General features: G+C 69.1%; 56 protein-coding genes and 1 pseudogene (2 of these 57 running past the window's edge). 31 read left to right on the forward strand and 26 right to left on the reverse strand.

The annotated features are described in order from the left end of the window. The 3 genes in view from K3U93_RS08795 to K3U93_RS08805 are tightly spaced (at most 5 nt apart) and all read left to right on the forward strand, a layout consistent with a single transcriptional unit that may run on beyond the window. A protein-coding gene (locus K3U93_RS08795; RefSeq protein ID WP_176219919.1) for an Lrp/AsnC family transcriptional regulator crosses the window boundary here: on the forward strand, positions 1-320 show its 3' end. It extends 727 nt beyond the left edge of the window; the window shows 320 of its 1,047 coding nt (coding positions 728-1,047); its start codon lies off the left edge, out of view; it ends in the stop codon at positions 318-320. 5 nt (positions 321-325) lie between these two features. Then, positions 326-1,864, forward strand: coding sequence for a tRNA (N6-isopentenyl adenosine(37)-C2)-methylthiotransferase MiaB (gene miaB / locus K3U93_RS08800; protein ID WP_083010069.1), 1,539 nt, complete (start codon positions 326-328; stop codon positions 1,862-1,864). Continuing rightward, the gene (locus K3U93_RS08805; RefSeq protein WP_083010048.1) at positions 1,861-2,460 is read left to right on the forward strand and encodes an Rv2732c family membrane protein; all 600 of its coding nucleotides are present in this window, start codon (positions 1,861-1,863) and stop codon (positions 2,458-2,460) included. Before miaB ends, K3U93_RS08805 begins: the two co-directional genes overlap by 4 nt. Before the next feature lie 4 nt (positions 2,461-2,464). On the opposite strand, the gene K3U93_RS08810 is transcribed toward K3U93_RS08805, so the two are convergent. Continuing rightward, positions 2,465-3,838 (reverse strand): DUF349 domain-containing protein, encoded by a 1,374-nt coding sequence (locus K3U93_RS08810; RefSeq protein WP_083010070.1) that lies wholly within the window; start codon positions 3,836-3,838, stop codon positions 2,465-2,467. A 396-nt stretch (positions 3,839-4,234) separates the two neighbouring features. Here K3U93_RS08810 and K3U93_RS08815 point away from each other — a divergent pair, with 396 nt between their 5' ends. The 8 genes from K3U93_RS08815 to K3U93_RS08850 all read left to right on the forward strand — a co-directional run bounded on the left by K3U93_RS08815 (position 4,235) and on the right by K3U93_RS08850 (position 14,432). Continuing rightward, positions 4,235-5,239, forward strand: a complete 1,005-nt coding sequence (locus K3U93_RS08815) for a DMT family transporter (protein ID WP_176219922.1) — start codon at positions 4,235-4,237, stop codon at positions 5,237-5,239. 70 nt (positions 5,240-5,309) lie between these two features. Further along, on the forward strand, positions 5,310-6,248 hold the full coding sequence (locus K3U93_RS08820) for a DMT family transporter (RefSeq protein WP_071510811.1): 939 nt from the start codon (positions 5,310-5,312) through the stop codon (positions 6,246-6,248). Positions 6,249-6,319: 71 nt separating this feature from the next. Continuing rightward, entirely contained in the window at positions 6,320-7,015 is a 696-nt protein-coding gene (locus K3U93_RS08825) for a class III extradiol ring-cleavage dioxygenase family protein (protein ID WP_083010049.1), read from the forward strand. Between the two features lie 8 nt (positions 7,016-7,023). Beyond that, positions 7,024-7,971, forward strand: a complete 948-nt coding sequence (miaA, locus tag K3U93_RS08830) for a tRNA (adenosine(37)-N6)-dimethylallyltransferase MiaA (protein WP_083010071.1) — start codon at positions 7,024-7,026, stop codon at positions 7,969-7,971. 146 nt (positions 7,972-8,117) lie between these two features. Beyond that, positions 8,118-8,984, forward strand: coding sequence for a diaminopimelate epimerase (gene dapF, locus K3U93_RS08835; protein ID WP_083010072.1), 867 nt, complete (start codon positions 8,118-8,120; stop codon positions 8,982-8,984). A gap of 46 nt (positions 8,985-9,030) precedes the next feature. Continuing rightward, a complete protein-coding gene (gene hflX / locus K3U93_RS08840) occupies positions 9,031-10,485 on the forward strand; it encodes a GTPase HflX (RefSeq protein ID WP_083010050.1) in 1,455 nt (484 codons plus the stop codon). A gap of 141 nt (positions 10,486-10,626) precedes the next feature. Continuing rightward, positions 10,627-11,787, forward strand: a complete 1,161-nt coding sequence (locus tag K3U93_RS08845) for an acyl-CoA dehydrogenase family protein (RefSeq protein ID WP_071510816.1) — start codon at positions 10,627-10,629, stop codon at positions 11,785-11,787. Between the two features lie 509 nt (positions 11,788-12,296). Next, complete coding sequence (locus K3U93_RS08850; protein ID WP_083010051.1) at positions 12,297-14,432, forward strand: LGFP repeat-containing protein; 2,136 nt, start codon at positions 12,297-12,299, stop codon at positions 14,430-14,432. Between the two features lie 29 nt (positions 14,433-14,461). Here K3U93_RS08850 and lexA read toward each other — a convergent pair whose 3' ends face one another. After that, positions 14,462-15,169 carry a transcriptional repressor LexA gene (lexA, locus tag K3U93_RS08855; RefSeq protein ID WP_071510818.1) on the reverse strand — a complete coding sequence of 236 codons (708 nt, stop codon included), beginning with the start codon at positions 15,167-15,169 and terminating at the stop codon, positions 14,462-14,464. Between the two features lie 313 nt (positions 15,170-15,482). On the opposite strand from lexA, the gene K3U93_RS08860 reads away from it, so the two are divergent. From K3U93_RS08860 to K3U93_RS08870, 3 genes are all read left to right on the forward strand, one after another. Then, entirely contained in the window at positions 15,483-15,989 is a 507-nt protein-coding gene (locus K3U93_RS08860; protein WP_071510819.1) for a LysM peptidoglycan-binding domain-containing protein, read from the forward strand. 158 nt (positions 15,990-16,147) lie between these two features. Beyond that, positions 16,148-16,612, forward strand: coding sequence for a transcriptional regulator NrdR (gene nrdR, locus K3U93_RS08865; protein ID WP_083010052.1), 465 nt, complete (start codon positions 16,148-16,150; stop codon positions 16,610-16,612). A 27-nt stretch (positions 16,613-16,639) separates the two neighbouring features. Then, the gene (locus K3U93_RS08870) at positions 16,640-17,125 is read left to right on the forward strand and encodes a peroxynitrite isomerase (protein WP_083010053.1); all 486 of its coding nucleotides are present in this window, start codon (positions 16,640-16,642) and stop codon (positions 17,123-17,125) included. A gap of 9 nt (positions 17,126-17,134) precedes the next feature. Here the strand turns inward: K3U93_RS08870 and K3U93_RS08875 are convergent, their stop codons facing one another. Genes K3U93_RS08875 through K3U93_RS08885 form a run of 3 tightly spaced genes read right to left on the reverse strand, consistent with a single transcriptional unit; the run spans position 17,135 to position 19,922 of the window. Then, positions 17,135-17,833 (reverse strand): PhzF family phenazine biosynthesis protein, encoded by a 699-nt coding sequence (locus K3U93_RS08875; RefSeq protein ID WP_083010054.1) that lies wholly within the window; start codon positions 17,831-17,833, stop codon positions 17,135-17,137. 22 nt (positions 17,834-17,855) lie between these two features. Continuing rightward, positions 17,856-18,887, reverse strand: a complete 1,032-nt coding sequence (locus tag K3U93_RS08880) for an alpha/beta fold hydrolase (RefSeq protein WP_071510823.1) — start codon at positions 18,885-18,887, stop codon at positions 17,856-17,858. 54 nt (positions 18,888-18,941) lie between these two features. Beyond that, the gene (locus K3U93_RS08885) at positions 18,942-19,922 is read right to left on the reverse strand and encodes a proteasome assembly chaperone family protein (protein WP_071510824.1); all 981 of its coding nucleotides are present in this window, start codon (positions 19,920-19,922) and stop codon (positions 18,942-18,944) included. Positions 19,923-20,022: 100 nt separating this feature from the next. On the opposite strand from K3U93_RS08885, the gene K3U93_RS08890 reads away from it, so the two are divergent. Next, entirely contained in the window at positions 20,023-20,838 is an 816-nt protein-coding gene (locus K3U93_RS08890) for a trypsin-like serine peptidase (RefSeq protein ID WP_071510825.1), read from the forward strand. A 14-nt stretch (positions 20,839-20,852) separates the two neighbouring features. Here K3U93_RS08890 and sthA read toward each other — a convergent pair whose 3' ends face one another. After that, complete coding sequence (gene sthA / locus K3U93_RS08895) at positions 20,853-22,259, reverse strand: Si-specific NAD(P)(+) transhydrogenase (RefSeq protein WP_139796845.1); 1,407 nt, start codon at positions 22,257-22,259, stop codon at positions 20,853-20,855. Between the two features lie 114 nt (positions 22,260-22,373). Between sthA and K3U93_RS08900 the strand changes: the two genes are divergently transcribed. Next, on the forward strand, positions 22,374-23,435 hold the full coding sequence (locus K3U93_RS08900; RefSeq protein WP_071510827.1) for a DUF4192 domain-containing protein: 1,062 nt from the start codon (positions 22,374-22,376) through the stop codon (positions 23,433-23,435). An 8-nt stretch (positions 23,436-23,443) separates the two neighbouring features. On the opposite strand, the gene ideR is transcribed toward K3U93_RS08900, so the two are convergent. The 3 genes from ideR to K3U93_RS08915 all read right to left on the reverse strand — a co-directional run bounded on the left by ideR (position 23,444) and on the right by K3U93_RS08915 (position 25,853). Further along, complete coding sequence (gene ideR, locus K3U93_RS08905) at positions 23,444-24,139, reverse strand: iron-dependent transcriptional regulator IdeR (protein ID WP_071510828.1); 696 nt, start codon at positions 24,137-24,139, stop codon at positions 23,444-23,446. A gap of 132 nt (positions 24,140-24,271) precedes the next feature. Then, positions 24,272-25,252 carry a sigma-70 family RNA polymerase sigma factor SigB gene (gene sigB / locus K3U93_RS08910; RefSeq protein ID WP_139796834.1) on the reverse strand — a complete coding sequence of 327 codons (981 nt, stop codon included), beginning with the start codon at positions 25,250-25,252 and terminating at the stop codon, positions 24,272-24,274. A 148-nt stretch (positions 25,253-25,400) separates the two neighbouring features. Further along, positions 25,401-25,853, reverse strand: a complete 453-nt coding sequence (locus K3U93_RS08915; protein ID WP_139796835.1) for a DUF3099 domain-containing protein — start codon at positions 25,851-25,853, stop codon at positions 25,401-25,403. A gap of 69 nt (positions 25,854-25,922) precedes the next feature. Here K3U93_RS08915 and K3U93_RS08920 point away from each other — a divergent pair, with 69 nt between their 5' ends. Further along, positions 25,923-26,162, forward strand: a complete 240-nt coding sequence (locus K3U93_RS08920; protein WP_071510831.1) for a DUF3039 domain-containing protein — start codon at positions 25,923-25,925, stop codon at positions 26,160-26,162. On the opposite strand, the gene K3U93_RS08925 is transcribed toward K3U93_RS08920, so the two are convergent. Both K3U93_RS08925 and K3U93_RS08930 read right to left on the reverse strand, forming a co-directional pair. After that, a complete protein-coding gene (locus tag K3U93_RS08925) occupies positions 26,163-27,146 on the reverse strand; it encodes a YihY/virulence factor BrkB family protein (protein ID WP_071510832.1) in 984 nt (327 codons plus the stop codon). Between the two features lie 65 nt (positions 27,147-27,211). Continuing rightward, positions 27,212-27,397, reverse strand: coding sequence for a DUF7455 domain-containing protein (locus tag K3U93_RS08930; protein WP_083010073.1), 186 nt, complete (start codon positions 27,395-27,397; stop codon positions 27,212-27,214). A gap of 132 nt (positions 27,398-27,529) precedes the next feature. Here K3U93_RS08930 and K3U93_RS08935 point away from each other — a divergent pair, with 132 nt between their 5' ends. Beyond that, on the forward strand, positions 27,530-27,901 hold the full coding sequence (locus K3U93_RS08935) for a DUF952 domain-containing protein (protein ID WP_071510833.1): 372 nt from the start codon (positions 27,530-27,532) through the stop codon (positions 27,899-27,901). Positions 27,902-27,942: 41 nt separating this feature from the next. On the opposite strand, the gene K3U93_RS08940 is transcribed toward K3U93_RS08935, so the two are convergent. Then, positions 27,943-29,505 (reverse strand): RNA polymerase sigma factor, encoded by a 1,563-nt coding sequence (locus tag K3U93_RS08940; RefSeq protein ID WP_083010074.1) that lies wholly within the window; start codon positions 29,503-29,505, stop codon positions 27,943-27,945. 178 nt (positions 29,506-29,683) lie between these two features. Continuing rightward, a complete protein-coding gene (gene ppgK, locus K3U93_RS08945) occupies positions 29,684-30,493 on the reverse strand; it encodes a polyphosphate--glucose phosphotransferase (protein ID WP_071510834.1) in 810 nt (269 codons plus the stop codon). A 194-nt stretch (positions 30,494-30,687) separates the two neighbouring features. Between ppgK and K3U93_RS08950 the strand changes: the two genes are divergently transcribed. Continuing rightward, positions 30,688-31,569: an inositol monophosphatase family protein gene (locus K3U93_RS08950; protein WP_420915385.1), complete on the forward strand. Its 882-nt coding sequence runs from the start codon at positions 30,688-30,690 to the stop codon at positions 31,567-31,569. 5 nt (positions 31,570-31,574) lie between these two features. Here the strand turns inward: K3U93_RS08950 and cei are convergent, their stop codons facing one another. After that, the gene (cei, locus tag K3U93_RS08955; protein ID WP_071510836.1) at positions 31,575-32,225 is read right to left on the reverse strand and encodes an envelope integrity protein Cei; all 651 of its coding nucleotides are present in this window, start codon (positions 32,223-32,225) and stop codon (positions 31,575-31,577) included. A gap of 182 nt (positions 32,226-32,407) precedes the next feature. Here cei and K3U93_RS08960 point away from each other — a divergent pair, with 182 nt between their 5' ends. Then, on the forward strand, positions 32,408-32,710 hold the full coding sequence (locus K3U93_RS08960; RefSeq protein ID WP_071510837.1) for a DUF4193 domain-containing protein: 303 nt from the start codon (positions 32,408-32,410) through the stop codon (positions 32,708-32,710). A 4-nt stretch (positions 32,711-32,714) separates the two neighbouring features. On the opposite strand, the gene K3U93_RS08965 is transcribed toward K3U93_RS08960, so the two are convergent. Next, positions 32,715-33,200 carry a DUF3093 domain-containing protein gene (locus K3U93_RS08965; RefSeq protein WP_071510838.1) on the reverse strand — a complete coding sequence of 162 codons (486 nt, stop codon included), beginning with the start codon at positions 33,198-33,200 and terminating at the stop codon, positions 32,715-32,717. 25 nt (positions 33,201-33,225) lie between these two features. Here K3U93_RS08965 and dut point away from each other — a divergent pair, with 25 nt between their 5' ends. Both dut and K3U93_RS08975 read left to right on the forward strand, forming a co-directional pair. Beyond that, positions 33,226-33,690, forward strand: coding sequence for a dUTP diphosphatase (gene dut / locus K3U93_RS08970; protein WP_071510839.1), 465 nt, complete (start codon positions 33,226-33,228; stop codon positions 33,688-33,690). Between the two features lie 76 nt (positions 33,691-33,766). Beyond that, entirely contained in the window at positions 33,767-34,540 is a 774-nt protein-coding gene (locus tag K3U93_RS08975; protein WP_071510840.1) for a DUF3710 domain-containing protein, read from the forward strand. 6 nt (positions 34,541-34,546) lie between these two features. Here the strand turns inward: K3U93_RS08975 and K3U93_RS08980 are convergent, their stop codons facing one another. Next, positions 34,547-35,245: a hypothetical protein gene (locus K3U93_RS08980; RefSeq protein ID WP_083010056.1), complete on the reverse strand. Its 699-nt coding sequence runs from the start codon at positions 35,243-35,245 to the stop codon at positions 34,547-34,549. Between the two features lie 136 nt (positions 35,246-35,381). On the opposite strand from K3U93_RS08980, the gene K3U93_RS08985 reads away from it, so the two are divergent. Next, positions 35,382-35,750 (forward strand): OB-fold nucleic acid binding domain-containing protein, encoded by a 369-nt coding sequence (locus K3U93_RS08985; RefSeq protein ID WP_071510842.1) that lies wholly within the window; start codon positions 35,382-35,384, stop codon positions 35,748-35,750. A gap of 35 nt (positions 35,751-35,785) precedes the next feature. Next, positions 35,786-36,427, forward strand: a complete 642-nt coding sequence (locus tag K3U93_RS08990) for a DUF3159 domain-containing protein (protein ID WP_139796846.1) — start codon at positions 35,786-35,788, stop codon at positions 36,425-36,427. A gap of 6 nt (positions 36,428-36,433) precedes the next feature. Here the strand turns inward: K3U93_RS08990 and K3U93_RS08995 are convergent, their stop codons facing one another. Together K3U93_RS08995 and K3U93_RS09000 are read right to left on the reverse strand one after the other, a co-directional pair. Continuing rightward, a complete protein-coding gene (locus K3U93_RS08995; protein ID WP_083010058.1) occupies positions 36,434-37,114 on the reverse strand; it encodes a potassium channel family protein in 681 nt (226 codons plus the stop codon). Continuing rightward, positions 37,111-37,794, reverse strand: a complete 684-nt coding sequence (locus K3U93_RS09000) for a potassium channel family protein (RefSeq protein WP_083010059.1) — start codon at positions 37,792-37,794, stop codon at positions 37,111-37,113. Before K3U93_RS09000 ends, K3U93_RS08995 begins: the two co-directional genes overlap by 4 nt. A 130-nt stretch (positions 37,795-37,924) precedes the next feature. Between K3U93_RS09000 and K3U93_RS09005 the strand changes: the two genes are divergently transcribed. Together K3U93_RS09005 and K3U93_RS09010 are read left to right on the forward strand one after the other, a co-directional pair. Continuing rightward, positions 37,925-39,919 (forward strand): APC family permease, encoded by a 1,995-nt coding sequence (locus K3U93_RS09005; protein WP_083010060.1) that lies wholly within the window; start codon positions 37,925-37,927, stop codon positions 39,917-39,919. Positions 39,920-39,921: 2 nt separating this feature from the next. Beyond that, the gene (locus K3U93_RS09010; RefSeq protein WP_071510847.1) at positions 39,922-41,142 is read left to right on the forward strand and encodes a class I SAM-dependent RNA methyltransferase; all 1,221 of its coding nucleotides are present in this window, start codon (positions 39,922-39,924) and stop codon (positions 41,140-41,142) included. Positions 41,143-41,237: 95 nt separating this feature from the next. Here the strand turns inward: K3U93_RS09010 and K3U93_RS09015 are convergent, their stop codons facing one another. Together K3U93_RS09015 and K3U93_RS09020 are read right to left on the reverse strand one after the other, a co-directional pair. After that, positions 41,238-42,527 carry an ArsB/NhaD family transporter gene (locus tag K3U93_RS09015; RefSeq protein ID WP_071510848.1) on the reverse strand — a complete coding sequence of 430 codons (1,290 nt, stop codon included), beginning with the start codon at positions 42,525-42,527 and terminating at the stop codon, positions 41,238-41,240. 30 nt (positions 42,528-42,557) lie between these two features. Then, positions 42,558-43,001, reverse strand: coding sequence for a CBS domain-containing protein (locus tag K3U93_RS09020; RefSeq protein ID WP_071510849.1), 444 nt, complete (start codon positions 42,999-43,001; stop codon positions 42,558-42,560). A gap of 90 nt (positions 43,002-43,091) precedes the next feature. Between K3U93_RS09020 and dxs the strand changes: the two genes are divergently transcribed. Further along, the gene (gene dxs, locus K3U93_RS09025) at positions 43,092-45,017 is read left to right on the forward strand and encodes a 1-deoxy-D-xylulose-5-phosphate synthase (protein WP_071510850.1); all 1,926 of its coding nucleotides are present in this window, start codon (positions 43,092-43,094) and stop codon (positions 45,015-45,017) included. A 6-nt stretch (positions 45,018-45,023) separates the two neighbouring features. Here dxs and K3U93_RS09030 read toward each other — a convergent pair whose 3' ends face one another. The 3 genes and pseudogenes from K3U93_RS09030 to K3U93_RS09040 all read right to left on the reverse strand — a co-directional run bounded on the left by K3U93_RS09030 (position 45,024) and on the right by K3U93_RS09040 (position 47,904). Beyond that, complete coding sequence (locus K3U93_RS09030; RefSeq protein WP_071510851.1) at positions 45,024-46,301, reverse strand: HRDC domain-containing protein; 1,278 nt, start codon at positions 46,299-46,301, stop codon at positions 45,024-45,026. Position 46,302: 1 nt separating this feature from the next. Next, positions 46,303-46,955: pseudogene (locus tag K3U93_RS09035) on the reverse strand (DUF3000 domain-containing protein). A 130-nt stretch (positions 46,956-47,085) separates the two neighbouring features. Next, positions 47,086-47,904, reverse strand: coding sequence for an enoyl-CoA hydratase/isomerase family protein (locus tag K3U93_RS09040; protein ID WP_071510852.1), 819 nt, complete (start codon positions 47,902-47,904; stop codon positions 47,086-47,088). Between the two features lie 109 nt (positions 47,905-48,013). On the opposite strand from K3U93_RS09040, the gene hemE reads away from it, so the two are divergent. From hemE to K3U93_RS09060, 4 genes are read left to right on the forward strand one after another with little or no spacing between them, the layout of a single operon-like run. After that, on the forward strand, positions 48,014-49,075 hold the full coding sequence (hemE, locus tag K3U93_RS09045) for a uroporphyrinogen decarboxylase (RefSeq protein WP_071510853.1): 1,062 nt from the start codon (positions 48,014-48,016) through the stop codon (positions 49,073-49,075). Next, on the forward strand, positions 49,072-50,418 hold the full coding sequence (locus tag K3U93_RS09050) for a protoporphyrinogen oxidase (protein WP_071510854.1): 1,347 nt from the start codon (positions 49,072-49,074) through the stop codon (positions 50,416-50,418). Before hemE ends, K3U93_RS09050 begins: the two co-directional genes overlap by 4 nt. Before the next feature lie 5 nt (positions 50,419-50,423). Beyond that, complete coding sequence (hemQ, locus tag K3U93_RS09055) at positions 50,424-51,119, forward strand: hydrogen peroxide-dependent heme synthase (RefSeq protein WP_071510855.1); 696 nt, start codon at positions 50,424-50,426, stop codon at positions 51,117-51,119. Continuing rightward, positions 51,116-51,865: a class I SAM-dependent methyltransferase gene (locus tag K3U93_RS09060; protein ID WP_071510856.1), complete on the forward strand. Its 750-nt coding sequence runs from the start codon at positions 51,116-51,118 to the stop codon at positions 51,863-51,865. The genes hemQ and K3U93_RS09060 overlap by 4 nt, the downstream gene beginning before the upstream one ends. Positions 51,866-51,948: 83 nt before the next feature. On the opposite strand, the gene msrB is transcribed toward K3U93_RS09060, so the two are convergent. The 3 genes from msrB to K3U93_RS09075 all read right to left on the reverse strand — a co-directional run. Then, on the reverse strand, positions 51,949-52,353 hold the full coding sequence (gene msrB, locus K3U93_RS09065; protein ID WP_071510877.1) for a peptide-methionine (R)-S-oxide reductase MsrB: 405 nt from the start codon (positions 52,351-52,353) through the stop codon (positions 51,949-51,951). 71 nt (positions 52,354-52,424) lie between these two features. Further along, positions 52,425-53,726 carry an arabinofuranan 3-O-arabinosyltransferase gene (aftC, locus tag K3U93_RS09070; RefSeq protein WP_071510857.1) on the reverse strand — a complete coding sequence of 434 codons (1,302 nt, stop codon included), beginning with the start codon at positions 53,724-53,726 and terminating at the stop codon, positions 52,425-52,427. 131 nt (positions 53,727-53,857) lie between these two features. Then, positions 53,858-55,315, reverse strand: partial view of an alpha/beta fold hydrolase gene (locus tag K3U93_RS09075; RefSeq protein ID WP_071510858.1) — the 3' portion only. The gene runs 132 nt beyond the window's last position; 1,458 of the gene's 1,590 nt are visible here — the last part of the coding sequence; its start codon lies beyond the right edge, outside the window — the gene reads right to left on this strand; the stop codon is at positions 53,858-53,860.

The following is a 55,315-nucleotide window of genomic DNA, read 5'->3' on the forward strand; positions in this document are numbered from 1 at the left end:
CGGGCGCGCAGCTGTACCTGGACGTGGTGCCCTCGAGGGTGCCCGACGTCGGGGCGCTGCTGGCGGCTCACGCGCCGACGGCGTTCGTCGCGGCAGTGGCCGGGCCGGCCAATTTGCTCGCGGCCATCCGCTGCCGAGACGCCGCCGAAATCTACGAGTACGTCACCACGACCATCGGCCGGGTCGAGGGTGTGAACCGCGTCGAGGTGTCGACGGTGTCGCGCACGGTCAAGCATGCCCGCTCGACAACCGACGAGAACCGACTGAGCAGGGCGCCTGCCGGTGGCGCACCTTCCCGTCGCCGTACCATGGCCCCGTGACTTCGATGGTGGCGCCGGACGCCCCGGGCCTGGCCGGGCCCGCGGTCCAGGCGCGCACCTATCAAGTCCGCACCTACGGCTGTCAGATGAATGTCCACGACTCCGAGCGGCTGGCGGGTCTGCTGGAAGCCGCCGGCTACCGCCGGGCGGGCGACGGCTCAGACTTTGGAGACGCCGACGTGGTGGTCTTCAACACATGCGCCGTCCGCGAGAACGCCGACAACAAGCTGTACGGCAACCTCAGCCACCTGGCCCCGCGCAAGCGCGCCAACCCCGACATGCAGATCGCGGTCGGCGGCTGCCTGGCCCAAAAAGACCGGGCGGCGTTGCTGCGCAAGGCGCCCTGGGTGGACGTCGTCTTCGGCACGCACAACCTCGGGTCGCTGCCCACGCTGCTCGACCGGGCCCGGCACAACAAGGCCGCGCAGGTGGAAATCGCCGAGGCGCTGCAGCAGTTCCCGTCGTCGCTGCCGAGCGCCCGCGAATCCGCTTACGCCGCTTGGGTTTCCATCTCCGTCGGATGCAACAACAGCTGCACCTTCTGCATCGTCCCGTCGCTGCGGGGCAAGGAGGTCGACCGCAGTCCGGCCGACATCCTTGCCGAGGTTCGGTCACTGGTGGACGACGGCGTGCTCGAAGTCACCCTGCTGGGCCAGAACGTCAACGCCTACGGAGTGTCCTTCGCCGACCCGTCGCTGCCCCGCGATCGGGGCGCCTTCGCCGAGCTGCTGCGCGCCTGCGGGCGCATCGACGGGCTGGAACGCGTGCGGTTCACCTCGCCGCATCCGGCGGAGTTCACCGATGACGTCATCGAGGCGATGGCGCAGACCCCGAACGTGTGCCCCGCCCTGCACATGCCGCTGCAGTCGGGATCCGACCGCGTGCTGCGCGCGATGCGGCGGTCCTACCGCGCGGAGCGCTATCTGGGCATCATCGACCGGGTTCGGGCGGCCATGCCGCACGCGGCCATCACCACCGACCTGATCGTCGGGTTCCCCGGCGAGACCGAAGAGGACTTCGCGGCCACCCTCGACGTGGTGCGCCGGGCCCGGTTCGCGGCGGCGTACACCTTCCAGTACTCCAAGCGGCCCGGCACCCCGGCCGCCGAACTCCCCGGGCAGCTCCCGAAAGCCGTTGTGCAGGAACGCTACGAGCGGCTGGTCGACGTGCAGGAGCAGATCTCGCTGGAGGGCAATCGCGCGCTGGTCGGGCAGGCCGTCGAGTTGCTGGTCGCCACCGGGGAGGGCCGCAAGGACGCCCGCACGGCCCGGATGACCGGACGGGCCCGCGACGGGCGGCTGGTGCACTTTGCCTCTAATGAAGCCGCGGCCGGCGACGACGTGCGGCCGGGCGACGTCGTCACGACGGTGGTCACCGCCGCCGCGCCGCACCACCTCATCGCCGACGCGGGCATCCTCACCCACCGCCGCACGCGGGCGGGTGACGCGCACGCCGCCGGCCGGCGTCCGGGCGTCGTCGGTCTCGGCGTGCCGAAGATCGGGCCGTCGATAGATCCGCTGGAACCCCTGGGATGTGCCCCATGAAGAAAGAACACCCGAGCCTTGATGCCTTACGAACCGAGATCGAGGCCGCGGAACGCCGGGTGGCGCGCGAGATCGATCCCGGCCCAAGGGGATTCGTCGTGTCGATCCTGGTGTTCGTGCTGCTGGGCTCGTTCATCCTGCCGCACACCGGCGACGTGCGGGGATGGGACGTGCTGTTCAGCAGCCCCGGCGCGGGCGCGGCCGCGGTGGCGCTGCCGTCGCGGGTGTTCGCCTGGCTGGCGCTGGTGTTCGGCGTCGGCTTCTCGATGCTGGCGTTGATGACGCGGCGCTGGGCGCTGGCCTGGATCGCGCTGGCCGGTTCGGCGACCACCGCCGCGGTCGGGCTGCTGGCCGTCTGGTCGCGCCAGACCGTGGCCGCCGGGCATCCCGGACCCGGGGCGGGCCTCATCGTCGCGTGGATCACCGTGATCCTGTTGACGTTTCACTGGGCCCGCGTGGTGTGGTCGCGCACCGTCGTGCAACTTGCCGCCGAGGAACAGCGGCGCCGCATCGCCGCACAGCGGCAGTCGATGACGCTGCTGGACAGCGTGCAAACCAACGCCGACGACGCGGCCGGCCCAGACCCGGATTCCTAACGGCTTAAGACCTGCGCGTCAGCGCCTCGGCGGCCGCTTCGGCCCACTGCCGCCACTGCTCGGCGTTGGCCCTGGCCTCTTCGGCCTCCTTCGTCCGGCCGGCCGCCGCCGCCTTCTGAGCCTGGAGTTCGTACTGCTCGGCACGGGTTGCGAATTGCTCGGCGCGGGCCTGCGCCTGCGGGTCGGACCAATCCGCCTGGCCGGCGTCGCGCACCCTCTTCTCGACCGCGCGCAGCCGCCGCTCCAACTCGGCGGACCGCTCCCGGGGAACCCTGCCGATCGCGTCCCATCTTTCGGCGATCGATCGCATCGCCGCCTTGGCGGCGTCAAGGTTGCCGGTGTCGAGCTTTTCCGCCTCGGCCAGCAGCGCCTCTTTGGCCGCGGCATTGGCCCGCAACTCCGTGTCCTTTTCCGCCGTCGCGGCGTTACGAGCCGTGAAGAACGCGTCCTGGGCGGCCTTGAAGCGATGCCACAGGGCGTCGTCGACCTCTTTGGTCGTTCGACCGGCCGCCTTCCATTCGGTGAGCAGCTTGCGGAATTCGCCGCTGGTGGCGGTCCAATCGGTCGAATCGGACAGCTCTTCGGCCCGCTCGCAGAGCCGCTCCTTGGACTGCCGGACCCCCGATCGCTCCCGGTCCAGCTCGGCGAAATGGGATCCCCGCCGCCGGTTGAAGGCCTCCCGGGCCGCCGAATAACGCTTCCACAGCGCGTCATCGACTTTTCGGTCCAGGCCGGTGATCGTCTTCCACTCGTCGAGGATCGCGCGCAGCCGCTCGCCGGCGGCTTTCCATTGGGTCGAGTTGGCCGCCAAGTCCTCGGCCTCGGCGGCCAGCGCCTCCTTGCGGGCGGCCTGGGCGGCCCGATGCTCCTCGCGCCGGGAGCGATCCGCGGCGACCGCGGAGTCGGCATGCTCGAGAAGGCCGGCCAACCGGCCCGCGAGCGCGTCGACATCGCCCAGCACGGATACCGTCGGCAGCGTTTCGGCCAGCGCGGACGCGTGGGCCTTGATCTTGCGGGCGTCCCCGGTTCCCGACGCCAGCCGCTCCTCCATGAGCGTGATCTCGGTGCTCAGGTCGTCGAATCGGCGGCCGAAGTGGGCGAATGCCGCTTCGGGGTCGCCGGCCTGCCAGGAGCCGACGATGCGCTCGCCGGCCGAGCTGATCAGCCACACCGTGCCGTCGTCGTCCACACGTCCGAACCGGTGTGGATCGCTGGGCTGGGGCGCCGGCACCTGATAGGGGGCGGGTCGCGGCCCCGAGCTCGGAGGCCGGGGACCGGGACGCGGTCCCGGACGTGGCACCGGCCTCGAAACTGGCCCCGAATCCGGCTGGGGCACCGGCCCGGCTGAATCGTTGCTGTGGGGCTCGTCAACCGTCATGCGCTCGTCACCACCCTCCTGCAACCCTTTCGCGCGGTCGGTGTTCCGCGCGCTTGCCGCGCGTAGCGGCACCCGTACGGCCGGAGTCCGGTGCGGCCCCGGCGCGATCGCCGGCTGCTCCGCAATCGGCTCCAACAGTATTCAAGCAGCTTGCCTCGCGCCGCGTGCCCACCTTTTGCCGGCGCCGATCATCGCCCGCGTCGGCCAATTTCGCAAAATGCCCGTGCGCCTACCCGGAGGCGACCGATCGGCCGTTAGCTCGTCGGCCCCGGAGACCGGGTGGATAACAGTTCGATTCCACCGCCGCTCGGGCCATATGACGCCGTCGCGCAGCCCGGTACGGTGACGGAGACGCGTGTTACGGCTGTTACGGATGGGGCCGGGGGGTGGATCGCCATAGCCAGGGTGGATATCGCGGCGCTGCTCGCGCTGGTCGCCGCGCTGATATCGGGTGTCGGGGACGTGGTCCGTCAGCGGTCCGCGCAGGAAATCACCGATGAGCAGGTCGGTCATGTCGAGCTGCTGCGGATGTCGTTGCGCGACACCCGGTGGTGGCTGGGCGGAATGGCGGCGGTGGCCAGCGCCGCGCTGCAGGCCGTCGCGCTGGGACTGGGCTCGGTGGTGTTGGTGCAGGCGCTGCAGGTGACGGCGTTGCTGTTTGCGTTGCCGGTTTACGCGTGGGTGACCAAGAAGGGGTTGACCCGCCGGGAGTGGGGGTGGGCGCTGCTGCTGGCCGCCGCGGTGGCGGTCTTCGTCATGGTGGGTGAGCCGGCGGCCGGCTACCCGCGGGCCTCGATGGCGACCTGGGCCATCGTTGCCGTCGTGATCGGCCCCGCCATGGTGTTTTGCGTGCTGGGCGCGCGGATCTGGTCGGGCCCGGCGGCCGCGGTGCTGCTGGCGGTGGTGTCGGCGTCGTCGTGGGCGTTGTTCGCGGTGTTCACCAAGGCCATCGTCGACGTGCTCGACGGCGGCTTGGGCGCGCTGCTGCGGGCCCCGGAGTTGTATGGCTGGCTGCTGGTCGCGGTGCTTGGGGCGGTCTTTCAGCAATCGTCGTTTCGCGCCAGCTCGCTGACCGCGTCGTTGCCGACGATGACGGTGGCCGAGCCGGTGGTCGCGTCGGTGCTGGGTGTCACCGTGCTGGGTGAAACCCTCGGGGCCGAGGGCCCGAGGCTCATCGCTTTGGCGGCTGCGGTAGCGGTGGTGATCGTCGCGACCACGGCCCTGGCCCGTGGCGAGGCCGCCTCGATGGCCGCCGGCGAACAGCGGCGACCCGCAAGCGGCCACCCGCCGAGGGTGGCATTGGGCGCCGCCTCTCCGGTCGTGGTGGGCGTGATCGGTCGCGGGCCGTCGCCGCTCGCGACATTCGAGACCCCGGCGCTGTCGCACTACAGTGGTCGTTGAACTGAGATCAAACAGCAGGTGTATTTACAGCTTTCGGGAAACGCTGGTGGAACGGTCGTGAAGGGGTCCCATGTCGAAGGTGGACATCGCGGCGCTGATTGCCTTGTGCGCGGCGCTGTCCTCCGCTGTCGGCGATGTGATCCGGCAGCGCTCCGCGCAGGAGATCACTGACAAGGAGGTCGGCCACCTCGAGCTGTTTCGCATGTCATTGCGCGACAAGCGGTGGTGGTTGGGTGGCGTGGCGGCGATCGTCAACTACAGCCTGCAGGCCGTGGCCCTGGCGTGGGGGTCGGTGGTGATGGTGACGGCGCTGCAGGTGACCGCGCTGCTGTTCGCCTTACCGATCTACGCGCGGCTGAGCAAACATCGGGTGACCCGCTGGGAGTGGGGGTGGGCGGCGGTACTGGCCGCCGCGTTGGCGGTGGTCATCATCGTCGGTGACCCGGAGTCCGGCCAGGAGCGGGCGCCGCTGTCGACGTGGATCATCGTGGCCCTGGTGATGGGCCCCGCGCTGGTGGCGTGTGTGCTTGCGGCGCGTGTCTGGTCTGGCCGTCCGGTCGCGGCGGCGCTGCTGGCGACCGTCGCCGGTTCGTCGCTGGCGCTGTTCGCGGTGCTGACCAAGGGCGTCGTCGAGGTGCTCGAAGAGGGCTTCGGTGCCGTGCTGCGCGCGCCCGAGTTCTATCCCTGGCTACTGGTCGCGCTGTGCGGAATGATCTTCCAGCAGTCCGCTTTCCGCGCCGGCGCGCTGACCGCGTCGCTGCCGACGATGACCGTCGCCAAGCCCGTGGTGGCCGGCGTGCTCGGGATTACCGTGCTCGGCGAGACGCTCAAAACCGCAGGACCCGCCGCGTTTGCGCTGGTCGCGGCCGTGGCCCTGGTCATTGTCGCGACGGTTGCGCTGGCTCGCGGGGAGGCCGCCTCGATGGCGGCCGGCACGGGGCGAGACGCCACGCCAGACCCGTCGGGTCAGGGATCCTTCCCCGGTGAGCGGGTGAGGCCCTCGGGTTAGCGTCCCCGGCCGCATCGGAGGAAAGCCGGGACCGGGAGCTGCTCGAGCCGCCAAGACGTTAGTTTGATTGCGTGCTGAGCGCCATCGCCATCATTCCCTGCGCGCCGGTGCTTGTCCCCGAGCTCGCCGGAGCAGCCGCCGCCGAGGTGGCCGACCTGACCGCGGCGGTGCTGGCGGCGGCCGCCCTGTTGCCAACCCGCTGGGTGGCCATCGGAACGGGCGGCGCCGACGAGCTACTGGAGCCCGACGGCCCCGTGGGCACCTTTGCGGGTTTCGGCGCCGACGTCCGGGTTTCGCTCTCGCCGCGGACTCACTACGGCGCCGAGCCGGTCGATCTTCCCGTGTGCGCGCTGCTCGCCGCCTGGATTCGGGGCCGGGCCCGGCCCGAAGCCAGCGTGCGGGTTCGCGTCCACCGCGGCGACCACGACGCCGGTACCGCGCTGGCCCGCGGCAGGCAACTGCGCGCCGAGATCGACGCGACGCCGGATCCGATCGGTGCGCTCGTCGTCGCCGACGGCGCGAACACGCTGACGCCGGCGGCACCCGGCGGCCACCACCCCGGCGACGCCGACGCGCAACTGGCCCTGGACGACGCGCTGGCAAACGGCGACGCCGCCGCCCTGGCCCGGCTGCCCCAGCGGATCCTGGGTCGGGTCGCATTCCAGGTGCTGGCCGGCCTGACCGAGCCGGGGCCGCGATCGGCCAAGGAGCTCTACCGTGGGGCGCCCTACGGCGTGGGCTACTTCGCCGGCGCCTGGCAGCCGTGAGGGAAGCCGTGCGGCCGCTGGCGATCATCGGGCCCACCGGTACCGGCAAGTCGCAACTGGCGCTCGACTTCGCGGAACGGGTCGAGCGGCCCGGCGGCGAGGTCGGCGCGGAAATCGTGAACGCCGACGCGATGCAGCTGTATCGCGGCATGGACATCGGCACCGCCAAGCTGCCCGTCGACGCGCGCCGCGGCATTCCCCACCACCAGCTCGACGTGCTGAACGTCACCGAGACCGCGACCGTCGCCCGCTATCAGCGCGCCGCCGCGGCGGACATCGAAGCGATCGCCGCCCGGGGCGCGGTGCCGGTGATCGTCGGCGGCTCGATGCTTTACGTCCAATCGCTGCTCGACGACTGGTCGTTTCCCGCGACCGATCCCGCGGTGCGGGCGCGCTGGGAAGAGCGGCTCGCCGAGGTCGGGGTGGGCAGGCTGCACGCCGAGCTGGCCCGCCGCGACCCGGCCGCGGCCGCGGCGATCCTGCCCACCGACGGCCGGCGCACCGTGCGCGCCCTCGAGGTGGTCGAGCTGACCGGGCGGCCGTTCGCCGCGTCCGCCCCGCGCATCGGCGTCCCGCGCTGGGACACGGTCATCGTCGGATTAGACTGTGACACAACGGTTCTCGATGAAAGATTGGCTCGACGCACCGACGCGATGTTCGATCGGGGCCTGGTCGACGAGGTCCGTGGGTTGCTCGGTGAGGGCCTGCGTGACGGGGTCACCGCCTCGCGCGCCCTGGGCTACGCCCAGGTGATCGCGGCCCTCGACGCCGGCGGTGGAACCGACCAGCTGCGCGACGCGCGGGAGCAGACCTACGTGGGCACCCGGCGCTACGTGCGGCGGCAGCGGTCATGGTTTCGCCGGGACCACCGGGTGCACTGGCTCGACCCCGTTAAAGCCGCCGATTCCACCCGCCTCGTCGACGGTGTGTTGCGGGCGTGGCGGCGGGCGGGCTGAATTGCCCGGCTACCCTCGCCGCTGCGCGGCTGGGGGCACCCCCACACTCGCTCCGTACCGGCGCTCGCCGTCGTCCGGCTACCCTGAACTGGTGACCCGCGCCGACGACGATGATGCGGCGTAGCCGGATCGGAGGAGTGGCGCAAATGATCTTCGCCAAGGGCCACGGCACCCAGAACGACTTCGTGCTGCTGCCCGACCTCGACGCCGAGCTGACGCTCACCGCCACCCAGGTGGCCGCGGTGTGCGACCGGCACCGGGGACTGGGCGCCGACGGGGTGCTGCGGATCACCACCGCGGGCGCCGCCGCGACGGCGGGTGTGCTCGAGCGCCTGCCCGACGGTGTCGGCGCGAACGACTGGTACATGGACTACCGCAACGCCGACGGGTCGGCCGCGCAGATGTGCGGCAACGGCGTGCGGGTGTTCGCGCATTACCTGCGGGCCAGCGGCCTGGAGTCCCGCGACGAGTTCGTCGTCGGGTCGCTGGCCGGCGCGCGACTGGTCACCCTGCATCACGCCGATGCGACCGACGCCGACGTCACCGTCGACATGGGCAAGGCCAACCGGCTGGGCGCGGGGGAGGCCGTCATCGGCGGCAGGCGGTTCACCGGCCTGGCGGTTGACGTGGGCAACCCGCACCTGGCGTGCGTCGACCCCCGGCTGAGTCCCGCGGAGCTGGCGGCGTTGGACGTGGGCGCGCCGGTGCGGTTCGACCGCGCGCGGTTCCCGGACGGCGTCAACGTCGAGGTGCTCACCGCGGCGGTCGGCGGAGTGGTGCACATGCGGGTGCACGAGCGCGGGGTGGGCGAGACCCGGTCGTGCGGCACCGGAACGGTCGCGGCCGCCGTCGCCGCGCTGGCCGACGCCGGCGCCGACACCGGGACGCTCACCGTGCGGGTGCCCGGCGGTGACGTCACCGTCACCGTCACCGACGCCACCAGCTACTTGCGCGGGCCGTCGGTGCTGGTGGCCCGCGGCGAGATCAGCGGGGAATGGTGGCGCGCACTGTAATTCGGATGCATTGCCAACCGCGACGTGCCACCATCGGATATTGCTGATGACTTTTCCCGATTCGCCCGACACGGGCCCCGTCGAGCCGGCGCCCAGCGTCGGTGAGCTTGCCCTCGAAGACCGCTCTGCGCTGCGCCGCGTCGCCGGGCTGTCCACCGAACTGGCCGACGTCTCCGAGGTCGAGTACCGCCAGCTGCGGCTGGAACGCGTCGTCCTGGTGGGGGTGTGGACCGAGGGCAGCGCCACCGACAACCGGGCCAGCATGGCCGAGCTGGCGGCCCTGGCCGAAACCGCCGGCTCGCAGGTGCTCGAGGGGCTCATCCAGCGCCGCGACAAGCCCGACCCGTCGACCTACATCGGCTCGGGCAAGGCGGCCGAGCTGCGCGAGGTGGTGCTGGCCACCGGCGCCGACACCGTCATCTGCGACGGCGAGCTGTCCCCGGCGCAGCTGACCGCGCTGGAAAAGGCCGTGAAGGTCAAGGTCATCGACCGCACCGCGCTGATCCTGGACATCTTCGCCCAGCACGCCACCAGCCGGGAGGGCAAGGCGCAGGTCTCGCTGGCCCAGATGCAGTACATGCTGCCGCGGCTGCGCGGCTGGGGCGAGTCGATGTCACGGCAGGCCGGCGGCCGCGCCGGCGGCAGCGGCGGCGGGGTGGGCCTGCGCGGTCCCGGTGAGACCAAGATCGAGACCGACCGGCGCCGCATCCGCGAGCGGATGGCCAAGCTGCGCCGCGAGATCAAGGACATGAAGCAGGCCCGCGACACCCAGCGCAGCCGCCGCTTGGGAAGCGAGATGCCGTCGATCGCCATCGTCGGCTACACCAACGCCGGCAAGTCCAGCCTGCTCAACGCGCTGACCGGGGCCGGGGTGCTGGTGCAGGACGCGTTGTTCGCCACCCTGGAACCCACCACCCGGCGCGCGGAATTTCCCGACGGCCGGCCATTCGTGCTCACCGACACCGTCGGGTTCGTCCGGCACCTGCCCACCCAGCTGGTCGAGGCGTTCCGCTCCACACTCGAAGAGGTGGTCGACGCGGATTTGCTGGTGCACGTGGTGGACGGCTCCGACGTCAACCCGCTGGCCCAGATCAACGCAGTCCGCCAGGTGATCACGGATGTTATCGCCGACCATCACGGCGACCCGCCCCCCGAGCTGCTGGTGGTCAACAAGGTCGACGCCGCCAGCGATCTCATGCTCGCCAAGCTTCGGCACGGGCTGCCCGGCGCGGTGTTCGTCTCCGCACGCACCGGCGAAGGCATCGACGCCCTGCGGCGGCGGATGGCCGAGCTCGCTGAGCTATCTAAACCCACCGACGCCCTTGTCGACGTGGTCATCCCGTACGACCGCGGCGACCTGGTGGCCCGCGTGCACGCCGGCGGGCGCGTCCAGCAGGAGGAGCACAACGCCGACGGCACCCGGATCAGGGCGCGCGTTCCGGTGGCGCTGGCCGCCAGCCTGCGGGAGTTCTCCGCCCCACCTTTCGAGCCGCGAGCGTAACGCCACTGCGAATCCGAGCGCCGGATTTCGCAGTGGCGTTACGCTCGCGCCGGCCGGGGCGCCCAGGTCCGCCTGGCCGCCGACCAACCGGCTGGTTGGTATATCTTGGGCGGCAGAGTCCCCATTCGCCGGAGGTCATTCATGAGCGGTGCCATCAAGTACCAGCGCACTCTGTTCGAGCCCGAGCACGAATTGTTCCGCGAGTCCTATCGGAGCTTCCTCGACCGCCACGTGGCGCCCTATCACGACGAATGGGAGAGGGCGAAGATCGTCGACCGCGGCGTGTGGCTCGAGGCGGGCAAGCAGGGGTTCCTGGGCATGGCGGTGCCCGAAGAATACGGCGGCGGCGGCAATCCCGACTTCCGGTACAACACGATCCTCACCGAGGAGACCACGGCCGGGCGCTACAGCGGGATCGGTTTCGGTTTGCACAACGACATCGTGGCGCCCTATCTGCTGGCCCTGGCCACCGAGGAGCAGAAGCAGCGCTGGTTGCCCAAGTTCTGCACCGGGGAGCTGATCACCGCGATCGCCATGACCGAGCCGGGTACCGGCAGCGACCTGCAGGGTATCAAGACCCGCGCGGTCAAGCGGGGCGACCACTACGTGCTCAATGGGTCAAAGACGTTCATCACCAACGGAATCAACTCCGACCTGGTGATCGTGGTGGCGCAGACCGACGCTGAGAAAGGTGCGCAAGGGTTCAGTTTGCTGGTGGTCGAACGTGGCATGGAGGGCTTCGAACGCGGCCGCCACCTGGACAAGATCGGGCTGGACGCGCAGGACACGGCCGAGTTGTCGTTCACCGACGTCGAAGTTCCGGCCGAAAACCTGCTCGGCGAGGAAGGCATGGGGTTCATCTACCTCATGCAGAACCTGCCGCAGGAACGGATCTCGATCGCCATCATGGCGGCCGCGGCGATGGAGCAGGTGCTGGAACACACACTGCAATACACCAAGGAGCGCAAGGCATTTGGCAAGCCGATCGGCAGCTTCCAGAACAGCCGCTTCGTCCTTGCCGAGCTGGCGACGGAGGCCACCGTGGTGCGCATGATGGTCGACGAGTTCGTCCGGTTGCACCTGGACAAAAAGCTGACGGCCGAACAAGCCGCAATGGCCAAGTGGTACTCCACCGAAAAGCAGGTGCATCTGGTCGACCGTTGTCTGCAGCTGCACGGCGGCTACGGCTACATGCGCGAATACCCAGTCGCCCGAGCCTATCTCGATGCCCGGGTGCAGACGATCTACGGTGGCACGACCGAAATCATGAAGGAGATCGTCGGCCGCAGCCTCGGGGTCTAGCCCTTGGTCTAGCCTGACGCGGCCCGCCCACGCAATCCGGGGCTCACCGCGCATCGATGACGACCGGAAACGACAAACACGCGGTCGCCGGAAAATAATGAATGGCCTGATACCTTCGGCGCATGTGTTTCGCGTATATCGACTGCGCAGTCACGCATCGTCTAGCCGGTGATCACGACGCGGATGAGCGTCGGGACGGAATCGGAAACGTCTTTTTCAGCGGTGCCGGCGCCAGTCGGACCATTTCCTGCAAGCCAGTAGACGGTCGGCGTGGCCCCGCATCATTTCGACATCGGCGTGGTATCCGTTTCCGTAGTATTCGTAATTTGACTTCGCATTTTTCGTTGGCAGGAGCAAAGTTATGCGAGCCCGGCGATAATACGGATCGTCATGGGGTTACGTTCCCACGGCGGTACGAACCGCTCGCAGGGTCTGCAGGGTGCGGGCATGGCCAGAGGTAGGGGCCTATCCGTCGGCTGGGAGGCTTGGTGAACGGGCAGAGAGGTCGAATGCGCAGGCTGGTCGGTACCGCGCTGATCAGCATCGCGACCACGGTGGCGACCGCCGCCTTGCTGGCGAGCACCGCCTCTGCGTCTCCGATAGGTGACGCCGAGGCCGCCATCATGGCCGCATGGGAGAAGGCCGGCGGCGACGGTTCACCGCTGGGCGCCAGGAAGGGCGATGTCTACGCGATAGGCGACGGATTCGCCCTGGATTTCGACGGCGGCAAGATGTTCTACACCCCGGACACCGGTGCCAAATTTCTTTACGGGCCGGTCCTGGACAAATACGAGTCGTTAGGCGGTCCGGCCGGCAGCGATCTGGGATTTCCGACCATCAACGAAGTTCCCGGCCTCGCGGGGCCGGACAGCCGGGTGGCCACCTTCTCCGCCAGCGACAAGCCGGTGATCTTCTGGACGTCCGACCACGGCGCGTTCGTCGTGCGCGGCGCGCTGAACGCCGCGTGGGACAAACTCGGCAGCTCCGGCGGGGTCCTCGGCGCCCCGATCGAGGATGAAACCTATGACGGGGAAGCCACCGCCCAGAAGTTCAGCGGCGGTGAGATCTCCTGGAACCGAAAAACCAAGGAGTTCACCACCAACCCGGCGGCGCTGGCCGACCAGCTGAAGGGCCTGCAGGTCACGGTCGATCCGACGGCGGCCATCAACATGGCCTGGCGCGCGGCCGGCGGCGCCGCCGGTCCGCTCGGGGCCAAGCTGGGTGGGCCGTATCCCATCGGCGGTGATGGAATCGCCCAAAACTTCGCCGGCGGCAAGGTGTACTTCAGCCCGGCCACCGGCGCGAACGCCGTCGAGAGCGACATCCTGGCCAAATACGAGTCGCTGGGCGGGCCGGTCGGCAGCGACCTGGGTTTTCCCACCGCCAACGAGTCCGACGGCGGCATCGGACATGCCAGCCGGATCGCCACGTTCTCCGCGGCCGACAAGCCGGTGATCTTCTGGACCGCTGACCACGGCGCGTTCGTCGTGCGGGGCGCCATGAAGGCCGCGTGGGACAAGCTCCGCGGTCCTACCGGCAAACTGGGCGCCCCGGTCGACGACCAGGCCGTCGACGGCGACGTGGTCTCGCAGCAGTTCACCGGCGGCAAGATCTCGTGGAACCGGGCGAAAAACACGTTCACCACCGATCCGGCAAACCTGGCGCCGCTGTTGTCCGGTCTGCAGGTGTCGGGGCAGAACCAGCCAAGCACGGCGGCGATGCCCTCCCATGCCAAGCCATTCACCTGGCATTGGTGGTGGCTGCTCGCCGCTATTCCGGTGCTGGTGCTGGTCGTGTTGTTGGTGGTGGTGGCAGCCGGGTGGCGCCGTCGTCGCTCGGCCCGTGACACCCCTGCCTACGAGCCCGAGCGCGGCGCGGATGCCGGCTACGAGGCCGCGGCCGACGGGCACTGGGGGCGCGATGACGCCGATCTCGCCACCGAGCACCTGCCGCTCGGCGACCTGCACCCCCCGGAACTCCAGCCGCCGCCGGACGCCGGGCCCGCGGCGCGGGTCAGTTGGAGCCGTGGAGCCGCCGCCGACCTGGCCGAGGACGTCGCAACCGCCGGCGCCTACGGCGGCGAGGCGCGGCCCGTATCCGAGGAGGAAAATCCCGACGCGGTGGACACCGATTCCATACCCGTCGTCTCGGAGGCCGAACTGTCCGAAGTCGGCTACCCCGAAGCTTCGGAGGAGGCCGACTACCTAGAAGCTGACTATGTGGAAGCCGACTATGTGGAGGCCGACTATGTGGAAGCCGACTATGTGGAGGCCGACGCTGGCTACGCGGATGACGGGTATCCGGACGCCGCTCCCGATGACACCGTCGTCCCGGTTGCCGTCGCGCCGGACACGCAGCCGAGAACCGGGCGGCACGCGGCCATCGACGCCGAAGATGACGCCGAAGACGCCTTGGAAGTGATCCCCGAAGCCGCCAACGCGGCACCGGGCCCCGCTGGGCGCCCGACAATCCACCTGCCGCTCGAGGACCCATACCAGGTGCCCGACGGATATCCGATCAAGGCCAGTGCGCGCTTCGGCCTGTACTACACCCCGGGCAGCGAGCTCTATCACGACACGCTCGCCGAAATCTGGCTGTCCAGCGAAGAAGTCGCGCAAGCCAACGGCTTCATCAAGGCCGACTGAGCCGCTAACGAACGCGCCGCGGCAGGGCGCTAGACCTTGCGAATCACCGTGACGACCTTGCCGAGCACGGTGGCGTCATTACCGGGTATGGGATCGAACGCCGGGTTGTGCGGCATCAGCCACACCTGACCGCCCGCGCGCTTGAACGTTTTCACGGTGGCCTCGCCGTCGATCATGGCCGCGACGATGTCGCCGTTGTCGGCGACGTGTTGCTGCCGCACGACCACCCAGTCGCCGTCGCAGATCGCGGCCTCGACCATCGAGTCACCCACCACCTTGAGCAGGAAGAGCGTGCCCTCGCCGACCAGCTCACGAGGCAGCGGGAAGACGTCCTCGACGGCTTCTTCGGCGAGGATCGGTCCACCGGCCGCGATGCGCCCGAGGACGGGGACAAAGGTGGGTTCCGGCAGGGCGTCCGAGCCGGCGACCTCGGTACGGACACCGGCCTCGGCGGCGGCGGTCTCCTCGGTGCCACGGACGTCGACTGCCCGGGGGCGGTTGGGGTCGCGGCGCAGGTATCCCTTGCGCTCCAGGGTGCGCAGCTGGTGAGCCACCGAGGAGGTCGACGTCAGACCGACGGCGTCGCCGATTTCCCTGATGCTCGGCGGGTAACCGCGGCTGGTGACCGACGTACGGATGACGTTCAGAATGGTGCGCTGCCGTTCGGTCAGCGATGGATCCACGGAACGTAATCGGCCGTCCGAGCCGGCCGATGGGGTGTCGTTGCTGTCGCTCATGCACTGAATGTAGCCGCATCGCAGCCAAGAATCAAACATGTGTTCGACTTGGCGTGTCACGGCCCGCAAAGGCCCTCGGCTGCCGCCGGACCGGCCGTGGCGGCCGGCGAATAACAAACGTGTAACTCTCGGCGATATCGGGTACTCGAGGCCCATGTCAGTGGTCGCACCGACCGGTTTGTCGGTGGCTTGTCGGTGGTGTGGTCTAGCGTTTCGCTCGTCCGACACGCTTCGCTCAAATGTTCGGGTTTCGAACACGCGAGCGATTATAGTCGAACACACGAGCGAGAATGAGTTGACCGGAGGAACGCAGATGACAATCATCCACACAGGCATCCACACAGGCCCACCGCTTACCGGCAGCGTTCGGCGCCCGGTCAACGGACCGGCGCTGGGCCTTCGGTCCGGTCGGGATGGGCTGGCGCGGTCTCGCAGGCCCGGCCCGTCGAGGCCGCCGGGCGCGCCACCGCGCTACCACGGCACCGGCGTCGCGATGTCCGTCGCGCCGCATCGCAGGCGGCCCGTGACGCTGGCGACGACTGTGGGGCTGGCGCTGGCCGCCGGGGCGATCACCCTGTGGCTGGGGTTGGTCGCGAATGTCGGCCAGCTGGTCAACGGCGACCCCTCGGGATCGGCCGCCCGCGTGCCCGACCGGCTCGCCGTGGTGCGGGTCGAACCCGGGGAGTCCCTTCAGGACATCGCCGCCCGGGTGGCGCCGGATCTGCCGGCTCGCCAGGTTGCCGAGCGCATCCGCGAACTCAACGACCTGAACTCGCCGGCGCTGGTCGCGGGCCAGACCCTGATCGCGCCCGTCGGCTGACGCGGTGTCTCGCGAAAACCGCTCTGCGTCAGGGCTCCTCGATCCCCGCGGCGGCGGGCATGCGCGCGTCGCGGTCGCATTGGCCCCGCCGGGGAGCGCGCGGGTACGCTCGTCAGTGTTCTGCGATAACCGGACGCCAGCGCGGCAAAGGAGCGGTCATGCACTGTCCGTTCTGCCGCCATCCCGATTCCCGGGTGATCGACTCGCGGGAAACCGATGAAGGCCAGGCCATTCGGCGCCGCCGGTCATGCCCCGAGTGCGGCCGGCGTTTCACCACCGTGGAGACCGCGGTGTTGGCCGTCGTGAAACGCAGCGGTGTCACCGAGCCTTTCAGCAGGGAGAAGGTAGTCAGCGGGGTCCGTCGGGCATGCCAGGGCCGCCAGGTCGACGACGATGCGCTCCACCTGCTGGCCCAGCAGGTGGAAGACACCGTGCGTGCCGCCGGCTCGCCGGAGGTCCCCAGCCACGAGGTCGGCCTGGCCATCCTCGGGCCGTTGCGCGACCTCGACGAGGTGGCGTACCTGCGGTTCGCGTCGGTATACCGGTCGTTCTCGTCCGCGGACGATTTCGAGCGCGAAATCCAGGCGCTGCGCGCGCACCGCAAGGTGTCGACCCCGAGCTGACGGGGGCTGAGTCGCTAGGCTGTCTTCATGTCGCCCGACTTGCACCCCGATCTCGAGGCGCTGGCACCGCTGCTTGGGACCTGGGCCGGTCGCGGGACGGGCAAGTACCCGACGATCCAGCCCTTCGAGTATCTCGAGGAAGCCGTGTTCTCCCATGTCGGGAAACCGTTTCTGGCCTACGCGCAGAAGACCAGGGCGGTGGCCGACGGCAAACCTCTGCACGCCGAGACGGGGTATCTTCGCGTGCCGCGACCCGGTCACGTGGAGCTGGTTCTGGCCCACCCGAGCGGCATCACCGAGATCGAGGTCGGCACGTATTCGGCGACCGGTGATCTCATCGAACTCGAGCTGTCGACCACGGCGATCGGGTTGGCCCCAACCGCCAAAGAGGTTACCGCGCTTGGCCGTTCGTTCCGCGTCGACGGCGACGAGCTTTCGTATTCGGTGCGGATGGGCGCAGTCGGGCAGCCCCTGCAGGACCACCTCGCCGCGGTGCTGCACCGGCGGCGCTGAGCTCTCGCGTCAGTCGATTCGTCGGGCACCGTCGTTGACGACGCGCCCGGCCACCCCTACCCAGCCTTCGGGGTTCCATGTGGTTTCGATCAGCGATCCCTTGCCCTGGGTGATGCGCAGGTCGCGGCTGAGGACGTCGGTGATCCGCATCGCCGCCGCCCCGGTGGCTTCGTCTTCCGGCACACCCAGGTTGGCGGCGAACATTCGGGCCCGCAGCGATCCGGCGGGCCGATCGGCCCAGGTCCACAGGTAGTGTGCGGTGTCGTCGGGAAAATCGGCCGGGTCGGCGGCGAAAAGGTCGTCGACTGAGTCGAATTCGTGGATGGCCAATTCCGGAGCCCATTCCGAGCGTGCGCTGATGCCCGTGCGGTCGCCTCGTGCGCCGACGCCGTAGCTCACCTGCACGATCCCGGCCGGCACCTGCAATGTGTTGATCGGCCGGCCCCTCTCGCGCAGCCACCACGACGCGCCGACGGTCGGATGCCCGGCGAACGCAAGCTCGGTCCGCGGGGTGTAAATGGTGGCGTGCGCGGTGGTCGAGCCGGCGGCCGGAAGATCGACGAAAACCGTTTCGCTGTACCCCAATTGGGCCGCCAGCCGCTGCCGGCCCGAGGGTTCGATCTGGCTGGCGTCGACCACGGCGAGCGGATTACCGAAATTCCCTTCCGGATCGGTGAACACGCGCAGGACCGCGACGTCGATACCCATGGCCCGACTCTACGGCGCGCGCTCAGGTAGCGCTGCGTTCGTCGGAACCCATGGCGTTCAGGACGGCGACGCGGGTGTCGGCGGGGCCCGTGACCGTCTTCTCGCCGCCGCCGCCGCGGAGCAACCCGCGCAGGGCGGCCTGGTCGTATTCGGCGGGCTCGGTGGTGTCGATGAAGCGCTCGACGACGTCGATAAAGCGGGCGGGGTCGTCGTGGAACGGGAAGTGGCCGGAGCCTTCGAAGATCTCGAGGCGGGAGCCGGGCATCGCGGCGTGCGCCATCCACGCGTGACGCACGGGGACGACCACATCCCTGGTGCCCCAGACGATCTGCACCGGAATGGCCTCGGTCAAATAACATCGGTCCAGCATCGTCACGATCTGGCCGCGCCAGTCCACCACCGCCCGCAGGGTCCGGCTGAACGCCGCCGAGGCCGTCGGTTCCGGCAGGTCGTCGAGGATCCGCAGCACGTTGGGCAGATCGTGGCCCAGGCCCGTCGATCCGATCGCCAGCCCGGCCACCCGCCCCGCGAGCTGGACCGCCGGCAGCACCAGGGGGAGCCGTAGCAACGCCAGGGCCTCGCTGCCCATCGGCAGCGCGGCCAACCGGAAGACGACGTTGACGTCCTTGGTGACGCCGCCGGCGGCGACCAGGATCAGCCGCTCGACCAAATGCGGGAACTGGTAGGCGAATTGCATGGCCACGCCGCCGCCGAGCGAATGACCGACGATGGTCACCCGCTCGATGTCGAGCACGGACAGCAGGTCACGCATCCCGTTCGCGTAGGCGGCGACCGAGTAGTCGGCGCGCGGCTTGTCGGATTTCCCGTGGCCCAGCAGATCCGGGGCTATGACCGTGAACCGCTGGGCGAGCTTGGCCTGCACGGCATTCCAGGTGGTGGAGTTGTCACCGATGCCGTGGATCAGCAGAATCGCCGGCCCGGAACCGGCGATCCGGAACGCCCGCCGGTAACCATGGATGGTGCGAAATTCGAGCGTGGGCGCCGTCACTTCACGCACCGGGCGAAGGTTGCTCTTGCGCTTCCGCTCGGTCATCTCGCCAACCTTGTCGTCGGGCCAGCTACGGGCTCGTAGAACTGTTGTGGAAGCTCAACCCTGCTCGTCGTCTTCGTCGCCGAACTTCTTCTCCGCCTGCTGGGCCAGAAATCGCTCAAACTCTGCGCCAAGCTCGTCGCCGCTGGGCAGATCCTCGTCGCGGTTTAGTAACGACCTGTTCTCCTGAGCGTCGATGAAGGCATCGTACTGGCGCTCGAGCGCGGCCACCACTTGGGCGACCTCCGCGCTTGCCTGGACCTGCTCGTCGATCTTGGCCCGGATCTCCGCCGCCGCTTCCGACAGCGCCGACAGCGGCAGCTCCAGCGACGCCGCCTTGGCCACCTGCTCGAGCAACGCCTGCGCGGCCGCGGGATAGTCGGTCTGCGTCAGGTAGTGCGGGACGTGCACGGTGAATCCGACGACCTCGTGGCCATGCTGGGCCATCCGGTATTCCAACAGGTTGGACGCGCTGCCGGGAACCTGGATCTCGGAAATCCACGGCTGGAAGTCGGCGATCAGTTCGCGGTTGTTGGAATGTGCGGTCAGCGTGATCGGCCGGGTGTGGGGAACCGCCATCGGGACGGTGCCCAGGCCGATGGTTCGCCGCACTCCCAGCCGCTCGGCCAGCAGCCGCACCGCGGTGATGAACCGCTCCCACTTCAGGTCCGGTTCCATGCCGGCCAGCAACAGGAACGGCGTGCCGACGCTGTCGCGCAGCGCGTACAGGCTCAGCTCCGGATCGTCGTAATGGGTGAAGTGATCCGTCTTGAAGGTCATCAGCGGCCGCCGCGAGCGGTAATCCAGCAATTCGTCGATCGCGAACGACGCGACAAGCTCGGTGTCCAGGGCGGCCCTCAGATGCCGAGCGGCCAGCCGTATCGCGTGACCGGCGTCGGAGAAGCCCTCCAACGCGTGTACCAACACCGGGCCGCGGCCGTCGGCCGTCGACAACTGGGGTGCCGGGAACTCGAGCTCGTACATGCCGGACTGCCCTGGCTGGTAGCCTTCGTCGCCCGGGCTTTGACGGTGGGCCATCGGGGTCTCCTCCTCTCGGCGTCTCTCCAGGGTGCCCTAACCAGTGTCCCCCGAATCTACGGGCACGCGCCGCCCGGTGGTCAGGCATGATGGAAACCAAATGCGCCTACCGATGGTATTGCTGTGCCCGGTGGTCGGCCTGGGGATGGTGTTGACGTCGTGCCGCCAGCTCGAGCACGCGTCGACCCCCGCCACGTCCTCGTCGCCGGCCGGCGGGCCGGTGCAGCGCCTCAGCCAGCCCCAGCAAACGGTGGTGGCGGCTCCGGTGGACCCGGACAGGCGGGTGGGCGCCATCTTCCTCGACAGTGGCACCCTGCATGTTTGCACGGGTTCCGTGGTGCATTCGGCGAGCGGGAGCCTGGTGATCACCGCGGCGCACTGCCTGGCCGGGGCGTCGCGAATATCCTTCGTTCCCGGTCTCGCCGGCGACGCCGCGCCCGCCGACGTGTGGACGGCCGATGCCGTCTATCTCGACCCACGCTGGCTTGCCGGCAAGGATCCGCACGCCGATTACGCGATTGCGCGGGTCAGCAACCAGGCCGGTGGTTCGGTGGAGTCGCACGTCGGTCTGGCGCTGACGCTGGGCAGCACACCGCCTCCCGGCAGCCACGTCACGGTGATGGGGTATCCGGCCGGCGTGGGTGGCACGCCGATCGGCTGTCAGGCCGCCACCTCGGTCAACGACAGCGGTTTCCCCTCGTTGGCATGCGAAGGGCTGGTGGGCGGCACCAGCGGCGCGCCGTGGGTGAGCGGTACGACGCTGACCGGGCTGATCGGTGGTTTTGAGCGCGGCGGGTGCGCCGAAAACGTTTCGTACTCGGCGCCTTTCGACGAACACATCGCGCAGCTACTGGAGCGCGCCGACGCCGGCGGTCCCGGTGATCCCGTGCCGAACGACCTCGACGACTCCTGCTAAGCGGGACGGTGCGGTCAGCGGCGGAACTGGCTGAGCGCCCGCATCTTGTTCGTCACGTCCAGCGCGGCGACCTTGTAGGCCTCGGAGAACGTCGGATAGTTGAACACCGCGTCCACCAGGTAGTCGACGGTGCCGCCGCAGCCCATCACGGCCTGCCCGATGTGCACCATCTCGGTGGCGCTGGTGCCGAAGATGTGCACCCCGAGCAGCTTGCGGTCCTCGGTGGACACCAGCAGCTTGAGCATGCCGTAGGAGTCGCCGGCGATCTGCCCGCGGGCCAGTTCCTTGTACCGCGCCACGCCCACCTCGTAGGGGATCGAGTTCTTGGTCAGCTCTACCTCGGTGGCTCCGACATAGGAGATCTCGGGGATCGAATAAATGCCGATGGGCTGCAGCTCGGTCATGCCTTCGGTCGGCTCGCCGAACGCGTGGTAGGCGGCCAGGCGCCCCTGCTCCATCGAGGTCGCGGCCAGGGCGGGGAAGCCGATGACGTCGCCGACGGCGTAGATGTGGTCAACCTTGGTCTTGAACTTGTCGTCGACCCAGATCCGTCCGCGGCCCTCGACCTCCAGGCCGGCGTTGTGCAGGTCGAGGTGGTCGGTCTGACCCTGGCGTCCCGCGGAGTACATGACCGTCTCGGCGGGAATCTGCTTGCCGCTGGCCAGGGTGGTGACGGTGCCCGCGGAGCCGACGTCGACCGCGGTCACCTCCTCGCCGAACCGGAAGGTCACCGCCAGGTCGCGCAGGTGGAACTTCAGCGCCTCGACCACCTCAGGGTCGCAGAAGTCCAGCATGTCGTCCCGCTTTTCCACGACGGTGACCTTGGTGCCCAGCGCGGCGAACATGGAGGCGTACTCGATGCCGATCACACCGGCACCGACGACGACCATCGACGCCGGCAGCGACTTGAGGTCGAGGATCCCGTCGGAGTCGAGCACCCGTTCCTCGTCGAACTCGACCCCGGACGGTCGTGCCGGCCTGGTGCCGGTGGCGATGACGACGTATTCGCCGGTGACGGTGGTCATCTCCCTGCGGCCCGGGTCTTCGATGACGACGGTGTGCGGGTCGACGAATCGGCCGTGCCCGACCAGCAGGTCGATTCGGTTGCGCATCAACTGGTTGCGCACCACGTCGACTTCCTTGCCGATCACGTGCTGGGTGCGCGCCAACAGGTCGGCCGGGGTGATCCGGTCTTTGACCCGGTAGCTCGCCCCGTAGAGCTCGCGCTGATTCATCCCCGTGAGGTAAAGCACCGCCTCGCGCAACGTCTTTGACGGGATCGTGCCGGTGTTCACGCAGACGCCGCCGAGCATGCGGCCGCGTTCGACGATGGCGACGGATTTGCCTAGCTTGGCCGAGGCGATGGCGGCCTTTTGGCCGCCCGGTCCCGAACCGATGACGACGATGTCGTACTCCTGCATCGAACCCATGAGATAGACGATAAGGCCCACAGTCGAGACTTTCTCCACAGACGGGCGGCGCGATCCCGTTGCGCGAGCACCGGTTGACGGTGCCGGTCGTCAGCGTTGGTGCTCATGACGACGCATCGAAGAGATTTTGCACTGAACTGCCCCGGAGCATTGATCGCCGCGCTACCGGCCGTTCTGGGCTTCGTTCCGGAAAATTCATTGGTCCTGGTGTCGCTGGACGGCGGCGAACTGGGGTCGGTGATGCGGGTCGACCTGTCCGAGGAGCTCGTCGACCGGGTCGACCACCTCGCCGAGGTGGCCGCCGCGGCCGAGCCCGAGGCCGCGATCGCGGTGATCGTCGACGCCGAAGGCGCGCACTGTCCGGGGTGCAACGAGGAATACCAGCAGCTGTGCGCGGTGCTCGCGGAGGCGCTGTCGCAGCACGATATTGAGCTGTGGGCCGCGCATGTGGTGGATCGGGTGGCCCTGGGCGGGCGCTGGCATTGCGTGGACGGCTGCGGGTCGGGCGGCGAGGTCGACGACCCGTCGGCGTCGCCGCTGGCCGCGGCGGCGGTGCTGGACGGCAGGCGGCTCTACCGCCGGCGCGCCGACCTGCAGGCCGTCGTCGCGGTCGACGACCCGGCGCGCAGCGCCAGCCTGGCCGATGCCGTCGGGCGGCGGGCGGCAAGACGGGAGGCGGCGTGTCGCGTCGATCCCGCGGGCTGCGCCCGGCGCGACGTCCAGAACGCGATGGCCGCCGCCTCCCGGGTCGGCGGCGGTGACACGCTGTGCGATTCCGAACTGGTGGAACTGGGCTGCGCCCTGAGCGACGTGCAGGTGCGCGACACGCTATACGCCCTGGCGGTCGGTGAGAATGCCGGCGAAGCCGAGTCGTTGTGGGCGCTGCTGGCGCGCGCCCTGCCCCCGCCCTGGCGGGTCGAGGCGCTGGTGTTGCTGGCGTTCAGTGCGTACGCGCGCGGCGACGGGCCGCTCGCCGGGGTGTCGCTGGAGGCCGCACTGCGTTGCGACCCCGACCATCGGATGGCGGGCATGCTGGACACGGCGCTGCAGTCCGGCCTGCGGCCCGAGCAGATCAGGGAATTGGCGATGACCGGCTACCGGCTGGCGAAGCGGCTCGGTGTGCGGCTGCCGCCGCGGCGGGCGTTCGGCCGCCGGGCGGCCGGGTAGGGCGCGGGTCAGACCTTCTCGACCTTGACCGCGTGCGCCATCTCGTGCGGCAGGGTGACGTTCTCGTGGCCCGGGATGAGGATGGTCACCCCGCCACCGGCCGGGGTGGTCTCGACGGTCACCCGCGCGTTGGGCACGACGCCGGCGTCCTTGAGCCGCGTGATCAGGTCGATGTCCCCCTGGACGTGTTCGGTGAGCTGGCGGACGACCACCGCCACCGGCGATCCGGCGGGCAGTTCGGTCAGCCGGACCAGGTTTGCGTCACCGCCGTCGGACTCCGGGCCCACGCCCAGGTCTAAAAGGCCCGGAATGGGGTTGCCGAACGGGGAGGTGGTGGGGTTGTTGAGCACCTTCATCAGCCGGCGTTCGACGTCTTCGCTCATCACGTGCTCCCACCGGCAGGCCTCGGCGTGCACTTCCTCCCAGGGCAACCCGATGACGTCGACGAGCAATCGTTCGGCGAGGCGGTGCTTGCGCATCACGGCGATGGCCAGGGCCCGGCCCTTGTCGGTGAGTTCCAGGTGGCGGTCGCCGGCCACGCGGAGCAATCCGTCGCGTTCCATGCGGGACACGGTCTGGCTGACGGTCGGGCCGCTCTGGTCGAGGCGTTCGGCGATCCGGGCACGCAGCGGCGTCACACCCTCTTCCTCGAGGTCGTAGATGGTCCGCAGGTACATCTCGGTGGTATCAACCAGGTCGTTCATTCAGCACCCTCCATTGACGCTGAGTCTACTTGGCAAGCTGCGTGAATGGGTGTAACGCTTCCCAGGCAAGCAGTATGCCCGCCGCTGATGCGGCGGGCATACCGTCTTGCTACCTGGCTCTAGGTGGAGGCCCTAGCTCGCATACGACCGCAGCCGATCGGCGCGCTCGCCGTTGCGCAGCTTGCACATCACGTCCCGCTCTATCTGGCGGACCCGCTCGCGGGACAGACCGAACAGCTTGCCGATCTGATCCAGGGTGCGTGGCTGGCCGTCGTCCAGGCCAAAACGCAACCGAATCACCTGGTGCTCACGCTCGTCGAGGGTGGCCAGCACGCTGCGGATGTCGGTGTGCAGCAACTCGGCGATCACCGCGTTCTCCGCGGACATCGCCTCGGCGTCCTCGATGAAGTCGCCCAGCGGGGCTTCCTCTTCGGAGCCGACGGGCATGTCCAGGCTCACCGGGTCGCGGCTGTGCTCCAGCAGGTCGTTGATCTTGTCGATCGGGATGCCGGATTCGGCGGCGAGTTCCTCGTCGGTGGCTTCACGCCCCAGGTTCTGGTGCATCTCCCGCTTGATCCGCGCCAGCTTGTTGACCTGCTCGACCAGGTGAACCGGCAGCCGGATGGTGCGGCTCTGGTCGGCCATGCCGCGCGTGATGGCCTGGCGGATCCACCAGGTGGCATACGTGGAGAACTTGAATCCCTTTGTGTAGTCGAACTTCTCCATCGCGCGGATCAACCCGAGGTTGCCCTCCTGGATCAGGTCCAGCAGCGGCATTCCCCGGCCCGTGTATCGCTTGGCCAGCGAAACCACCAGGCGCAGATTGGCTTCCAGCAGGTGGCGGCGCGCTGCCTCGCCGTCGCGCACGACGGCCTCGAGGTCGCGTTTGCGGTTCTCGCCGAGGCGCTTACGAGTTTCCAGCAGATGCTCGGCGTAGAGCCCTGCCTCGATGCGCTTGGCCAGTTCGACCTCGCCGGCCGCGTTGAGCAACGCCGTCTTGCCGATGCCGTTGAGATATACGCGCACCAGGTCCGCTGCCGGGCTTTGAGCATCCAGATCGCTGTCAATCCTGCTTGTGGTGGCCCGTGTAGTGACTGTGGTGGTTGCGGCCATAGCGACCTCCCGATCGGCTTGTACTGTCATGTGGTTTAACGACAGATCCGCCCTGGGAGTTCCCGCTGCGGTGCCATCTCACACGCTTTGACGTGCGGAAATGTGCCGGCGACCTGAGAATGTCCTGAGAAGTGTGACGAGCGGCCGGTCACCCGGAACGCCGCGAAGCCCGGCCTTCGTGCCCGGGCGGCCCCGGCTGCGGCTCCTGTGGCTCCGGGTGCCGCCGGGGCTCGAGCGCCGGGCGTCCGGCCGTCGGGAACAGCGGGGTGCGCCGCCGGGCATTGTCGAACCGCCGCGGCTCGTCGGAGCGACGGGGGGGCCGGTCGTTGGCGATCAGCACGGCCATCCACGGCAACGGCACCGACGCCGCCACGATCAGCAGGGAGATCAGGCCGTTGTGCCAGGCGCCGTACGCGACGGCGGCCAGGATCAGCGCCGGCACCCGGAACGCCATCAGGGTCAGGTATTTACGGACCCGCGCGCGGTGCTCCTCTTCATACGAAGGTGCGGCGGTGGTGATGAGCACCGGCCTGCCCTCATCGTCGAACCTGTCTCCGAACCCCACATCGGAGCCGCGCTTCATTCCTCCACTGTCCCACACCGTATTGATTCCGGCCCAGAATCAATTTAGCCGGTTTTTGAAGCGGGCCGGCAGTGCACAATGTGAGGTATGCAGACCCAGACCATCGAACGCACCGACACCGACGAACGCGTCGACGACGGGACCGGTAGCGATACGCCGAAATACTTCCACTACGTCAAGAAGGACAAGATCGCCGAGAGCGCGGTGATGGGCAACCACGTGGTGGCGTTGTGCGGTGAGGTATTTCCGGTCACGCGGGCGGCCAAGCCCGGCTCGCCGGTCTGTCCGGAATGCAAGAAGATCTACGAGAGGCTCAAGAAGGGCTGATCAGCCGGGCGGGTCTGCCGTCGCAACGTCGCGTTCCTGCGCCGCCGGATCCGGCGGCGCCGTCTGCTTGAGGCCACGTGTACGCGACAACACCCAGTTGCGCAGCCGGTGGGCGTGCGTCGAGGGTGCGGGGAATTCCTCCTGGATGGCGGCGTTGAGTTCGGCGCCCAGCATGATCGCGAAACCGCCGAAGAACGCGAACAACAGGAACGCTATCGGCGTGGACAGCGCGCCGTACGTGTAACCGGTGCTGGTGATCCACCGCAGGTAGATCCGCAAGCCCAGGGTGGCGATCACGAAGACCGTGGTCGCCAGCGTCGCGCCGAAGATCAGCCGGTGCGACGGCAGCGGCACGGGCAGTGCCACCCGGTACAAGATCATGACCCCGAGCGTCAGGCCGAGAACCAGCGCCGGGTAATAGCCGTAGCGCAGGACGTTGGCCAAGCCGACCGGGATGTGTTCGGCCACCTTGCGCGGACCCACCACCACCAAGGGCGCCGACGCGACCACGACCACCAGCATCACCACGTAAAGGAACAGCGCGAAAAGCCGCTGGCGCACGGGGTGGCGCAACGGCGTCTGGTCGTGCGCCTCGACCACCGAATCGACAAACGCCGAGATGGCCGACGATCCCGCCCACAGCGAGATCAAGAAACCCAACGACACGACCTCACCGCGGGCGTTGTTGGCGATGTCCCGGATCGTCGGCTCGATGATCTCGTTGACCACGCTGGGGGAGAACACGCTGTGCGCCGTCGAAATCACTTGACGCTGGATGCTGGGCAACATGTCGGGACCGAACAGCGGCGCCACGTAGGCCAGGCTGCCCAGCATCCCCAGCAACAGCGGCGGTAGGGACAGCGCCGACCAGAAGCCCGCCTGCGCCGACTCCGAGAAAATGGAATCGTCCCAGCTTTTAGCCAGCGTCCGCAGGCTGATTCGCCAGATATGGTGGCGGGACGGCTTTGCGACCTGAGCGCTCATAGGGGTCCAGCATTACCGATTACCGTGCGCGCACCCCACATTGCCGGTGGGTGAGTTTGGTTGACCTAGCTTCCGCTGACCTCCAGCACGGCGGCCATCGCGGCCAATTTCGCCTCATGCTGGTTGGCGTGGTGTTGGCAGAAGAGAAGCTCCGCTCCTGAAGGCAGCTTGGCACGGACACGAGCCGCGGCACCGCAACGGTCGCAGCGGTCCGCTCTAGTCAGCTCGGGACTGGTCAGAGTTGCGTTCATGGCTTCTCCGTTCTCGTACATTCACTCTCTCAGACGTATGGGGTTTTCGCGTTGTTCCCCGATCGTTGTCGGGTGTGTCGTTTCTCACGGAGTTCTCACGCCCGCCCGGCGCGCTCTCTAAGGTGGCCGACTGTGGCCTTTCCTGCCGGCGTACTGGTGCATTTGTGCGCGGTCGACGAGTGGTTTGGTGCCCGCAGCCGCGGCGGGATTCGCCCCGAGGCGTCCGGCTCGGACGCCGAGGCCGGCTACATCCATCTGTCGACGCCCGAGCAGGTGCATCTGCCGGCCAACCGGCTCTACCGCGGTCGCGACGACCTGGTCCTGTTGCACGTCGACCCGGCCCTGCTGGACTCACCCGTGCGGTGGGAGCCGGGGGTGGCGACGGATCCGGAGTCGATGCTGTTCCCGCATCTGTACGGTCCCCTGCCGGTGCGCGCCGTCGTCAAGGTCACCGCCTACCCGCCGGCACCCGATGGCACCTTCCCGCCCGCCGAGCCCACGTAGCCTGCCCGGCAACGCCTCTGGCGGGTGGTCGGACCGGCTCGTCAGTCCAGGTAGTCGCGCAAGACCTGGGAACGGCTGGGGTGGCGCAGCTTCGACATCGTCTTGGACTCGATCTGGCGGATGCGTTCGCGGGTCACCCCGTAGACCTGGCCGATCTCGTCGAGGGTGCGGGGCTGGCCGTCGGTGAGGCCGAACCGCAGCCGTACTACGCCGGCTTCACGCTCGGACAGCGTCTCCAGCACCGACTGCAGCTGGTCCTGCAGCAAAGTGAACGACACCGCGTCGACGGCGACCACGGCTTCGCTGTCTTCGATGAAATCGCCGAGCTGGCTGTCGCCCTCGTCGCCGATGGTCTGGTCCAACGAGATCGGCTCGCGGGCGTATTGCTGGATCTCCAGCACCTTTTCGGGGGTGATGTCCATCTCCTTGGCGAGCTCCTCGGGCGTGGGCTCGCGGCCCAGGTCCTGGAGCAGCTCACGCTGGATGCGGCCGAGCTTGTTGATCACCTCGACCATGTGCACCGGGATGCGGATGGTGCGGGCCTGGTCGGCCATGGCGCGGGTGATGGCCTGGCGGATCCACCACGTCGCGTAGGTGGAGAACTTGTAGCCCTTGGTGTAGTCGAACTTCTCGACCGCGCGGATCAGGCCCAGGTTGCCCTCCTGGATGAGGTCGAGGAACGCCATGCCGCGGCCCGTGTACCGTTTGGCCAGCGAAACCACCAGCCGCAGGTTGGCTTCCAGCAAATGGTTCTTCGCGCGGTCGCCGTCGCGGCAGATCCACGTCATGTCGCGGCGCTGGGCGGCGGGCAGTTTGTCGCCGCGCTCGGCGTGCTCGGTCATCAGCTGCGTGGCATACAGACCGGCCTCGATCCGCTTGGCCAGCTCGACCTCTTCCTCCGCGTTGAGCAGCGCCACCTTGCCGATCTGCTTGAGGTAAGCGCGCACCGAGTCCGCGGAGGCGGTGAGTTCGGCGTCCTTGCGGGCCTGACGCAACGCCTCGGATTCGTCCTCGTCCCAGACGAAATCGCCGGAGGCCTTGTCCTTTTCGCTGGGTTCGGCGATCTCCTCGTCGTCCTCGGCGGGAGTTTCACCGGTCGCGGGCGAGGCGGCCTCGGCATCCTCGCCGTCGCCGGGGTCCAGGTCGGCCTCGGCCGGGTCGAGGTCGGCATCGGGTGCCACCTCGTCTTCCAGGTCTTCGAGACTGAGGTCGGCCTCGATGTCGATGTCGTCGCCGGGCTCACCGTCGAGATCCGGTTCGGCATCGAGATCGTCGACTTCAACGTGGGAGCCGTCGGCGTCCAGGCCGGCGTCGGGGTCCTTGGGGGCGGCCTTGGATGCCGCTTTCGTTCCGCGGGCCGACGGCGCCTTGGCGGCGGCGCCCTTGGCCGGGGAGCGGGTCTTCTTGGTGGCGTCGTCAGCCCCCGCGGCCTCGTGTCCCTGCGCGGACTTGGCGGGCCGCGGCGCCGCCTTGGTGGCCCGTTTTGCCGGGGCGGAGCCGTTGGCGGCCTTCGCCGCCGGCCGTTTGGTGTGGGACGATGGAGGCTTCGTGGCGGTGCGCTTCACCGGCTCATCGGTTGCCGGACTTGCCTTGGTCGCTGCCACGTACACCCCTTCGGTCGGACTCACTTCCGGTGGGTCTGGGCATGGTCAACCGAAAGTGTCTGCTATGTCGAATGTCGGCGTTGGTATCAGCGTGAGTGTGTTCGCACGCTTTCAGTCGGGCGGTCGCCGAGGACCATTGTAACGACAGTGCGCGCCCGTACCGGCCTACCGGGCAAAATCAGTGCGTCACGTCGGAGGTGGCGGCCATGGCCGCACCCACGATGCCGGCGGTGTTTTCCAGGGCGGCGGCCACCACCGGCGTGCGGTTTTCGAGCAACGGCAGCCATTTGTCGGCCTTGCGGCTGATGCCGCCGCCCGCGATGAACAAATCCGGCCAGATCGCGTTCTCGATGGCCACCAGCACCCGAGTCACCTGCTTGGCCCACCTCTCGTAGCTCCAGCCGTTCCTCTCTTTGACCGACGACGCCGCGCGTTGCTCGGCCTCCTTGCCGCCGACCTCGAGATGACCCAACTCGGTGTTGGGTATCAGCGTCCCGTTGTGGATGACCGCGGAGCCGATTCCGGTGCCGAACGTCAGCAACACAACCAGGCCGGACCGGTCTCTACCCGCCCCATAGTGCTGCTCGGCAAGCCCGGCCGCGTCGGCGTCGTTGAGAACCGTGACCTCCTGGCCGTCGAGCTCGGCGCTGATGATGTCGCGTGCGTTGGTCCCGATCCAGGACTTGTCGACGTTGGCCGCGGTCTGGACGACGCCGTGGGTGACGACGCCGGGATAGGTCACCCCGAGCGGGCCGGTCCATCCGAATCCGTTGACGACCTCGGCGATGGTCTTCGCGACGGCCGACGGTGTCGCCGGTTGCGGGGTCAATATCTTGATCCGCTCGCCGATCAACAGCCCGGTGTCCATGTCGACGATGCCGCCCTTGATGCCGCTGCCGCCGACGTCGACGCCGAACCCGCGGCGCTGCGACGCGCCGGTGTCCGTTGCGGCGCTGGGCGTGTCGGTGGTCGAGTCGGTGCTGGTCATCGAAACTCCTCAGCGAGACTGGGACTGTCCGCCCACCTTAGCCCGGCGACGATGCGGCCCGTGGCCGCTGAGAAGCCGGGCGATCGGTCTTAGCCCGGCGACGATGCGGCTTAGGGGTGCTGTGGGGGTCCCCCCGCTTGCGGGGGAAAGCCGGGCGATCGGTCTGAGCCCGGCGACTGTGATGCGATAGAGCGGTGATGCGACCTGACGGCGGTTCCCGGGAGCCCGCACCGCTGCGTTCGGTGGCCGAGACGCTGGCCGCCGAGGCCGCCGAATTCGTGAGGCGCCGCCGCGCCGAGGTGTTCGGCACGAAGGCGGAAAGGGCGGCCCGCGGCGCGGTGCGCTCGAAGAGCACCCCGACCGATCCGGTGACCGTCGTCGACACCGAGGCGGAGCGGCTGTTGCGCGAGCGGTTGGCGGCGCTTCGGCCCGGTGACCCCATACTCGGGGAGGAGGGCGGCGGGCCCACCGATCCGGCGGGCACCCCCGCCGGATCGGTCACCTGGGTGCTCGATCCCATCGACGGCACGGTGAATTTCGTCTACGGCATCCCGGCGTACGCGGTGTCGGTCGCCGCACAGATCGACGGCGTGTCGGTGGCCGGCGCGGTCGCCGATGTCGTCGCCGGGCGCGTGTACTCGGCGGCGACCGGACTCGGCGCGCATGTCACCGACGAGCAGGGGACGGACCCGTTGCGGTGCGCCGCCGTCGAGGATTTGTCGATGGCGTTGCTGGGCACCGGTTTCGGTTACTCACGGCGGCGCCGCGCGACCCAGGCGGCGTTGTTGGCGCGCATGCTGCCGGTCGTCCGCGATGTGCGTCGCATCGGTTCGGCGGCGCTGGACCTGTGCATGGTCGCGGCGGGCAGGCTGGACGCCTACTACGAACACGGACTGCAGGTGTGGGATCGCGCGGCGGGCGCGCTGATCGCGGCCGAGGCGGGGGCCCGCGTGTTGCTGCCGGCGCACGACGGCCCGGGCGGCGGCGGGTTGGTGGTGGCCGCCGCGCCCGGAATCGCCGACGAGCTGTTGGCCGTCCTGGAGCGGTTCAACGGCCTGGACCCGATCCTGGATTGACCGCCTCAGCAGCTGCTGGCGTGAATCTTTTGCAGCAGCGCGGGATCTGACGGCTCGGTGGCGCCGGGCCGCAGGGTGGCCAGCACCGCATCGATGTCGTCGTTGTGGGCCAGCGCCGTGAATTCCGTGCCGAGAGCCAGGTCGACGGAGTCGTCGGCGCGGTTGTCGTTGAACAGTTCCATGCACGGCGCCACCAGCCACACCGCGGCCGCGGTGGCCTGCCCGGCCGTGCCGAAGCGGATCTGGCCTTGGCAGTTGAGCCTGGTGCCGGCATAGATGGGGTCGTTGGTGGCGGTCGGCTGCGCGAAGCCCAGGTCTTTCATCGCGCCGGCGACGTCGGCGGCCTGTCCGCCACGGCCGCTGGCGTTGAGGACGCGGACCTTGGTGTCGCCGAGTTTGGCGGGGGCGACGTCCGCCATCGCCGACCGCGGCACTTGCTCGCCGAGCTGGGCCGGCGCCGACCCGGCCGGTTGTGGCGGTGGATTGCACACGGTGGCCTCGTGCACCTTCGCCGGTCGCGTCAGCGCAACGGTCCACACCACTCCCGTCACCAACACCAGGAAGACCAACACGAAAATGGCGGGCCGGGCATTGCGTCGCCGAAAGGGCCGACCGTGCTTGTCAAAAGCGGTACCCTCGGTGATTTGTGCGACCACGGTTGCACTCTAAACGCACTGTTTAAGGCTCGGGACAAGGGCCGAACCGGCGGTGTGACGTAAATCACACATTAATGGGCTGAGATACGGGCACGAATCATTTGGTCAGCGCGTTCGACGCTGGTACAAAGCGTTGCTTGAGATAACGAGGGCATGCAGAGGAACAGGGCAGGGGAATAGATATGCCTACCGACTATGACGCTCCGCGGCGCACCGAGACGGACGACGTCTCGGAAGACTCGCTGGAGGAGCTCAAAGCACGACGGCACGAGGCGGCCTCGGCCGTGGTCGATGTCGACGAATCCGAGTCCGCTGAGTCTTTCGAGCTGCCTGGCGCCGACCTTTCCGGTGAAGAGCTGTCGGTTCGCGTCATTCCGAAGCAGGCCGACGAGTTCACCTGCTCGAGCTGCTTTCTGGTGCAACATCGCAGCCGGCTCGCCAGCGAGAAGAACGGCGTGATGATCTGTACCGACTGCGCAGCCTGATAGGTCAGCTGCGTAATGCCGACAGCACCCGCTCCGTGTGACGGCAGCTCACCAGCCAGTACGGCGTCGGGTCGTCCGGGTCATCGAGGACCGCCAGAATCATCGGTCCAACCCATGCCCGGTGCAGCACGTAGGCCGCCGGGTCCAGCTGGCGGCCCAGGGCCGCGGACTTCGCGGAGCTCGTTATTTCGGCGGACCGGGCGATGACGTCGACCGGCAGGTGCGCCTCACCGGCCCACAGTTCCACGCCGCCCGGGACGGTCGAGTCGGCGACGACGCGGATCTCGATGCGGCCCAGCCACAACAGCACCGCGGCCGCCACCGTGAACAGTATTGCGAACGGCAGCCAGTCGGGCAGGGCGCGAACACCGAGGTTGACCTCGAAAGCGATGAGCCCCGCCAGCCCGAAGCCCAGCGGCCACCACCACCATGGCACCCAGAGCCGTTCGCGATATCGCACGCGCTGCGGCGCGACGCGGGTACCGGACACGCGGTCAAGGGTAATCTGTGGCCCCGTGTCGACTAGTCTGGCCATCGTCCGTCTTGACCCCGGCCTGCCGCTGCCCCAACGCGCCCACGACGGCGACGCCGGGGTCGATCTCTACAGCGCCGAAGACGTCAAGCTGGACCCGGGGCGGCGGGCCCTGGTGCGAACGGGCGTCGCGGTCGCCATTCCGTTCGGAATGGTCGGCTTGGTCCATCCTCGCTCGGGATTGGCTGCGCGCGTTGGGCTTTCGATCGTCAACAGTCCGGGCACGATCGACGCGGGCTATCGTGGCGAGATCAAGGTTGCGCTGATCAACCTCGACTCGGTCGAGCCCATCGTGGTGCACCGCGGCGACCGCATCGCCCAGTTGCTGGTGCAGCGGGTCGAATTGGTAGAGCTGGTTGAGGTTTCGTCGTTCGACGAGGCCGGGCTGGCCCAAACATCCCGTGGCGACGGTGGCCACGGTTCCTCCGGAGGACATGCGAGTTTGTGACCGCCGGCGACGATGCAGAAAGGAGTCGCGATGAGGTGGGGGTACCACCCGCGTGCGGGGGAGAGCGGCGCTTGTGATGGCATTCGGTAGACGCTCAGGCAAAGACGACAACGAAGACACGTCCGTCGGGCCGGCCGGCGAACACGCCGAACCCGAGGACGGCGTCGCGGCGCAGGCCCCCGCGGAGCCGGATGAGGCAGAAGAGCTCTCAGAAGAGCTCGAGGGCCCGTTCGACATCGACGACTTCGACGACCCCGCGGTCGCCGAGTTGGCCCGGCTCGACCTGGGCGCGGTGCTCATTCCCATGCCGGACGCTGGGCAGCTGCAGGTCGAGCTGACCGAGACCGGCGTCCCGAGCGCCGTGTGGGTAGTCACGCCGAACGGTCGTTTCACCATCGCCGCCTATGCGGCACCCAAGACGGGCGGGCTGTGGCGGGAGGTCGCCGGCGAGCTCGCCGAGTCGCTGCGCTCGAACTCGGCCAACGTCAGCATCCAGGACGGCCCGTGGGGTCGCGAAGTCGTCGGTGTCGCCGCCGGCGTGGTGCGTTTCATCGGGGTCGACGGCTACCGCTGGATGATCCGCTGCGTCATCAACGGCCCGCACGAGACCATCGCGACGTTGGACCGGGAGGCGCGTGCGGCGTTGGCGGACACCGTCGTTCGTCGCGGTGAGACGCCGCTCCCGGTACGGACGCCGCTGCCCGTGCGGCTGCCCGAGCCGATGGCCGAACAGCTGCGGGCGGCCGCGGCCGCGCGACAGGCCGAGGCTCAGCCGGCCAACGAGCCGGCGGCGCGGCGCAGCGCCGACGGATCGGCCATGCAGCAGCTGCGCACCACGACCGGCGGCTGACTGCGGTCAGAGGTCGGCGAGGGCGGCCAGGCAGGCCGCCCCCAGCGCGGCGGGGTCCGCGCCGATCTGATCCAGCGTCACCGCCCGCAGCGCGGCCCGCGGCGCGGCGGCGACCCAGTCGACGGCCACCTGCAGCGGGTGGATCGGATCGTCGACCGCGGCGGCCACCGCCAGCGGCGCCGCCAGCCGGGACAGGTCGGCGCAGCTCGGCGCGACGTAGGCCGCCGCTGCTTCCATGGCGTCGGGCAATTGTGGCCACTGGGCACGCCACGACCGGGTCAGCTCGTCGGCCAGCCACGGCGGGCTGGACGCCCGCATCTGCGTGGTCGTTGCCGCCAAGCCGTCCGCACGCAGCCGGGACGCCGAATGCCGCGCCGCGAGAGCCGCCGGCGCGGCCGCGGGGGCGCCGGCCCAGGCCGGCAGCGCGGCCAGGACGGCGATCGCCTGACCGGGATGGGTCAGCGCCCACGCGGCCGCCACCGCGGCGCCGATCGAGACACCGCCGACGCCGATCGGGCCCAGCCGCGCGGCGCCATCGAGGGCGGACAGATAGCCGTCGATCAACCGGCCCGGCTGGGGTCGCGGGGCCACCAGCGACGCGCCGGCTTGGCGCAAGGGGCCGGAAAACGCCCGGTGAACGTAGTTGTCGTCGGAGCCGGTCCCGGGTAACAACACCGTCGTAACACCGCGCAGATCGACAGCCACCCCTCGATATTGCCCGGCCGTCACGGATGCTCCAACACCGCGTTTGGTTCGGTTGGCGCTCGGGAACCAAGAGGTCTACGGTGTCCGTTGCATAGATCGAAGCACCGAGGCTTTATCAGCATTGTCAGGAGCGGCCATGGGGGCTCAAGGTTATCTGCGCCGGCTCACCCGCCGGTTGACAGAGGACCCGGAGCAACGCGACTCCGAGGAGTTGTCCGACGAAGTCGCAAGTACCGGCGCGCAACGTGTGATCGACTGCGAGCGTGGCCAGGAGGTCACGATGGTCGGCACCTTGCGCAGCGTCGAAACGAACGGCAAGGGTTGTTCCGGCGGGGTTCGCGCCGAATTGTTCGACGGCAGCGACACCGTCACGCTGGTGTGGTTGGGGCAGCGCCGCATTCCCGGCATCGACTCGGGCCGCACGCTGCGCGTGCGGGGCCGGCTGGGCAAGCTGGAGAACGGAACCAAGGCCATCTACAACCCGCACTACGAAATTCAGCGGTGACCGTCCCAAGCGATTTCGGGGGCGAGTCCGCCGCCATCACTCGTCGCACCAGTCCGGAACGGCTGCTGGCGCAGGTGGGCGGGGTGAGCGGCATCATCTACTCGTCGCTGCCGGTGGTGACCTTCGTGGTGGTTTCCGGCATGTCCGGCTTGTTGCCCGCAATCGGATCGGCGCTGGGCGTGGCGGCGCTGGTCTTGCTGTGGCAGCTGATTCGGCGGGAATCGACGCGGCCGGCCTTGTCCGGGTTCCTGGGGGTCGCGGTCTGCGCGCTGACCGCCTACCTGGTGGGGCAGTCCAAGGGCTACTTCCTGTTGGGCATCTGGACGTCCTTGCTGTGGGCGGCGGTCTTCGCGGTGTCGGTGCTGATCCGCCGGCCGCTGGTCGGCTACGCCTGGGGCTGGGCCGGTGGGCGCGATCGCGGCTGGCGCGACGTGCCCCGGGCCGTCTACGCGTTCGACATCGCCTCGCTCTGCTGGACACTGGTGTTCGCCGCCCGGTTCGTGGTCCAGCGGCACCTCTACGACGCCGATCAGACCGGTTGGCTGGGGGTAGCGCGGATCGGGATGGGTTGGCCGCTGACCGTGCTGGCCGCACTGGCGACCTACATGGCGATCAAGGCCGCTCGGCGCGCCATATCGGCGCAAGAGGCGGCCGGCGCCGACACCGTCCGCGACTAACCGGCTTTATGGCCCGCCAGCCTCGCCGGTGGCCGGCAGCAGCAGCTTGCGCAGGTCCTCCTCGACCTCGGTGACCGCGACGAAGAGCAGCTCGTCGCCGCCTTCCAGCGGCTCGTCGGCCTCCGGCACGATGACTCGCGGGCCGCGCAAGATCGTCACCAGCGCGGCATCCCGTGGCAGCTGCAGCCGGCGCACCGGCTTGCCGCCCCACGGCGTGTCGTCCGGCAGGGTGATCTCGACCAGGTTGGCGTGGCCCCTGCGGAACTCCATGAGCCGCACCAGGTCGCCGACCGCGACGGCCTCCTCGATCAGCGAGGCCAGCATGCGCGGCGTGGACACCGCCACGTCTACACCCCAGGCGTCGGTGAACAGCCATTCGTTGCGGGGATCGTTGACCCGGGCCACCACCCGCGGTACCGCGAACTCGGTCTTGGCCAGCAGGGACAGCACCACGTTGACCTTGTCGTCGCCGGTCGCGGCGACCACCACGTCGAAATCCTCGAGGTGCACCGACTCCAGCAGGCTCAGTTCGCAGGCGTCGCCCAGGCGCCAGTGCGCGGCCGGGATGGCGTCGACTTCGACGTGGTCGGGGTTGCGTTCGACCAGGGTCACGTCATGGCCGTTGGCCAGGAGCTCGCGGCTGACCGAGCGGCCGACCGCGCCGGCCCCGGCGACAGCTACTTTCACTTCTGCGGTCCCGTCTCGAGATCCTCGCTCGGCGCCATCGCGGCGATGGCCGCCGCCTCGGCGGCGCGACCGGATATTGCGGCGATGTAGACCTGATCACCGGCCTGGATGACGGTCTTCGGTTCCGGCAACACACCGGTGCCGAACCGGATCAAAAACGCCACCCGGGCGCCGGTGGCCTGCTCCAGGTCGGTGGCCCGGTGCCCCACCCAGTCCTCGTGCAAGTTGACCTCGGCCACGGCGACGGTGCCGGTGGGATCGCGCCATTTGGCGGTCTCGCTTTCCCGGGTGAGCGCGTTGAGCAGGCGATCCGTGGTCCACGGCACCGTCGCGATCGTCGGGATGCCGAGGCGTTCATAGACCTCGGCCCGCTTGGCGTCGTAAATCCGGGCGACGACGCGCTGGACACCAAAGGTCTCCCGGGCCAGCCGGGCCGAGATGATATTGGAGTTGTCCCCGGAGGACACCGCGGCGAACGCCTCGGCCCCCTCGATGCCGGACTTCAGCAATACGTCCCGGTCGAATCCCTGGCCCAGCACCCGCTCGCCGGCGAACTCCGAGCTGAGCCGGTTGAACGCGGCGCCGTCGCGGTCGATGACCGCCACCTCGTGGCCGATTCGGGAGAGCGCGTCGGCCAACGACGAGCCCACCCGGCCGCAACCCATCACCACCACGCGCACTTGAGGTCCTCTCGGCTGCGTCCTGCGCTCTTCGATCGGCAATCCGGCTTGGCCAGCCGATTTCAATCCGTCCGGAACATTCTCGCCTACGAAACGCTAGCAAGCCCGCCTGGGCTTACCCTTGGCTCTCGTGTCCAAACTTTCCACCGCCGCGCGTCGGTTGCTTATCGGTCAGCCGTTTCGCAGCGACCGGCTGAGTCACACCCTGCTGCCCAAGCGGATCGCCTTGCCGGTGTTCGCCTCCGATGCCCTGTCCTCGGTGGCGTACGCGCCCGAGGAGGTCTTCCTGATGCTGTCGGTGGCCGGGGTGACCGCGTACGCGCTGACGCCGTGGATCGGTCTTGCCGTGGCCGCGGTCATGTTGGTCGTGGTGGCCAGCTACCGGCAGAACGTGCACGCCTACCCGTCGGGCGGCGGCGACTACGAGGTGGTCACCACCAACCTCGGCGACACCGCCGGCCTCGTGGTCGCCAGCGCCCTGATGGTGGATTACGTTCTCACCGTTGCGGTTTCGACGGCATCAGCGATGTCGAACATCGGCTCCGCGATCCCGATCGTGGCCGAACACAAGGTGTTCTTCTGTGTGGCGGCCATCGTGCTCGTGACGGCGTTGAACCTGCGCGGGGTCCGCGAGTCCGGGGTGGCTTTTGCCATCCCGACCTATGCGTTCATCGTCGGAATCCTCATCATGATCGGCTGGGGACTGTTCCGGATCTTTGTGCTGGGTGATCCGCTGCGGGCGGAATCCGCCGGTTTCCAGATGCAGGCCGCGCACGGCCAGGTCGTCGGTTTCGCTTTGGTGTTCCTGGTGGCGCGGTCGTTCTCCTCGGGGTGTGCGGCGCTGACCGGTGTCGAGGCGATCAGCAACGGGGTGCCGGCGTTTCAGAAACCCAAGTCGCGCAACGCCGCGACGACGCTGCTGATGCTGGGAGCAATCGCGGTGACCCTGCTGATGGGCATCATCGTGCTGGCCCAGAAGATCGGGGTTCAGCTTGTCGAGGATCCCGCAACGCAGCTGTCCGGCGCCCCACCGGGTTACTACCAGAAGACCTTGGTCGCGCAGCTGGCCGAGACCGTGTTCGGTAGCTTCCACCTCGGGTTCCTGCTGATCGCCACGGTGACCGCACTCATCCTGGCGCTGGCGGCCAACACCGCGTTCAACGGGTTCCCGGTGCTCGGCTCGGTCCTCGCGCAGCACAGCTACCTTCCGCGCCAACTGCACACCCGCGGAGACCGATTGACGTTCTCCAACGGGATCCTGTTCTTGGCGGTGGCGGCCCTGTTGGCGATCATCGCGTTCCGGGCCGAGGTCACCGCGCTGATCCAGCTGTACATCGTCGGCGTGTTCATATCCTTCACGCTGAGCCAAATTGGCATGGTCCGGCACTGGACCCGGTTGCTGCGCACCGAGACCGATCCGTCGGCGCGGCGCAAGATGATGCGCTCGCGGGTGGTCAACACGGTCGGCTTGCTTTCCACCGGCGCGGTGTTGCTGGTGGTCCTGGTCACCAAGTTTGTCGCCGGGGCGTGGATCGCCGTCGTCGCGATGAGTGCGCTGTTCATCATCATGAAATTGATTCGTCGGCACTATGCCACCGTCAGCCGGGAATTGGAGGAGCAAGCCGCCGCCCAACACGACGTGGTGTTGCCCAGCCGCAACCACGCCGTGGTGCTGGTGTCGAAGTTGCACCTGCCGACCCTGCGCGCACTGGCCTACGCGCGCGCGACCCGCCCCGACACGCTCGAGGCGCTCACGGTCAGCGTCGACGACGCCGAAACCCGCGACCTGGTGCACAGGTGGGAGGACAGCGATATCAGCGTGCCGCTCAAGGTCATTGCCTCCCCGTACCGTGAAATCACCCGTCCGATACTCGACTACGTCAAACGGGTCAGCAAAGAGTCGGCGCGCACCGTGGTGACGGTGTTCATCCCCGAGTATGTGGTGGGCCATTGGTGGGAGCAGGTGCTGCACAACCAAAGCGCGCTGCGGCTCAAGGGCAGGTTGCTGTTCATGCCCAACGTGATGGTGACTTCCGTTCCGTGGCAATTGAATTCGTCGGAGCGACTCAGGACGTTGCAGCACCACGCGGCGCCCGGCGACGCCCGTCGCGGAATCTTCGATTGAGCGTGGCGCCCGCCGACGACGAACTGACGGTGGTCACCGGCGCCCCCGCCAACGGCGGCAGCTGCGTGGCGCACCACGACGGCCGGGTCGTGTTCGTCCGCCACGCGCTGCCCGGCGAGCGGGTGCGGGTGCGGGTCACCGCGGACCGCGGCTCCTATTGGCACGCAGAGGTTCTCGAGGTGATCGAGCCGTCGGACGAGCGGATCCCGTCGCTGTGCCCAATCGCCGGGGTGGACGGTGCCGGGTGTTGCGATCTGGCGTTCGTCGTCCCGGAGGCGGCCCGCGTGCTCAAGGCGCAAGTCGTGGCCAACCAGTTGCAACGGCTGGGCGGACACCGCTGGGGCGGCCCAGGCACGGGAGCCGAACCGCTGTCGGATTCCGGTCCCACCGGTTGGCGCACCAGGGTCCGGCTCGACGTGGGCGCCGACCGTCGCCCCGGGTTCCACCGGTACCACAGCGACGAGCTGGTGACCGACCTGCGCTGCGCGCAGCTGCCGGCCGGGATGCTCGACGGCCTGGCTGAGGCTTGCTCTAAGGCTGACTGGCCTGCCGCCACCCAGCTGCACGTGGCCCTCGACGACGATGGCGAGCGCCACGTGGTGCGCACGCTGCGGCAACGCAACCGGACCGCGACCGAGGTGGTGGAAGGCAGCTACGAGGCGGTGCAGCGGGTGGGGGCGCGCGGCTGGCGGGTGCCCGTGACGGCGTTCTGGCAGGCGCACCGGGACGCCGCGCGCGTCTACAGCGGCCTGGTCGCCGACTGGGCGCAGCCCGGCGCCGGCATGACCGTCTGGGATCTCTACGGCGGCGCGGGCGTTTTCGCCGCGGCGCTCGGCGAAGCGGTGGGGGAGACGGGGCGGGTGCTGACGGTCGACACGTCGCGGGCTGCGACGCGGGCGGCCCGGGCCGCGCTGGCCGACCTGCCGCAGATCGACGTCGTCACCGATTCGGTGCGCCGCGCGCTGACGGCGCAGCGGGCGGGCGCCTCAAGGGCAGACGTGGCGGTGCTGGATCCGCCGCGCACCGGCGCCGGGCGCGACGTCATCGACCTCCTGGCCGCCGCCGGGGTCCCACGGGTGGTGCACATCGGCTGCGAGGCGGCGTCGTTCGCGCGCGATATCGGCCTGTATCGCGGCCATGGCTACACCGTCGAGAAGCTGCGGGTGTTCGATGCGTTCCCGTTGACCCATCACACCGAATGCGTGGCGCTGCTGACCCGTTAGGCTTTCACCGCCGCGCCGAGACTGCGCTCAGGGTGCCGGTAACGCGATTGCACACGCTCTACGCGCAGACTCGGCGCCGCCACCGCAGTCTCGCCTCAGCTCAAGACGAAATACCGCAACCACAGGTACAGCGCGGACAGCCCGACGGACGTCAACGTCACGACCATCCCCTTGCGGGTGAATTCCCAAAAGGAGATGGGACTGTCGGCGCGCCGGGCGATTCCGAGGATGACGACGTTGGCGCTGGCGCCGACCGCGGTGAGGTTGCCGCCGAGGTCGGTGCCCAAGACAAGCGCCCACCACAGCGCCTGCTGATGGACATGGCTCCCGATCGATGGGAGCAGTTGGGCGACGATCGGCGCCATCGTCGCGGCGTACGGGACATTGTTGATGATGCCGCTGAGCACGAACGACGCGGCGAGGATCAACATCGTCGTCAGCAGAGCGTGCCCGCCGGTCGCCTCGGTGGCCCACCGCGCCAGCTGATTGACGACGCCGGTCTTCACCAGCGCGCCCACCATAACGAACAGGCCGGCGAAGAACAGCAGCGTGTCCCATTCGACGCCGGCCAGATAATCCGAGTGTTCCACCCCGGAAATCACGATGAGAATGCCGGCGCCCAGCAGGGCCACCAGCGACGGTTCCATATGTATTGCGGAGTGGGCGACGAACCCGGCCAGCACCGCCGCCAGGACGACGCCGCATTTGATGAGCAGCCGCGGGTCGCGGATGGCCTCACGCTCTTCCAGCGACATGACGTCGGCGACCCGCTCGGGATCGACGGCGAACGCGCCCGGGAACAGGCGCGGTAACAGCGCGGCGAAGACGCCGATGATGACGATCACGATCGGGGCCAGGTGGATCAGAAAGTCGTTGAAGCTCAGGCCCGCCCGGCTGGCAATGATGATGCTGGGCGGATCGCCGATCAGTGTCGCCGTGCCGCCGATGTTCGACGCGAACGCCTCGGCCATCAAGAACGGCGCCGGCCCGATCGCCAGCCGGTCGCACACCAGCAGCGTGACCGGGGCGATCAACAACACCGTCGTCACGTTGTCCAGCAAGGCCGACGCGACCGCGGTGACCAACACCAGCAGGATCATGATGCGCAGCGGGGAGCCGCGGGCGCGTTTGGCGGCCCAGATCGCCGTGTATTCGAACACGCCGGTCTGCCGCAACACGCTGACGATGATCATCATGCCGAGCAGCAAAAACAAGACGTCCCAATCGATTCCGGTGTCGCGGGAGTAGAACACGTCGTCGGAATTGATCACCGGCAAGACGATCATGATCGCCGCGCCCGCCAGCGCCACCGTCGTCTTGTGGACGCGATCGCTGGCGATCAGCGCATAGGCTATGACGAACACAGCGACCGCGACGATGCTCATCGATTGTCCTGTGTGCTCAAGGGTTTGGCGTCAGTGTTTTAAAGCCGCGGCCAGTAGGCGCGAGGCGGTAATGACGCCGACCAAGGTCTTGTCCTTGACGACGGCGATCAGCGGGCTTCGCAGCCGCGCCATCACCGCGGCCACCTCGATGATCGTGTCGTCCGCATGGGCCCACGGCACATTGGTCAGGTGGTCCGGCAGCATGTCGCCGACCGTCTTGCCGCCCAACTTATCCGCGGCGCGGTCGGCCACGGATTCGGTGAGCACGCCGGCCAGCGAAGGATCGTCTTGCACGTATTTCGGCACGATGAAGCGGACGACCTGGGAAGCCGGCAGCACCGCGAAGGGTTGTCCGGAGCGGTCGGTGACGACGATCCCGGGCAGGCGGTGCTCGGCGAGCAGGCGGGCGGCGTCGAGGGCATCAGAGTCGACGGTGACCACCGGGAAGTCCTCGGCGAGTTCCGCGGCGCGCATAGTGCAGACAATACGGCGAGAAGCGGTCCAGCCCGCCGGGTGGCCGCGTTAAGCGGTAGTGATTCGGCGGTCGCTGCGTAGACTGACGGGATGCTGGAACAGATCCGCGGGCCCGCCGATCTGCAGCACCTTTCCCAACAGCAGCTACGCGATCTGGCTGCCGAGATTCGCGAGTTCCTGATCCACAAGGTTGCCGCCACCGGGGGGCACCTGGGGCCCAACCTCGGCGTCGTCGAGCTGACGCTGGCGCTGCACCGGGTGTTCGACTCGCCGCACGACCCGATCATCTTCGACACCGGTCACCAGGCTTATGTCCACAAGGTACTGACGGGACGCTGCCAGGACTTCGAGAGCCTGCGCAAGAAGGGTGGGCTGTCGGGATATCCGTCGCGCGCCGAGAGCGAACACGACTGGGTGGAGTCCAGCCACGCCAGCGCGGCGTTGTCGTATGCCGACGGCTTGGCCAAGGCGTTCGAGTTGACCGGGCACCGCAACCGGCACGTGGTCGCCGTGGTGGGCGACGGCGCGCTCACCGGCGGCATGTGCTGGGAGGCGCTGAACAACATCGCCGCCTCCCGCCGCCCGGTGATCATCGTGGTCAACGACAACGGCCGCAGCTATGCGCCCACGATCGGCGGCGTCGCCGACCGCCTGGCCACGCTGCGGTTGCAGCCGGTCTACGAGCAGGCCCTGGAGAAGGGCCGCGACGCGGTGCGCTCGCTGCCCCTTATCGGCGGGATCGCCTACCGCTTCATGCACAGCGTCAAGGCCGGCATCAAGGACTCCCTGTCGCCGCAGCTGCTGTTCACCGACCTCGGCCTGAAATACGTCGGCCCGGTCGACGGCCACGACGAACGCGCCGTGGAGGCCGCGCTGCGCCATGCCCGTGGCTTCGGCCGCCCGGTGATCGTGCACGTGGTGACCCGCAAGGGCATGGGCTACCCGCCGGCCGAGAACGACGAGGCCGAGCAGATGCATCAATGCGGTGTCATCGACCCGCTGACCGGGGCGGCCACCTCGGTGAGCGCGCCCAGCTGGACGGCGGCGTTCTCCGACGCGCTGATCGAGTACGGCGCCAAACGCCGGGACATCGTCGCCATCACCGCGGCCATGCCGGGCCCGACCGGGCTGGCCCCGTTCGGGGAGCGGTACCCGGACCGGTTGTTCGACGTCGGCATCGCCGAGCAGCACGCGTTGACGTCGGCGGCCGGGCTGGCGATGGGCGGGCTGCACCCCGTGGTGGCGGTCTATTCGACCTTCCTCAACCGGGCGTTCGACCAGGTCATGATGGATGTGGCGCTGCACAAGCTGCCCGTGACCCTGATCCTGCATCGCGCCGGCATCACCGGCCCCGACGGCGCCAGCCACAACGGCATGTGGGACCTGTCGATGCTGAGCATCGTGCCCGGGATGCGGGTGGCCGCACCCAGGGATGCCGCCCGGTTGCGTGAGGAACTCGGGGAGGCGCTCGACATGAACGACGGCCCGACGGCGATACGGTTCCCCAAAGGCGATGTGGGCGAAGACATTCCGGCCCTCGAGCGTCGCGGGTTGGGCGTCTCGGCCGTGGACGTGCTCGCGGTGCCGGCCGGCGGATTGAACCACGACGTGCTGCTGGTCGCCATCGGCGCGTTCGCGCCGATGGCGCTGCAGGTGGCCAAGCGGCTGCACAACCAGGGGATCGGTGTCACCGTGATCGACCCGCGTTGGGTGCTGCCGGTGTCTGACGGTGTTCTCGAACTGGCGGCGCGGCACAAACTGGTCGTCACGCTGGAGGACAACGGCGTCAACGGCGGTGTGGGTTCGACGGTGTCGGCCGTGTTGCGGCGAGCGGAGATCGACGTGCCCTGCCGCGACGTCGGGCTGCCGCAGGAGTTCTACCAGCACGCCTCGCGGGGTGAGCTGCTGGCCGATCTCGGGCTGACCGACCAGGACGTGGCCCGCCGCATCACCGGTTGGGTTGCTGCGCTCGGCGCTGCCGTTCCTGAAGCCGAAATCCGCGAGCGTCTCGACTAACGGCGGCTACTCGGCCGGCGGCTGCAACGCCGCCGCCAAAACGGGCACCACGAGTTCTCGCTGCCACGGGCGCGCCTCCCCGGCGCGCAGGAATTCCTCGACGGCCTCGACCGGATCCGTTGCGGCCTCCCAGTCCCAGCACAGCCGTCGCACCAGGTCGGGTGAGATCAGGTTCTCCGTGGGAACCCCGACCCGCCGCGACACTTCCCCCAGCGCCGCCCGGGCCGTCTCCAGCCGCGCGGCGGCCTCCGGCTTCCGCCTGCTCCACCGCGCCGCCGGCGGTGGGCCGTTCGGCTGCTCGCCCTCGTCCGGCGGCTCTTGGGTTTTCCGGGCCGCTTCCAGCGCCGCCAGCCAGACGTCGGCGCCGCGGCGTTGGTTGCGCCCACCGAACACCGGCAATTCGACCAGGTCCTCGACGGTCTTCGGATCGGTGAGGGCGGCGTCGATGATGGCGGAATCCGGCAGGATGCGGCGGGGCGCCACGTCACGGCGCTGGGCGATGTGGTCGCGCGCCAGCCACAATTCGCGAACCGCGGCCAGGCCTCGCCGGTCACGGACCCGGTGGATCCCCGACGTCCGTCGCCAGCGGTCCCGTCGCGCGGCCGGCGTGGCCTCTCTGGAGGCCTCTCCGGTTTTGAAGATCCGTAGATAGTCGAATTCCTGTGCGGCCCACTCGGTTTTGCCCTGTTCGGCCAGGACATTCGCGATCGCCGCGCGCAGCTCGATGAGCAGCTCCACGTCCAGGGCCGCGTAGTTGAGCCATTCGACGGGCAGGGGGCGCTTGGACCAGTCCGCCGCGCCGTGGCCCTTGGCCAGCCCGAAACCCAAAAGCCGCTCGACCATGGTCGCCAGGTTCACCCGGTCGAACCCGGCCAGCCGTCCGGCGAGCTCGGTGTCGTACAGCGCCGGTGGCCGCATGCCGACCTCGGCCAGGCAGGGCAGGTCCTGATCGGCGGAGTGCAGGATCCATTCGTCGGTGCCCAGCACCTCGGCGACGGGTCGCAGCGCGGTCAGCGGGTCGGCGCCGTGGCTGACCGGGTCGATGAGCACGGTGCCGGCGCCGGCGCGCCGGATCTGAATCAGGTAGGCCCGGTTGGAGTAGCGGAAACCCGAGGCTCGCTCGGCGTCCACCGCAAACGATCCGCGCCCGCGGGCCAGGAGTCGTGCGGCCGCCTCGATCTCGCGGACGGTCACGGAGAGATCGGGAATGCCGTCGGCCGGGTGGAGCAGCGGGGTGGGTTCGGGCGCGGTGCTGCCGGGCCCGGGGGCCGCCGGTTCGCACATGTCAGGCGCGTGACCGCGAGCCCAGGTCGGTGACCCCGGTCGGCGGTAGGCCCGCGGCGTGTTCGAGCACGTCGCAGAACGCCTTGACGTGGACCCCGACTTCGGGGGTGGTCGCCGTCCACGATGCCCGCAGCTCCAGCTGGTGGGCGCGTGGCGGCCCGGAGATGTCGCCGTAGCGCACCGATGTGGTGGCGGTGACGGTGCCGCCCAGGGCGGTGAAGTGCTCGGTGTGGGCCTCCAGCGCATCGACCAGCCAGCTCCACGCCACCTCCGGCAGCAGGGGATCGACGGCCTCGGTGGGGTCCAGGTCGGCCTGGATGTAGGCGACCAGGCGGATGGTCCCGTCCCAGGCGTCGGCGCCGTCCGGGTCGTACAACAGAATCAGCCGGCCGAACGCTTCTTCGTTGTTCGGGCCCTCGGATCGCTCCGGGATGACCTCGCGGTCGGGGTGTTTGACCTCGGCTCCCAGCGCGTAGCTGTAGGGCGCCAGCCGCTGCGGCGGCCGGATCGGGCCCAGCTCGATCTCCGGCCGCACGGTGACGGTGTTCATCGCCGCTACCGCCTCGCGGAATGGGGCCGGTTCAGCTGACGTCAATGGCGCCGCTCCTCTTCGTCGCTCCCGTCCCCCGCAGGCGGGAGGTGCCCCCACCGCATCGTCGCAGGCGCGGGTCACAAAGTTCGACGGTAGACCCCTCGGCCGACACGCGGGAACAGGCGCGCCGGGCGGCGCACCCGTCGCGACCAAGCCGTTATCAGGCCTCATTGTGGCCGGTATTGAGCCTGCTCAGCCGGCAGTTTCCCCGGTAAACCGTGCGGGGCGTTTCTCGCGATGCGCGGCGAGGCCTTCGCGGACGTCGGGGCCGCCGAAACTGACGAATTCCAGGCCAAGCGACGTTTCGAAGGCGGGCCCGAACATGCGGTACCAGTAGTTCAGGCTGTGCTTGGTCCAGCGGATCGCGTTTTGTGCGCCCTGCGCCAGGTTCTCGGCGATGCGGGTTGCGGTGGGCAGGACGTCGTCGTCGTCGACGCAGGTCGAGACCAGGCCGATGCGCTCGGCCTCCTCGCCGAGCAAGGTCTCGCAGGTGAGCAGGTAGTACTTGGCCTTGGCCATGCCGACCAGCAGCGGCCAGCAGATCGCGGCGTGGTCGCCGGCGGCGACCCCGAGCTTGGTGTGCCCGTCGATGAATCTCGCGGTCCGGCCCGCGACCGAGATGTCGGCGAGCAGCGCCACCACCAGGCCGGCGCCGACGGCCGGCCCCCGGATGGCCGAGACCACGGGCTTGTCGAAATTGACCATGTTGAGCACCAGGTCGCGGGCCTCGCGCATGATGCGGATCCGGCCCTCGAAGTCGCCGATGGTTTCCTCGATCAGCTCGAAGCTGCCGCCGGAGGAAAAGGCTTTCCCTTCGCCGCGGACCAGGACGACCCGCACGTCGGGATCGCGATCGATCACCGGCCAGACGTCGGCGAGGTCGCGGTGCATTTGTGGCCCGACGGAGTTCAGCCCCGGGGCGTCGAGCACCAGTGTCAGCACGCCTTCCTGACCGGGTTTGTCGCCGCGCTCGAAGCGGAGGCTGGGGAACTCGTCGTAACTGGTCGGCACCGTTTTCTCCTGGGCACTGCTGACATTTACCTTGCGGTGGTTGATATTACGCAGCGGTAATTTGGCGCCCGGGACCGGCCGGCCGGGCGTCGTGGCAGCATTGACGCCAATGAAGAACCCTGCGCGTACTCGCCGCGAGCTGCCCGAGTCGCCATACCTGGCCGCCGTCACCGGGCGCAAGCCCGGCCGGGTGCCGGTGTGGTTCATGCGCCAGGCCGGTCGTTCGCTGCCCGAGTACCGGGCGCTGCGCGAACGGCACAGCATGCTGGCGGCCTGTTTGCGGCCCGAGGTGGCGTGCGAGATCACGCTGCAGCCGATCCGTCGTCACGGCGTCGACGCGGCGATCCTGTTCTCCGACATCGTGGTGCCGCTGCGCGCCGCGGGCGTCGATTTGGACATCGTCGCGGACGTCGGCCCGGTGATCGCGCACCCGGTGCGCACCGACGCCGACGTCCACGCGATGAAACCCCTTGATCCGCAAGCGATTCAGCCGGTGCTCGACGCGGTCTCGCTGCTGGTGGCGGCGCTGGGCGACGTGCCGCTGATCGGCTTCGCCGGTGCGCCGTTCACGCTGGCGTCCTACCTCGTCGAGGGCGGCCCCAGCCGCAACCACGCCCGCACCAAGGCGATGATGCTGGCCGAACCGACGAGCTGGCACGCGCTGATGTCGAGGCTGACCGACCTGACTGTCGCGTTCCTGCGGGCCCAGGTCGACGCCGGGGTGGACGCCATCCAGGTGTTCGATTCGTGGGCGGGGACGCTGTCGCTGGCCGACTACCGCCACTACGTGCTGCCGCACAGCTCGCGGGTGTTCGCCGGCCTGGCCGAATGCGGCGTGCCCATGACGCATTTCGGGGTGGGGACCGCGGAGTTGCTCGGCGCGATGTCGGAGTCGGGGGCGACGGTGGTCGGCGTGGACTGGCGAACCTCCCTGACCGACGCCGCCGCCCGCGTCCAACCCGGCACGGCGCTGCAGGGCAACCTCGATCCGGCGGTGCTGCTGGCGGGGTGGCCGGTGGTGGAACGCGCCGCGCGGGCCGTGGTCGACGACGGACGCCGCGCCGTCGACGTGGGCGCGGCCGGCCACGTCTTCAATCTCGGCCACGGGGTGTTGCCGGAGACCGATCCCGGCGTGCTGACCGAGCTGGTGTCGCTGGTCCACTCGCTATGAGGCCCCGCTCGTATTGTGTTGTGGGCGGCGGGATTTCGGGGCTGACGGCGGCGTATCGGCTCCGCGTGGCCGCCGGTGAGGACGCGACGATCACGCTGTTCGATCCCGCTGACCGGCTGGGCGGCATATTGCGCACCGAGCTGGTCGGCGGGCGGCCGATGGACCTGGGCGCCGAGGCGTTCGTGCTGCGCCGGCCCGAAATGCCGGCGCTGCTGGCCGAGCTGGGTCTGTCGGGGCGCCGGCTGTCCACCACCGGCGCCCGGCCGTTGACCTACTGCCGGCAAGAGCTGCACCCGCTTCCCGCGGGCACGGTCGTCGGGATCCCGTCGTCGGCGGCCTCGGTCGCCGGGCTGGTCGACGAGGCGACGGTCGCCCGCATCGACGCCGAGCCCGCCCGGCCGCTGGAGTGGCGGCCCGGCGGCGATCCCGCGGTGGCCGAGCTGGTGGGCGACCGGTTCGGCGAGCAGGTCGTGGCCCGGTCGGTGGACCCGCTGCTGAGCGGGGTGTACGCGGGATCGGCGGCGACGATCGGCCTGCGCGCGGCGGCCCCCGGCGTGGCGGCGGCCCTGGACGGCGGCGCCGCCAGCCTGACCGACGCGGTCCGGCGGGCGCTGCCCCCGAACGCCGGCGGGCCGGTGTTCGGGGCGCTGGACGGCGGCTACCAGACGCTGATCGACGAGCTCGTCGAGCGCGGCCGGGTGCGGTGGGTTCGCGCGGCGGTGGAACGGCTGGAGCCGGGCTGGGAGGTGCACGACGACACCGGTGCCCGCTGGCACGCCGACGCAGTGGTCCTGGCCGTCCCGGCCCCGCGGCTGGCCCGCCTGGTGCGCGAGGTCGCCCCGCGCAGCTCGGCCGCCGCGGGCCGGATCGCCAGCGCGTCGTCGGCGGTGGTGGCGCTCGCCGTGCCCGCCGGCACCCCGTTCCCGCAGTGCTCCGGCGTGCTGGTGGCCACCGGCGAGCCGCTGCGGGCCAAGGCGATCACGCTCTCGTCGCGCAAGTGGGGCTCCCGCGGGGACACGCAGCAGCTGCGGCTGTCGTTCGGGCGGTTCGGCGACGATGTGGCCGCCGGCGCGTCCGACGGCGAGCTACTCGCCTGGGCGCTGAGCGACCTGGCCACCGTCTTCGGGTTCGCCGTCGACCCGGTCGACGCCCGCGTGCAGCGCTGGATCGACGCCATGCCGCAGTACGGCCCCGGCCACGCCGACCTGGTCGCCGAGCTGCGGGCCGGCCTGCCGCCGGCCCTCGCCGTGGCCGGCAGCTACCTCGACGGCATCGGCGTGCCGGCGTGCGTCGGGGCGGCCGGGCGCGCGGTCGAGGCTCTCAATGCGGAAGTGGCACGATAGGTTCCATGGCCAAACTCGATTACGACGCGCTCAACGCGACGCTTCGCTACCTGATGTTCTCGGTGTTCTCGGTGCGGCCCGGCGGGCTCGGCGACCAGCGCGACGCCATCACCGACGACGCCGCGACGTTTTTCAAGCAGCAGGAGGAGCGCGGCGTCGTGGTGCGCGGCCTCTACGACGTCGCGGGCCTGCGCGCCGACGCCGACTTCATGATCTGGACCCACGCCGACCGCGTCGAGGCGCTGCAGGCCACCTACGCCGACTTCCGGCGCACCACCGCGTTGGGCCGGGCCTGCGCGCCGGTGTGGAGCAGCGTGGCGCTGCACCGCCCGGCCGAGTTCAATAAGAGCCACATCCCGGCGTTCCTGGCCGGCGAGGAGCCCGGCGCCTACATCTGCGTGTACCCGTTCGTGCGGTCCTACGAGTGGTACCTGCTGCCCGACGAGGAACGCCGCCGCATGCTCGCCGAGCACGGCATGGCCGCCCGCGAATACAAGGACGTCCGCGCCAACACGGTGCCGGCGTTCGCGCTGGGCGACTACGAATGGATCCTGGCCTTCGAGGCCCCCGAGCTGGACCGCATCGTCGACCTGATGCGTGAGCTGCGCGCCACCGACGCCCGCAGGCATACCCGCGCGGAGACGCCGTTCTTCACCGGGCCGCGGGTGCCGGTCGAGCAGCTGGTGAACGCGCTGCCATGAGCCATCCCGACGTCACCGACCCCACCCGTTTCGAGCAGATGTATCGCGACGACCGGCTGTCCCACGGTCTGCCGACCGCCACGCCGTGGGATATCGGCGGCCCGCAGCCGGTGGTCCAGCAGCTCGTCGCGCTGGACGCGGTCAAGGGCGAGGTGCTCGACCCGGGCACCGGCCCGGGGCACCACGCGATCTACTACGCCGCCAAGGGCTATTCGGCGACCGGCATCGACGGGTCGGCGACCGCCCTGGAGCGGGCCCGGGAAAACGCGCGGAAGGCCGGCGTGTCGGTGAACTTCGAGCTGGCCGACGCCACCAAGCTGGATGGGCTGGAGAACCGGTTCGACACCGTCGTCGACTGCGCCTTCTACCACACTTTCAGCACCGAACCCGAGATGCAGAAGTCCTACGTGCGGGCTTTGCGGCGGGCCACCAAGCCGGGAGCGCGGCTCTACATGTTCGAGTTCGGTGAGCACAACGTCAACGGCTTTTCCATGCCACGGTCGTTGTCCGAGGACGACTTTCGTCAGGTGCTCCCGGACGCCGGCTGGGAGATCACCTACCTGGGCACGACCACCTACCAGGTCAACATCAGCGCTCAGACGTTCGAGATGATGGCCGCGCGCAATCCCGACATGGCCGACCGGGTGGAGTCGATCCTGGAACGATTCCGGGCGATGGAACCGTGGCTGGTCAACGGCCGGGTGCACGCCCCGTTCTGGGAAGTGCACGCCACCCGGGCGGACTGACGCCGCTCGTCCCTCGTCGCGAAACTGTATTCCGCAACGCGTTTCTCGAGTAAAGCCGTCGCTGGTTACAGTCTCGCGCGAGCCTAGGAAGGAACTAGCTTCAGCGAGATCGAGTTGATGCAGTAGCGCTGGTCCGTGGGCGTCGGGTAGCCCTCGCCGGCGAACACATGGCCCAGGTGGCTGTGGCAGTTCGCGCACAGCACCTCGGTGCGCGTCCTGCCCAGCGAATGGTCGGGACGCAGGATCACCGCGTCGGAGTTCGCCGGGTCGAAGAACGACGGCCAGCCGCAGTGTGACTCGAATTTCTCTGTGCTGCGGAACAATTCGGCGCCGCAGGCCCGACATTGGTAGACGCCCTCGGTCTTGGTGTCGGTGTACTCACCGGTGAACGGCCGCTCGGTGCCGGCGCGACGCAGCACGTCGAACTCCTCACGCGTGAGTTTCCGGCGCCACTCGTCGTCGGTCAGCTGCACCTTCGGGCGAGACAGATCGGGTGACAGATCAGGGGGAGTCATGTGTCCACGCTAGCGCCAATGGCGGCGACCCGCCGGGCTTGCGATCACCGCACGCGCTCCGGTTTGGCCGTCAGCCACGCCGGATCGATCCCGCCGTCCAGCCGGTTGTCGGCCTTGGCGTCCAGGTAACGGAAGTACAGCACGCTAAACGACACGATCAGCAGCAGCGACCAGCCGTAGGTGATCTTCAGGTATTCCAGCGCGCGGCCGTAGCGCATCCAGTTGAACAGCAGCCAGCGGTCCAGCGTCATGAAGCCGTAGATTCCCAGCCACGCCGGCCAGTTGCGGATCAGCGAGTTGGGCAGCACGACCGTCATGAGGAACGGGAACAGCATCATCGAGTAGTAGCCCTGGGCCAGCGACAGCACCAGCCACGACCACAGCAGCAGCACGCCCGTCGAGTTGGTGAACCAGAACAGCGGGTCGCGGGTGCGGTAGTAGCGGTACAGCAGCCACAGGGCGCCGATGGCCAGCACGGTGAAGAGCAGCCGCAGGAACACGATCAGCCAGGTGGGCAGGCCGAAGTAGACGCCGTTGCCCTCGATCGAGCTGTTGAAGTAGTCCCGGGTGCCCAGGATGTAGGGCACGGTGCGGGTGAAGAAATCCATCGGGTGGCTGATCAGCGGCAGCGCGGCCACGTTGATGACGATGGGAACCAGGAACGCGGGCACCAGCGCCCGCCACTGGCGGTTCAGCAGCGGCAGCAACAGCAGCGGCAACAGCACGGGTTTGAGCGTGAGCGTTAGTCCGATCGCGGCACCGGCCCACCACTGATGGCCTTTTTTCCCGTCCAAAAGCCACCACAGAAACAGCATCTCGGCCAGCAGGACGCAGCCGTTGATATTGGTGAACACCAGCGTGTTGGTCACGGTCTCGGTGCAGAACATGGCCAGCAGCAGCGCCGGGGCCGCCACCGAGGACAGCGTGTAGTTGAACAGCCGCAGCAACAGATACCAGGCGATCAGGATGGCGACGGTGTTGATCAGGATGAACAGGTACCGCGACGGCGCGAAGGGCAGGTAGCCGAACGGCGCCATCAGCAGCGTGCCGCCGGGTGGGTACAGGTAGTGCGGGTCGACGTAGTCGAAGTGCTCGTTGTAGATGTCCCAGCCGTGCCGGAAGTTCAGCACCGCCCGGTAGACCGGTTTGAAATCGTCGGTGATGTTGCCGTTGGTGGTGACCACGATGCTGCGGTGCAGCACCGACATGATGGCCACCGGCCACAACGCGGACCGCACTATCGTCGCCGTGCTGGGTGCGCCGGTGCGGGGGCGAAACGCGGCCAGCACCCAATCGCGCAAGCCGATTCGGGTCGAGTCAGCAGCCGTCACCAGCGCACCGTACACCGGCCGCCCGCCAACGATGCGGCCGCGTCGCGGCCGGGGAGGCGGTGGGCGATCAGGTCGAGCCCGCCAACGATGCGGCCGCGTCGCGGCCGGGGAGGCGGTGGGCGATCAGGTCGAGCCCGCCCCAGATATCAGGCGGGACAGTACGTGTCGGTTCCGGGCAGCTTGCCGCTGTTGAGGTAGCCGATCAGGGGCGGCACCGCGCAGGGCGAATAGACGCTGGCGCCGTGGCCGATGCCCTGCCACATCACCCGCTTGCTGGCCGCGTTGGCGTTGATGATGGTGGCCGCCGTCGCGGCGACCCCCTCCATGCCCACGATCGGGTCGCTCTGCACCCCCGCCAGCAGCACGTCGATCTTGAGGTCCTTCGGCGCCTGCGGCGGCGAACCGGTGGGCCAGTGCACGCACTTGACCAGGTTGAGCGCGGCCACGGTGCCGAATTGGGGGTACAGCTTCCCCCACGCCACCACGAGTTCGCGCACCCGGTCCGGGGTCGGGCGGTTGACGGCGTCGCTGCACGAGTTGACGAAATGGCCGTCGGAGTCGTCGGTGGCGTCGGCGCGGTTGATCAAGTTGTTCAGCGGGTTGGCGTCGCCGGAGCGGGCGGCGGCCAGCGCGTTGGCCAGATCGGTGGTGGTGCCGACCCGGCCGCCGGAGGGGAAGCCCAGGGCGACGGTGATGGCTTCGGCTACTGAGGCCACCGGCGCCCCACCGGGCCCCTTACCGGCGCGGGCGTCGGCCAGCAGGGCGCTGACGGCGCCCTTCGGATCGGGACCCAGCGCGCAGTTCACCGCGACGCACTGCGCGGCGAACGCGTCGAGCGCGGCCTGCTGGCCCTTGACCCGTTGCTCGGCGGCCGCTTCGGCGTTGACGCCCAACGCGACCGGGGAGTCGAGGATCAGGCGGGCGACCTTGTCGGGCCGCGTGGCGGCGTAGGTCAGCGCGACCTGGGCGCCGTTGCCGATCCCGACCAGCGCGACGGCGGGCACGTCCCAGAGGCTGCGCAGTCGCTCGATGTCGGAGGCGGCGTGTGAATTGTCGTAGGCGGAGGCGCCGGGCGCGAGGGCGTCGGTGCAGTTCGTGGTGGCGGTGTTCGAGATGTCCGAAAGGTTGGCGACCGGGTCATCGCCGGGTTGGAACTGCGCCTGGTCGCGCATCGCCTGGCGGTCGAGGTGATCGCGGCAGTCGATCGGGCTCGACATGCCCATGCCGCGGCGGTCGACGGCGACGATGGGGCGGGTTTGGAGGACGTCGGTGCCCGCCCGGGATAGCCAGACCGGCAACTGCGTCGATGACGGCAGGTCGGAGCCGGTGGTGAAGACGAGCGGGCCCGCGTCGCGCGGGGTCTGATTCGACCGCGCGCGGACCACGCCGATGCTCAGGGTGCCCGATCCGCCGTTGACCGGGTCGAGGTCGGCGTCGTAGTTCGCGCAATCCAGCTGGACGCCGGGCGCGGCGGGGACGGCCGCGTCGGTGAAGACCTTCGACGTGCAGTCATGCCACGACAGGTCGTTCTTGGGCGCGGCGATCGGTGGCGGACCGGCCGGCGGAACCTTCGTCGTGGCCGCGCCCTGCGGTCGGGCGCCGGA

The sequence above is a fragment of the Mycobacterium malmoense genome (assembly GCF_019645855.1).
Classification (GTDB): Bacteria; Actinomycetota; Actinomycetes; order Mycobacteriales; family Mycobacteriaceae; genus Mycobacterium; species Mycobacterium malmoense.

Bases quoted from the DNA above. Each gene is read 5' to 3' on its own strand.
- K3U93_RS08900 (WP_071510827.1), top strand. From the start codon at position 22,374: ATGACGACGCATCGAAGAGATTTTGCACTGAACTGCCCCGGAGCATTG.
- K3U93_RS08805 (WP_083010048.1), top strand. From the start codon at position 1,861: ATGAAGAAAGAACACCCGAGCCTTGATGCCTTACGAACCGAGATCGAG.
- K3U93_RS09050 (WP_071510854.1), top strand. From the start codon at position 49,072: ATGAGGCCCCGCTCGTATTGTGTTGTGGGCGGCGGGATTTCGGGGCTG.
- K3U93_RS08975 (WP_071510840.1), top strand. From the start codon at position 33,767: ATGGCATTCGGTAGACGCTCAGGCAAAGACGACAACGAAGACACGTCC.
- K3U93_RS08920 (WP_071510831.1), top strand. From the start codon at position 25,923: ATGCAGACCCAGACCATCGAACGCACCGACACCGACGAACGCGTCGAC.
- K3U93_RS08870 (WP_083010053.1), top strand. From the start codon at position 16,640: ATGTCGCCCGACTTGCACCCCGATCTCGAGGCGCTGGCACCGCTGCTT.
- K3U93_RS08925 (WP_071510832.1), bottom strand. From the start codon at position 27,146: ATGAGCGCTCAGGTCGCAAAGCCGTCCCGCCACCATATCTGGCGAATC.
- dapF (WP_083010072.1), top strand. From the start codon at position 8,118: ATGATCTTCGCCAAGGGCCACGGCACCCAGAACGACTTCGTGCTGCTG.
- lexA (WP_071510818.1), bottom strand. From the start codon at position 15,169: ATGAGCGACAGCAACGACACCCCATCGGCCGGCTCGGACGGCCGATTA.
- K3U93_RS08885 (WP_071510824.1), bottom strand. From the start codon at position 19,922: ATGGCCCACCGTCAAAGCCCGGGCGACGAAGGCTACCAGCCAGGGCAG.
- hemQ (WP_071510855.1), top strand. From the start codon at position 50,424: ATGGCCAAACTCGATTACGACGCGCTCAACGCGACGCTTCGCTACCTG.
- K3U93_RS08890 (WP_071510825.1), top strand. From the start codon at position 20,023: ATGCGCCTACCGATGGTATTGCTGTGCCCGGTGGTCGGCCTGGGGATG.
- K3U93_RS08810 (WP_083010070.1), bottom strand. From the start codon at position 3,838: ATGACGGTTGACGAGCCCCACAGCAACGATTCAGCCGGGCCGGTGCCC.
- K3U93_RS08880 (WP_071510823.1), bottom strand. From the start codon at position 18,887: ATGACCGAGCGGAAGCGCAAGAGCAACCTTCGCCCGGTGCGTGAAGTG.
- sthA (WP_139796845.1), bottom strand. From the start codon at position 22,259: ATGCAGGAGTACGACATCGTCGTCATCGGTTCGGGACCGGGCGGCCAA.
- hemE (WP_071510853.1), top strand. From the start codon at position 48,014: ATGAAGAACCCTGCGCGTACTCGCCGCGAGCTGCCCGAGTCGCCATAC.
- K3U93_RS08850 (WP_083010051.1), top strand. From the start codon at position 12,297: ATGCGCAGGCTGGTCGGTACCGCGCTGATCAGCATCGCGACCACGGTG.
- K3U93_RS08960 (WP_071510837.1), top strand. From the start codon at position 32,408: ATGCCTACCGACTATGACGCTCCGCGGCGCACCGAGACGGACGACGTC.
- K3U93_RS08860 (WP_071510819.1), top strand. From the start codon at position 15,483: ATGACAATCATCCACACAGGCATCCACACAGGCCCACCGCTTACCGGC.
- ppgK (WP_071510834.1), bottom strand. From the start codon at position 30,493: ATGACCAGCACCGACTCGACCACCGACACGCCCAGCGCCGCAACGGAC.
- K3U93_RS08845 (WP_071510816.1), top strand. From the start codon at position 10,627: ATGAGCGGTGCCATCAAGTACCAGCGCACTCTGTTCGAGCCCGAGCAC.
- ideR (WP_071510828.1), bottom strand. From the start codon at position 24,139: ATGAACGACCTGGTTGATACCACCGAGATGTACCTGCGGACCATCTAC.
- K3U93_RS08875 (WP_083010054.1), bottom strand. From the start codon at position 17,833: ATGGGTATCGACGTCGCGGTCCTGCGCGTGTTCACCGATCCGGAAGGG.
- miaB (WP_083010069.1), top strand. From the start codon at position 326: ATGGTGGCGCCGGACGCCCCGGGCCTGGCCGGGCCCGCGGTCCAGGCG.
- sigB (WP_139796834.1), bottom strand. From the start codon at position 25,252: ATGGCCGCAACCACCACAGTCACTACACGGGCCACCACAAGCAGGATT.
- K3U93_RS09020 (WP_071510849.1), bottom strand. From the start codon at position 43,001: ATGCGCGCCGCGGAACTCGCCGAGGACTTCCCGGTGGTCACCGTCGAC.
- K3U93_RS08820 (WP_071510811.1), top strand. From the start codon at position 5,310: ATGTCGAAGGTGGACATCGCGGCGCTGATTGCCTTGTGCGCGGCGCTG.
- nrdR (WP_083010052.1), top strand. From the start codon at position 16,148: ATGCACTGTCCGTTCTGCCGCCATCCCGATTCCCGGGTGATCGACTCG.
- K3U93_RS08985 (WP_071510842.1), top strand. From the start codon at position 35,382: ATGGGGGCTCAAGGTTATCTGCGCCGGCTCACCCGCCGGTTGACAGAG.
- K3U93_RS08930 (WP_083010073.1), bottom strand. From the start codon at position 27,397: ATGAACGCAACTCTGACCAGTCCCGAGCTGACTAGAGCGGACCGCTGC.
- dxs (WP_071510850.1), top strand. From the start codon at position 43,092: ATGCTGGAACAGATCCGCGGGCCCGCCGATCTGCAGCACCTTTCCCAA.
- K3U93_RS09060 (WP_071510856.1), top strand. From the start codon at position 51,116: ATGAGCCATCCCGACGTCACCGACCCCACCCGTTTCGAGCAGATGTAT.
- K3U93_RS09030 (WP_071510851.1), bottom strand. From the start codon at position 46,301: ATGTGCGAACCGGCGGCCCCCGGGCCCGGCAGCACCGCGCCCGAACCC.
- hflX (WP_083010050.1), top strand. From the start codon at position 9,031: ATGACTTTTCCCGATTCGCCCGACACGGGCCCCGTCGAGCCGGCGCCC.
- K3U93_RS09015 (WP_071510848.1), bottom strand. From the start codon at position 42,527: ATGAGCATCGTCGCGGTCGCTGTGTTCGTCATAGCCTATGCGCTGATC.